This window comes from Mycolicibacterium agri (assembly GCF_002553505.1).
GTDB classification, from domain to species: domain Bacteria; phylum Actinomycetota; class Actinomycetes; order Mycobacteriales; family Mycobacteriaceae; genus Mycobacterium; species Mycobacterium agri.
Window position 1 is genome coordinate 170,129 of sequence record NZ_PDCP01000001.1, and the last position, 55,662, is coordinate 225,790.

The window sequence follows — 55,662 nt, forward strand, 5'->3', positions numbered from 1 at the left end:
GACCTTTCCTGCTGGGGAAAGGCCATCGGCAACGGCTTCCCGGTGTCGGCCTTGGCGGGCAAGCGCGAGTTCATGGAACTCGGCGGACTCCGAACCGACCGGGAGCGGGTGTTTCTCCTATCCACGACGCATGGCCCCGAGACCGGATCGCTGGCGGCGTTCCGCGCGGTGGTGAAGGCATACAGAACCGACGATCCGATCGGCCGGATGGAAAGGGCTGGACAGCTGTTGCTTTCGACTGTCGAAGCGGCGATCCGCGAAGCGGGCTTGGCCGACTACCTACAGCTGATCGGCAGGTCATCATGCCTGACCTTCGTCACGCGGGATGCGCACGGGCGCCCTTCGCAGGCCTACCGCACGCTGTTCCTGCAGGAGTTGCTCCGCCACGGTGTGCTGGGCCAATCGTTCGTCACTTCGGCGGCTCACACCGATTCCGACGTCGAACGGACCGTCGCTGCGATACGCATTGCCCTTCCCCTATACCGGCGCGCGATCGAGCGCGGTTCTGTCGCAGGGCTGCTAGAGGGTCGCCCTGTCGCTCCTGCCATCCGCCAATTCGCCGCACCCCGGCGTGATTACGGCGGTGCACTTCCCGTGGCGGCGGACCTAGGAGGTATAGCGTGAAAGTATTTGCCACAAACCGCATTTCCGCCTCGTCGAAGCCGGACGCCCGGGTGATCGCGTTCTTCGGTCTTTACGGCGCAGGAAACTTGGGCAACGACGCAGCGCTGACGAGTGCCAGGTTCGCAGTGCAACGCCACGATCCCGAGGCCGAACTCGTCTGCGTCTGTTTCCATCCCGAGGTCGTTCGATCAGAGTACGGAATCAATGCCGTACCGATCCACATGTCCGGACCGCTACCGGACGCACCATCGGGACCCCGCCTGCTTCGAATGGTGCAGCGTCCCCTGTTCGAGCTCGCGCGGTGGGTCGCAGTCTACCGCTTCCTGCGGCGAACAGATCTTGTGATCGTCCCGGGAACCGGGATACTCGACGACTTCGGGGAACGCCCGCATAGGATGCCGTACCACCTGTTCCGTTGGTCGCTCAGCGCGAAACTGGCACGGACGAAATTCGCATTCGTGAACGTCGGGGCAGGGCCGATCAGGCACCCGGTGAACCGGTTCCTCATGAAGCGTGCGGTCAGGTTCTCGAGCTACCGTTCGTATCGCGACGATATCTCTCGTTCGTATATGTCGGAAATCGGTGCGTCGGCCGACGACACACCAGTGATGCCGGACCTGGTGTTCGGCGTGACTCGCCCCGCGGGCCCCACGCTACCGGGAAGTAGCCCGACGATCGGTCTCGGTGTCATGGCATATCAGGGCTGGGCGAACGACCCGGTCAGCGGCGAGGGAATCTTCCGATCCTATATAGACAACATGTCCACGATCGCTTGCCGACTCCTCGACAAGGGCTACACGGTGCGGGTACTCATCGGCGAAACCTGCGATGAAAGCGCTGTCGATGCACTCCTCAAAAGTGTTCGGCAGCGCAGAGATGGCGACGTTCCGGCCGGTCGGTTGATTGCCGAGCCCATCGACACGATGCATGATCTGCTGACACAGATTGCTGCCACGGATGCCGTTATCGCCACGCGCTACCACAATGTAGTCGGCGCTTTGATGATGAATCGCCCGGTCGTCTCGCTCGGCTATGCCGCGAGATTCGACGAGATCATGAAGAGCATGGGCCTTGGTGACTACTGCCATCACGCGGAAAGCATCGTGCCGGAGGCGATCCTGGCCGACCTCGACGAACTGCTGGAGAAGTGGGACGCTTTCTCACCGACCGTCGATAACCGGAACCAGCAATACCTCCGGGAGCTTGAACGTCAATTTGAAAGCCTGATCGGCCCGCCGGTCCAACCCGGCGTACCAGCCGCCATCCTAAACGGAGTTGGAAGCCGGTAATGGCGTCGGTCAGGATCGGCCGATGAGGATCGCGATCCTCGGGATCAACTACGCGCCGGAGCCGACCGGTATCGCCCCGTATACAACCGGCCTCGCAACGGGTTTGGCCGAGCGGGGACACCAGGTTGCGGTTCTGACCGGCTTTCCCCACTATCCGCAATGGAAACGCAGCAAGGAAGTTTCGGCATTCCGATCTGATGAGCGGATCGACGGAGTGCATGTCCGTCGTTTCAGCCACTCTGTGCCCCACACGTTGTCGTGGCGCGGACGCGCGGCAATGGAGGTCACGTTCGGCCTGCAACTGCTGACCAGCCGCTGGGGCCGGCCCGAGGTGGTGGTTTTCGTGACACCGCCGCTGCTGGCGGTCGCGATGGCAGCCGTACGCGCGCGGATGACGTGGCCGAGGCCAGCTATCGGAATCTTGGTGCAGGATGTGTACAGCCGTGGGGTCACCGAAACGGGAGCCGCGTCGGGCCTGTCAGCCCGTGCAATACATGCGGTCGAATCGTTCGCTGTTCGGCTGGCCGATGGAGTTGTGGTGATTCACCCCGGATTCGGGAGGGATCTCACGGAGCGTCACGGTGTGGAAGCGCACCGCATTCGCGACATCCGCAACTGGACTCACGTCGATCATCCGAACCCGTCTGCCAGCGCAGCCTTCCGTGACGCGCATGGCTGGAGCCACGACGAGGTCGTCGTCTTGCATGCCGGAAATATGGGCTACAAACAGGGGCTGGAAAACGTCGTAGCCGCAGCCGAATTGGCCGGCCGCAGCGGAAGTCGGGTGCGCTTTGTGCTGTTGGGTGACGGCAACCAACGTGCGGACCTGCAAGCCGCAGGCGCGGGCGTCGGCGCGCTCGAGTTCCTGTCCCCTGTCCGCGAGGAGGAATTGCCCGCCGCACTCGGCGCCGCAGACGTGCTGCTGGTGAACGAACGTCCTGGCGTTGCACAGATGTCGCTGCCGAGCAAGCTCACCTCGTACTTCAGCGCCGGTAAACCGATCCTTGCTGCGACGGACGAAGCAGGGTTCACCGCGCAAGAGGTCATGGCTTCCGGCGCCGGAGTCCGCGTGCCGGCAGACCGACCCGATCTGTTGCTCGCCGAGGCTCTCCGGCTCGGTGCCGACCGTGCGCTCGCGGCGAAGTTAGGTCAGGCGGGCCGCCGCTACAGCGCATCACTTCTGTCCGCGACCACCGCGCTGGACTCCTACGAGGAGTGGATTACCGATCTCGCCGAATCTCGACGGCGGCTGGCGAACGATGCCGGTTGTCGCGGCGCGCCTGGCTGCATCGGGATGCGATGAGCGAGTTTGTCTGTCGATCGCAGCGCGACCGTTCTGGCGGTAGACGCCGACACGGCCATGGCGGATCCGATCGCCGGCAGTGGCAGCAATGGCCCGCCAGTCATATTTCCATGTACCGATACTGGCCGACGCCGCGTTACACGACGATCGGCGCCATCTTTCAGATCGATGCGCGCGCCGGGCACAATCGCAGGCGATGGCAAAGGAAAGAACATTTGCCATAGAGGCATGGATGTGTCTTGAAACCAGTAACGTGCGACGCAGGCCGGTGCGGCAACGGTTGCGTAGCGCAGTGGCCCAGTTAGGACGATCATGAAGCGAATCGGTGTCACTTTCCAGGGAGGCGATCCCGCTCAGCCTTCGACATGGTCCGGGACCCCATACGGCGTCGTCACAGGACTCAGGGCGGCGGGTGTCGAGCCGGTCGCGATACGAATCGGACCTCCTCCACAGTTGAGGGGTCTTGCGCGTAATGCAGTCGCGGTTCCGTATTTGCGTCCCGGCAGAAACTGGCGTGAAGCCGTCCAGCGGGCTCGCGCCGCGGCCGCCGTCTCCCCGTTGATCTCGAGCTTGGACTCGACGGCCGCGTCTTACACGTTGCGCAGGCTGACTGAATTGGATGGCATCATTCAAATCGGCACAGGCTATACGCTGCGAACTCGTGTACCAATCGTCACGTACGAGGACATGACGGTTCAGCAGACGAAGGTGTTCCCGTATCGAGGCTGGGACTTGTTGTCGGAGCGCGCCTACAGATCCCGGGTGCGTCGTCAGCACGCCGTTTACGAACAGGCGGTCGCCTGTTGCCTCACCAGCCAGTGGGCGGCTCGTTCGGTGATCGATGACTATGGCGTGCCCGCGTCGAAGGTCCATGCGGTCGGGGTTGGCTGCAATCACCGTGCTCCGGAATCCAATGAAGGGAAATTGCAACGTGATTGGAGCGCTCCCCGGTTCCTGTTCGTCGGGATCGATTGGGAGCGAAAGAACGGAGCAGGTGTCCTCGAAGCGTTCCGATCCGTCAAGAAGGTGGCGCCTTCGGCGACCCTGGATGTTGTAGGTCGTCACCCGCCGCTGCACGAAGCGGGCGTGACCCCGCACGGAGTATTGCGGCTCGATGATCCAGTCGAGATCGAGCGCTTGTCTCGCCTCTTCTCCGAGGCGACCTGTTTCGTCATGCCGTCCTACACAGAAGCTTTCGGCATAGCCTATGTGGAAGCTGCGGCTGCCGGCATTCCAAGCATCGGCACCGTATCCGGGGGTTCTGAATTCCTGATCGGTGACGGGGGACTTGTTATCGACCCGTATGACTTCCAAGCGTTGGTGTCGGCGATGCTGCGTCTGTGCGATCCGCGCACGGCGGCGCGGATGGGTGCCGCTGCGAAGGAGCGCTCGGCGATGTTCACCTGGCCTGCAGTCGCCGAGAGACTCTTGCGAGCGCTCGATGGTGAGCCGGCCGATCAGCCTTCCGCAATTCCAGGGGACACGCGATTCGCGGCGAAAACGTCACATTGACTGGCGCCGAGGTCGTTGCAAGGTCACAAGAGTGCTCGGCTGTTCGTTAGGTCCCCGGCCGGGTATTCGGCACCCACTTGAGGTCGTCACTTTGGTTCACGTCCCATTTGAGATCGGTAACACCGTCGAGTTGGGTAGGAACATCGCCTCGGTGGAGTGCCCAGAAGGCGTCGACGAACGGGTCGAAGGTCGTCGTCTCCTCCGTCGGGCGGGGGTAACCCTGGCGATTCGCGGCGTATAGATCGTCTTTCCGCATCCAGTCTTCTATGGCGTCGAAGAAAGCGTTGTGATCCCACGCGCCCTTGGCGCCCATTAACAGGGCTGCGAGTCCTTCCCCGACCCAGGCACGGACGGTGCAGCAAACCCGATAATCCTCGGATGTTTCATCCCAGTCGTCCCACTGCGATGGCGGCTTCTCCTGGTATGGCTCGCGTGTGCCATGGTGCATCACGATCTGCCAGAGCGCCTGTTGGCCGTACCACCCTTGGCCGTAATAAGTTTGGGCGTCCTCGTGGAACACGGAGGTCCGCGTCGGGGGGATAAAGGATGGGTCGTCCAGCATCAAACTGGTGAACAACAGGGGCCACTTCCGTCCACTGGTGATGCCGCCGCCTTCGTTGAACACCGCTCCGAGTTCAACCATCCCGTGCAGATCGATACCGTATTGGATGAGGTTGTAGAGCAAGCGTCGTTTCTGATCCTGGGTGGCGTCCATGTTGAGTAGGAGCGAGGCCGTCCCCACGATACGGGCGACTTCGCGCCCGTAAGGAGGCTGGTTGTCGACCGGCACAAGGTAGTTGCCCTCCCACGTGCCGTTCATGTGATCGATCCAGGGCCGCTCCAGGTAGCGCGCATACTGTTCGAACGACGGTACTGGGTATTTCGTTGTATCGATCGGCAGATTCTTAAGTCGGTCCCAGCGCAGGCTGGAGGCGCGGAAGATCTCCTTGTTGCCGCCGACATACGTCGGCCGAAACGCGTCCGCCGGTGGCGCTTCCGAAAGGCTGGTCAGCACCGCGGCCGTCTTCAGCACGTTGTAGGAAGACTTTTCGGAGTCCCACATGATGTCGGCGTTCATCACGGTGTTCGGGACTGTCGGCTCGCTGATCGTCGAGATGAGCGAACGATCGGCCGGCAACTGATAGGGGAAGCTGATCGAGGTGGCCGGATCATAGGTGATTCCGCGTGAATCGTAGCCCTGCGACGGGCCGAGGCTCATCACCACCATCGAACCGTTGCGACGCTCTCTGTTGTCCTGCAGGCCGGTGTCACCCCACTCGTTGATGTCCTGGCCGAACACCTCACCCGCGGGTGCGGGACCCGGCGCCGGGGTCACCGAAACAACGGTTACCGGGCCGACGACCCACCAGTCGCCGTTGACGAACTGGCCAACGGGGTAGTCCCGGTCAAACTTCCATGTGATGCCGTACTGCGAAACTTGATTCGCAGTACGGATCTCCTTGGCGGTGTGTGCACACCCCGGGAGCATGCTCGACATCGCCAGGAGTAAACCCGCGAGGATCAACGCGACAGGCCTGCGCGACACGCTCACGCTCACACCGGCCTATGACGGCGCACACAACCGAGTCGGCGAACGCGAACCTTCATGTCTGACCTTTCTTTTGGTTCGACGTGGTGAGGATGGACCGCCTGGCACCGCGCATCCGGTGGACGACAACGCGTAGCCCTGGGGCAAGCGGTGAGGCTTTGGCGGCAATGACCATGCTGTGGTGTGCGCGACGAAATCTTTGTCGGGTGCCGCTGCGCGTGACGAAGGCCCTGCTCACCTGTGTTTCGCCGGTCTTCGCCCGCCGCTTGTACTCATCGTCGCCGCGCCCGAGGTCAATCCTGCGGATGCCGAGATCCGGTGTCGCAGCGACGAGTTCGCGAAGGAGGATCCATCCCGGCGAGAGCTGCGCATATTCGGGGTCGTAGACCGGGAACCACCAGTGCAAGACGCCGGCCGAGCGGATGCCGAAGTGCGCGGCGATCAGACGTTCGCCGGCGTGGACCGTAGAGAGAATGCCTGCGAACAGAGGGTCGCGGGTGTGCAGGAGCCGGTGGACCAGCTCGATCCGGTTCCGATCGCTGAAGTAGTCCCGGCTGCCGGTGGCGGCGTACTGGGCTCGCTTCAGCGCAATGACCCGAGCGAGCGCGTCGTGATCGACGACGTCGGCCTCGAACCGTACCGGACCATACATGCGTCCGGCCTTCGCGGCTCGTCGTCGTGCTTGGCCCATGTTGTCCTTACCGGTTCGCGAGACCCGTTCCAGGTAGCCATCTAGGCCACCCGTCGTGTCGAGGTAGGGCGACGGCTGGCTGGCAATGATCCACGGTTCGAAACCGGGTGCGGCCGGAAGCAGGTGATCGAATGCAAGCTCGCGTACCCCATCGACCAGAAAGTCCATGGGGGACAATGCCGTACCCAGGGCCATCACGGGCCCCTGGAAGTCGGCGCCCGGCCAGCCGACCGGTCGCAGCCGTGCACCCTCCCGGTGGCCGGGCAGAAGCGCAGTAATCGCTCCCGAGGTGTGGTCGCGCAGGACGACGACGGAGACGGGCTGGCCACATGCGTGCACCGCTGCGGCGAACTCCGGGTGGAAATATGGGCTGTCCAGTGCCGCATTGCTTGCTCGCAGCGCGTGCCATGCGTCGATTTCCTCGCGGGTGAGCGCCTCGAACGGCACAAGCCTGCCCCCGGCGCCGCCGGAGTGATGTGACCTCGGCCCCAGGGTCATGAAACCAGTTCCCGGACCCGCCGCGACGGTTGTAGCAGCGCGGCGACCGACGCGCGTGACGTCCGACGTCCGGTCGCCATGCGGATGCTTTCGCCAACGGCGACGGCGATGAAGAAGGCCGCGGAGTGCAGTCGATTATGCCGACGCCGGAACAGCGCCACCTTGTTGACGGTCATCAGCGACGCAAGCATCGGATTGCTGCCTGATTCGCCGCCGATGTGCTCGAATACCGCGGCGGGCTCGTACCAAGTGAGCCAACCCTTGTCCGAGGCACGCAGCGAGTACTCGGTTTCCTCGCTGTAGAGCAGGAATGACTCATCCCATGGTCCGACTTCGCGCAGCGCCGCCACCGACAGCAGCATCGCCGCGCCGGTCGCCCAGGCCGTCACGCCGGCACGTTCGTAGGCCGAAGGGTCGGTGACCAATTCCCCGAGCGATCCGAGCCTGCCGGCGAGACGACCCGGGAGGAGCGCCTCGACAAGCGCCCGGCCGACGGTCGGCTCGCGACGCAGCGAGGGCTGCAACGACCCGTCGGGGTTGACGAGGCGCGGCACCGCGATGCCACGTCCCTCCTCCTGCAGTGCAGACGCGAGCACGTTCAATGCACCTGCGCGAACACGGCAATCGGGGTTCAGCACCAGCACCGCGTCAAGGGTGTTCAGGTCAAGCGCGGCCAGACCTGCGTTCACCGCGGCGGCGTAGCCCGTGTTCTGCCCGAGCTCTATCACCTGTACGGCAATGTCGGCGAATTCCGCTGCGATGACGCGTGACTCGTCCTTGGACGCGTTGTCGACGACGATGACCGAGTCCGGCGGCGGCGTCTGCTCGGACAGCGAGCGAAGGCAATCACCGATAACGTCGGCGCTGTTATAGGTCACGATCACCGCAGCAAGCCGCGCGGGGCTGGTCATGCCTGTCCTCCGTCGTCGAACACGATCAACCCCGCAATCGCTTAACCGTCCGCACGGCGCTGCCCCGAGCTCGATGCACGAGGGACGTATCGGGGTTGAGCACACGATCAATCCACTCGGCATCGAGGTCTCGCCGGATGCTGGTTCTGGCTTGAAGCCAGCCGTCCGCCCGCGTGCGACCGCCGTCGCTCGTATACGCGCGAGTCACTCCCGCCGCCTTCAACCGGCACAGCACATGTCGGTCATAGGAACCGAACGGGATCGCCACCCTCGACACCGGGGCGCCGGTGATTTCAGCAAGTACCCAGTGGGCTTCGTAGAACTCCTGGTGCGCTTGCGTTTCATCGATCCGCCGCCAGTCCCGGTGCGACCAGCCGTGCGAGCCGATCGCCATGCCAGCGTCCAGCAGCGACCTGACTGCTGCCCGGTCTAGGTGTCCGCGCTCACCCAACTTTCCGGCGAGCACGAAGAATTCCGCGGTGAGGCCGCGCTCCACGAGGCGCGGCAACGCGACCTCCACATCGGAGGCGTTGCCGTCGTCGAATGTGAGCCGGACGTCGGATCGTCCGACCACCGCGTCGAGCACCTGCTCGAACTGTGCGGTACTCACCCATGTCGGGTCGTCATCCCCGCCACGGTCGCGGCCCGCGGGACCGATCCCATGGACCGTGATGTTCACCACCGAACGCGGCACCGCCTCGATCGCACGGGATGAACCAATAGACACGCGATCACCCGCTTCGCTGACTCGCTTGCAACTGACCACCGGAGACGATCACGCGACGAACACTACACCGACTCGGCACCGATGGCTAATATTCGGCGCGAATCAGCGAACATCCTGTCATCCGTGTTCGGCAAAGCGTGTGCACGGATCGGTTTCACAACGCGATCAGGCCGGGCGACAGCGCCTCACGGTGCCACCGAATATAGTCGACCGCCTTGCGGCGGCGCATCAAAACCGCAGTATATAACGGGTAACGACCGTGATATTGCTCAACCGGTCCAGCACGGATAAGCGGCGCGCAACCACCTGGTAGCCGCCGGCGGTAAAGATGCTCACAACCATCTTCCAAGCACGAGCGCGCCGAGACAGCAATTGATGACTGTCAAACACATACGCCATCTTTTACATCGATCTGCAGATTAGGCAATTATTATGCTGGTCGTCCTGGGGTGCCCAGCTCATCCGATCTCGAACGCGAATCGGACATCGATCGGCTGCTTTCATCTCGCTCCCAGCCTTGTCCCTGACGCAGACTCCACCGCTTGGCGAACGCCATACCGATGTAGACCGCCGCATCGACAGCCGATTGAGGGCCGCGGACGGCACGCAACACCGCGACCGCCGAATCCATCCCGCTGCCCGGCGTCCTCGCAGTTTGTCGTGGCCATTTCGTGGACATCTCGGCCTTGCCTCGGTGGCCGCGACGCAGGACCGCGAGCAGGCTCCTGGCGTCGGCGGGTGTGGTCACAATCACCGGATCGGTTGCCACCACGGCCTTCTCGTCAGCATCGAATTGGGTGTCGACGTAAAGATCGTCGCCCGTAATCATCGGAAAGGCACCCAATCGTCGGTGACCCTCGGCGCTGAGTCCGTAGACCCCGGCGCCCCACATCGCACGCTGGTGTTTCGAGATCCGCTGCCGTGCCCGGTAATAACGCCGCACGAGCGGGCTGGCGCCGCCGACGTCGTAGCACGCTTGCGGTCTTGCGGCCAACACGTCGCCCGACGAAAGCCGATCCAGAACCGCGAGAACGGCGGCAGGCGAAATCTGAATGTCGGCGTCCAAGTACAAGCGTGGCCATAGCGTGGCCGCCTCGTCGCCGGCGTTGAGTGCGATCGGCTTCGAGCCCTGCTTGCGCTCCACGACCTGAACGCCGGGAACGGCGCGCGCAATTTCGGCCGTATCGTCCGTGCAACCGTTGCACACCACGATCAACTCGACGAACCCGTCCACGGCCGCCTGGCTCAGCGGACCGAGGGTGCGTTTGATGACGGCCGCCTCGTTGTTCGCCGGGATGATTACGGCTCCCCGCTGAAGTCCGCCGGAAATCTGTTTACGGGGATGGGATTTGGCGGCCAACGGCGTCTCCTGCGCAGGCTTTGGGTTCGGATTGACGGCGAGCCTGTGCGCACTCGGCCCGCCGTGACCGAGTCTCAACATCGCCAGGGGGCCAAACCATACCCCGCGAGCGCGGTAGGCCGAGCGACTTTGCAGCAAAGCTACAAATAGTTGCGAAATCGCACTCAGCGATCTCCCGCATCTCTGCACGAGCAGGTCGACTTCGACGTGGTCCGGCAAGTAGCATTGCCAATGTGCCCTATAGATAGTCATTAGGCCTCCACCGACGAAAATCTGACCCATCCAGCAGTAATCCTCGCACAAGTATGGGTCCACATGAGAGAATTGCCAACTATGCGCTCAGCTACGCCATTAATCAGATTGAGCCCAGGCCGGCCGGCCAACGTCGATCGACGGCGGCGGTTTGAGTCTTCACTTGCGGGGTCCTCCCGGATGCTGGAAAGCCGTCGCGCAGGATGACACAAGAACGCACGGCGCTACCGACAGCAGAATGCGCCCCTCAACAGGAGGCGGGTTCGCTCACCCGTAGCGTGCGACGAGGCGCCTTGTGGACCGCCGCAAGCGCGATACTGCTCCGGTTCGGCAACATCCTGGTGATGGCCGTCGTCGCCAGGTTGATTTCGCCCGACGAATTGGGCATCTACGCATTGGCCATCGCGGTCTATGGATTCGTGGCGTCGCTGGCTTCGTGGGGTGTCGCATCAGCGATCGGACGCTCGGATCTCGATGCAGACAAGTTGGGGCCGACGGTCACCACCTTTGCACTGTCCGGCACTTGTGTGGTTGCCGGCGCAATGGCCCTCCTCGCCGGCCCGGTTGCGTCGGCGTTTGAAGCCCCTGAGGCAGCGGGACCCATTCGGATTTTGGCGGTCGCGCTTGCAGTACAAGGCATCATCGCCGTGCCTGCCGCACAGATCCAACGACTGTTCCGGCAGGACGTGATATTCCGCGCCAACGTGGTCGCGTTCATTCTCAGCAATACCACCTTGCTGGGCTTGGCGACGGTCATCAACGGGGCGGAAGCCTTCGCTTGGTCTCGCGTTGTCGGGAATGGCGTCGTCGGTGTGATGATCGTGCTCGCTCTGGAAAAGCGCTATCGACCCGGTTGGCACGCACAGTTTGTCGGACCGCTGCTGCGGTTCGGGATCCCGGTCGCCCTCGGGACGCTGCTTTCGCGGTTTGTGCTGAATATCGACTATGTGATCGTCGGACGTGAGACGTCGACCACCGATCTCGGTTTCTACATGCTCGCCTTCACTATCTGTTCCTGGCCCACTGCCGCACTCGGTGCAGTTATGGACCAGGTTGCGCTACCGGCGTTTTCAGGCGCTCGGCGTGACGGTCGGGACCTCCGCGAGACCGTATACCGGGCAGTTCGAATCGTGGCGCTTGTCGCGTGTCCCATCGCCGCATTCACCTGTGCCTTCGCATATCCGCTCATCGAAGCCGTCTATGGCGCCAAGTGGTTGACCGCCGCACCCGTGGTCCAGGTGCTCGCTTTGTATGGCGTGCTCTACGTTCTCGGGACGTTGTTCGATGAAATGATGATCGCGTCAGGCAAAACGATGACGATGTTCCTCGTGCAAGCGACGGCTCTGGTCGCCCTCGTCCCGACCCTGATCGTGGGGGTCAGGACTGGTGGATTGGTCGGCGTCGGGGTCGGACACATTCTCGTAGTGCTCGTCGTGACGATGCCCGCGTACCTGATAGCAATGAAGGCCACCACCGGAGCCGGCTTGGGCGTCGCATTGCGCGCCGTCTCGAGACCGGTCGCGGCAGCCCTCGCAGCTGCTGGCGTTGCGCTGTTGGTCACCGAAGGCTTGGCCCATCCGCTTGCAAAGCTGGCGGTCGGGGGGATGGTCGGATTGGTGGTTTACGTCGCGGTCGCTGGCCCGCAGCTACTCCAACTGTTCCCAGACAGGCTCGCCGACCAGCCGATCTTGGTCGCGGCGACCGCATGGCCGTCGTCGGTGGCCAAACGGCTGGGAATTTCTACAGACAATTCGTGCCACAACCGCACCTGATCCGCCGCATGGCGAGAAATGCCACGGGAGGAGCGCGATGCCGAAAGTAACGATCTGCGTGCCTGTATACAACTGCGAGGATTCCATCGATGCCGCCATCGCGAGCGCGCTGGAACAGACCTACAGCGACTTCGAATGCCTCGTCGTTGATAATGCGTCGACCGACTCGACGGTCGATCGGGTGATGGCCTTCAAAGACCCGCGCATTCGGGTGATCAGGAATACGGAAAACGTCGGTCCGAATGCGAATCACAACATCTGCATCGAACATGCTCGGGGTGACTTAATTCAGTTTCTTCACAGTGACGACAGGCTCTTGCCCGGCTGCCTCGCTCATCTGGTACCGATGTTCGACGACCCGCGCGTGGGTTTGGCGTTTGCCCGCCGACGAATTGAATCATCCGATTCGGGATGGGTCAGTCATTTCGCGGAACTTCATACTCCGCTGGAGCCGCTCGAAGCCATCAACGATGGAATGAGCATCATTCGAAAGTATGTCGATGAAGGAGGCAGGGGAAACTGGATCGGGGAGCCGACGTCTGTGATGGTCCGGACATCGTTACTGAGAGAAGTCGGGGGATTCAGCACTGAGCTGCGGTATTCGGACGATATGGAATTGTGGCTCCGGATATTGGCACGGTCCGATGCTGCATGGGTCGACGCGGAACTGTCCGTGAGAACGCAGGAAGAGACGACGTTGACGATCCTGTATGCCACCACGGATGCGGCATGGTTGGATCGGCCCTGGATCTTGTCCGGATTGGCCCGCAATCGCGATTTGGACCCAGCAATCAGAATGAAGGCCAGACGGCTGTGGGCGGTTGCCGTATTGAAGAAAGCCATACGTGCGCAACAAGCGCCGCGCGCAATTCGGCGGACCAAAAATCAGCAGCTGGGCCGGCATGTTCGAATGTCGTTGAGTTCATGACAGCGTCCCGCGCAAGCTATCGCTTTTCGATCACCCGAGATGTTTGAGGAATCGGGGCGGCGTCGTCTCCGTTGGGGGGACCGGCACCGCGTAATTGCACCATAGCAATCCGTAGATGATGAAGAAAATGCGAACTACCTGTTGAAAATTGAAAAGGTCGAAGGTGAATGTACAGACGAGAATAGCGACAAACATTGATCCGAGCGTGTAAGCTTGCTCCCGGTCGGTTCGAGTTTTCGCTGCGCGCAATGCGGCGGCGATACCGAAGAGACCTCCGCCGGCAAGCACTACTATCGCCAAGACGCCGACGATCCCGCCCTGCACAACTGTCTGAAGCCATTCATTGTCCAGATAGCCAAACTCGGCCGGTGGCGAGCCGCCGAGGCCGAGACCGAAAATCGGGTGCTCGCGAAATGACTCGGACACCCTCGCGTAGTCCTCGGTCCGCGATAGCACGCTCGGATCCGCTTCCGAGTTGACGATCGTGTTCCACAACGCTTTCGCCGTGTCGGGGAACGCGTTGAGGTAAGCGCCGAGCGCCAAAGCTCCGGTTATGATCCCGACGAGCAGATGGCGTAGCTTGAAATTCCACACGTACACAACAAGGGCTGCGCCAAGCGCGACGACACCAGTCCTCGAGACCGCGGCCGGCATCGCCGCCAACGCCAATGCGCAGGTCCCGACGGCGAACAGTCGGACCGCCCATTTCGCGGCGTTTCGGGCAAAGAAAATGGCGAGCGGCACAGTTATCGCGGCCAGCACCGAGAATTCAATGGCGTGTTGGGATGTTCCCATGACGCGCTTTGCGCCCCAGCGCTCACCCATTTCGAGTTCATCCGTGTTCGTCACGAATCCCTCGGGCGCAAAGAAGTAGCGCAGGTCGATGCTCGTCATGGATTGCAGCAGGCCGACAAGGCAGGCGAAAGTGAGCCCAACCGCGAGACAGCCCAGAACGAAATTGCGTTGCCGAGTCGTCCGCACACGACTGAGGATGTATAGCGCGACGCCGACATTGGCGACCACGTTGATCAGCGCCCGAGTTCTGTTGCCTGCGACGACTGCGTCGTCGTCGTTCAGAAGCCCCACCCCATAGATGGCCAGTTGGAGCAGGAAGTAGAACAGAATGATGAGGGTGCCGGGGCGCACAGTTGGTCGTGGTGTGGTCCGCCTGACCAACATGAAGCCGAGAAGGGCCAAGCCGAAAAGCAATACCGCGATCAACTTCGCGGGGGAACCGTTGCTTTTCAGGGGTCCCGCCGGAACCGAGAAGGCCGGCAGGATCGGTATCAGCAGGCAGAGAAACCCGAGCAACCACGGCGTTTGCTCGCGGGATGTGGCCGCATCCGACGGTCGCAGATCAGCGTTCGCCGTCGACGGCGCGGCCAACGGCGTTGTCGTCACGTGTTTTCCATGACGGCCTGGTCCACGGGCGCGGAGTTAACCGGCTGGTGATCCTCTGTTGGAAGATCAGCGGGGCGCGACATTTCGGCAGCTGCGAGCTTGCTTTGGCGTCGTCGCTGTAGACGTGATTTCAAGTGGGACAACAAGACATCGGCCAGCACGGTAACCAGCACAGCCAACCCGCTGCCGGCAATGAGAATCGTCAGCGTCGACTTCGTCCGACTCGGCATTACTTCCGCTGGAGCCGTAGGCGGTGATATCAACAACGTGTGCACCATCTGGTCCTCTGGCACGTGGGCTTGCTGCTGCAACGACTTGAGGGTGTCTTCAGCCTCCTCAATGACGAGTTCGAGCGTTCTGGTGACCGCCTCCTGCTTCGCGCTGGTGATCTCGACCTGGATGAGTGGCGGTTGCGGGATGCCGGGCGGTACCGCGAGCATCTTGGCGTAGTAATCAGGCAGGCCGCCGGCCGCTACGACCTTGTCGACAACCGACTGTTTCTGAAGTCCTATTTGAGTCATGTTGGCGATCAGTGTCGCTCCGCCTTCGTCCAGCAGACCATTTCGCGGTAGCGGGACCCCGGCGTCGACGTATTCCACCCGCGAATTGGGTGGTGCCAGCCCGATCACCGTATTCGCGTAGTAGACAGGTACCACGGAACTGTAGGCGGAGTATCCGTACCAGCCGACCACCAGCAGCATGGGTATCAGCAGATACCAGCGGCGAAGACAAGACCGCCCCACGTCAAACAGATCCATCGTCGTCCCCTCATCAGGATTGCACGGGCACCGGGGTTCTTGGCAAACTCAATCTACCGGTTTCGCGCCGATCTGGCTATGGATAGACAATTTGCGAGAATCTCAATTTGGCGCACGGACGGCTCGAATCGGCATCGTTGAGGGGTACGGAAGGGGATCCACATAGGACTGGGTCATATTGCGTCTGTTGCCGACGCGCCGCGCGCGAGAGTCGATGGACTCTACTGTCGGCTCAGGCAGGCGACAGATGGGACTATCCGAAATGCTGGCTTGCTAAGCAAAATTTGGAAAACTTAGCACATTATGTGCCGATGGACCCGGCCAGCCACTTCGCCTTCCTCTGGGGTTGCGGCTCACCCGTGTGCGGTCATCACTGACTATCGCGATTTCCTGCGGAATCAGCGAAGCTGCTGTCAGTCTGGTTCGGTGCTCAAATCTCGTCTCAGGGCCTATCACAAATTCAGTCGGATGCATTTCGAGTCAATTTCAGCAAAGTATGCTAGCATTGCTGCGTCAAAGGGGGCGCGTCGTCGAGGCGCTGGGACCTCCAGGGACGGAAGGAGGGTCCATGCTGCGACTAATCAGCGGGCCGGCAATCCGCCATGCGGCCATGATTCGAATTGGTTGACGGAGATTGCCATGGCTTATTTCAGCGTAGCTCGAAAGATCGCTGTCTTTGGACTTGGCTACGTCGGTAGCGTATCGGCGGCATGTCTGGCAAGCCGCGGGCACGCCGTCATCGGCATTGATGTATGCGCCGAGAAGGTCGAGATGATCAACCGGGGTCAAAGTCCGGTGATTGAGGAGGGACTCGGTGACCTCGTCGCCGAGCAGGTTGCGGCGGGACGCCTCTGCGCGACGACCGATTCCGCTCATGCGATTGCGAACTCTGACATCGCCCTGGTGTGCGTCGACACGCCGTCGGCTGAGGACGGCAGCCTTAACACGAGTTACCTCGAACGCGTCAGCGACGAGATCGGAGCGGCGCTCGCCGGGCGGTCCGGTCGCTACACGGTCGTCGTGCGATCCACAATGCTGCCAACGACATGTGAGCAAGTTGTGCTGCCGCGTCTGCAGGACGCGTCGGGCAAGCGCGTGGGCGAAGACTTCGGTCTGGCCGTCAACCCCGAGTTCTTGCGCGAGGGCAGTTCGGTAAGCGACTTCTTTGACCCTCCCAAAGTAGTGATCGGCCAGTTCGACGATGCGAGCGGCGATCTTGTCGCTGATCTCTACGCCGGACTGCCCGGCCCCGTCCACCGGGTGCCGCTTGCCGTCGCTGAGATGATCAAATACGCGGACAACAGCTTTCATGCCCTCAAGGTCGGATTCGCCAACGAGATGGGAACCATCTGCAAGGCGCTGGGTCTCGACAGCCACGCCGTGATGGACATACTCACCGCGGACACCAAGCTGAATATTTCGCCCGCTTATCTACGGCCAGGCTTTGCGTTTGGCGGTTCGTGTCTGCTCAAAGATCTTCGTGCCCTGGTCCACCGCGCCAACGATGCCGACGTGTCGGTTCCAATCCTCGAAGGCGTCATCCCTTCGAACGAAGGTCAGATCGAGCGGGTGTTCAGGGTCATCGAGGCCACCGGCAAGCGGCGTGTGGGACTGCTGGGGCTCGCTTTCAAGGAGGGCACCGACGACCTACGCGAGAGCCCACTTGTCGCTTTGGCCGAGCGCCTCGTGGACCAGGGATTCGAGTTGCTGATCCACGATAGCCAGGTCTCGTTGTCACTGCTCGACTCCAAACGGGCTTTCGTGGAACAATGCATCCCTCGGCTCTCTCGTTTCGTCGCCGGGTCGCCCGAGGAAGTCGTCAACCATGCGGAGGTATGTGTTGTCGCGGCGGCGAACGCCGAAGCAATAGCCGCCCTCAGGCAGGCGGACGGGTGCGTCGTCGTCGATCTAGTCCGCTTCCCCGGCTCGGGCGACTACCGGGGCGACCCCCGCTACATCGGCATCGGTTGGTAGAGGCTGACTCCGAACCAGGCTATGGTGGTGGCGTGGAAGCGGTGTTGAACTCGCGACATAAGTGCGCTGTCGAGTGAGCCGCGTACTTGTCACGGGCGGCGTCGGAACCATCGGCACTGCCGTTGTTCGTAGGCTCCTGCGCGACAGCGCGTTCCAGGTCCGAGTATCGGATCAACGTGAGCCGCCGGAATGGATGCGCGAGACCTGCGAGATCCACACCGGTGACCTTCGGTCGGTGGACGTAGCCCTGGCGGCGATAAACGGCTGTACCCATGTCATTCATCTCGCGGCGATAGTCGGCGGAATCGCCAACTTCCACAAGCTTCCTCACACTCTGCTTGAGATGAATACCGGCCTCTACAATGGCGTCTTCCGTGCGGCCTTGCACGAGCGCGTGCAGCGGCTCGTTTACGTCTCGTCATCGATGGTGTTCGAACGGGCCACCGAGTACCCGACCACCGAAGAGCACATCTACGACTGCCCGATTCCGCGTTCCGCGTACGGTTTTTCGAAGCTGGCCGGCGAGATGTACTGCCGGGCGATTCATGGCGAACACGGCCTGCCGTACACGATCTGCAGGCCCTTCAACGCCTACGGTCCGGGTGAATTGCCGGACTTTGAACCGGGAATCGCGCACGCTGTGCCTGACCTCATTCGAAAGGCGTTGTCGGGACAGCGCCCACTGGAGATCTTCGGGTCGGGGGAGCAGACACGCACGCTGACACATATCGACGACATTGCGGACGGCATCGTGACCGCGATGGCGCATCCCGCAGGCGAGAACGAAGACTTCAACATCTCGGCCCCGGAGGAGCGCTCGGTAGCGGAAATAGCGCAGATCATCTGGCAGGCATGCGGTTTGAACCCGGCCGACTTCGCTCTGGAACATCTACCGAGCTATGAGGTCGACGTCCAACGCCGGTGGCCGTCGGTCGAGAAGGCAAAGCGGTTGCTCGGGTGGGAGGCGCGCGTGGATCTACGCGAGGGAATAGCCGAGACGGTCGAATGGCTCCGTGCGCAAGAACTCTCTTCACGCAGCGGCTGATTCGACGTCAGTGGCCCTAGCTGTGTTGAGTCGCCTCGACCGGTTCCTGGCAGAAGGCTTCCTCGTCGGATGGCGCCTCGTGCAGATCGTCAGCCGCTTCTTCTTCTCGGGGCGATGGCGCCTCCGCCTGGGCATCGGCAGGTACATCGCGTTGCCGCGCAGCCCGGATCCACACTGCGACCGCTCCCAGTAGCAGGGCCGCGACTGCGGCAAGCACACCGAGAAGAACTGACGTCAACGGGTTCTCACGACCCTCGGCGGGGTCGCTGACGATCGTGGTGTGGACTTTCTGGGAATCTTCGCCGGTGGGCGTCTCGATCGAGTCGGCGTACTTGATGAACTCGCTGGCAAGCGTCTTGGCGATTTGTCTCGCTCGCTGGGGCGAATCATCGGTGACCTCGATGTCGATCAGAGGAGTCCTCGGGGGCACATTGGCGACATTGATCTTGCTCGCGAGTTGTTCGGGCGTCAGCGGCAATCCGAGCTTGTCGACGACACGTCGACTGACTACACCGCTGGTGATGAGCGGCATGTACGAAAGCACACGCCGCGTCCCGACCTCATCGTTCTGGTATGCAGCCGCTGTCGTCGAACCCTCGATGGACACCATCAGCCTGGTGGTGGAGGTGTACCTCTTCGGTGAGAGAAGTATCGCGGTGAATGCGAGCGCGAGAACCACGACCGCGACGACGAAGTATGTCCGCCAGTATCGCCGGGCTGCCATTGCGAATGCCTTCAGAGTCAACTGTTCACCTTCCGCGCGTCGAGTTCTGGAATGCTGTCGGCGGCGCCGCTAAGCCGCCTGCCCGTCTCGAAAACGGACCGCAGAACGGCCGCGGCCGCGCCCAGAATCAGCCCGACCACCGCGACGCTCACCAGGACGATGGCGACGGGCAAGCCCCACGCCACTTCGCGGACACCCCGGCTGGGTGTGTCGACCACGATGAGTTCAGCACGCGGGACGAGCGAACCGGGGACCGACTCGAGATCGTGCACCATCGCCCGGTATTCGGCCAGGAATACGGTGGCAATCTGCTGGGCTTCGGCGGCAGAAGGGCTGTCGACCGAGATGTGAATGAGCGCGGTGCCCGGTGGATTACTCGCCTTGATACGGCCGGCCAACGTACCCGCCTGCTCGTTGAGACCGAGATCCTTGATCACCCAGTCCGATACGGTCGAACTGGTCGCCAGCGCGGTGTAGGTCTTGGCCCGGCCCTGCGCATAGGTGTCGCCGCCGTCCACCACGCGGCTCACATCGCCTGGGGTCCGGACGAACACTGTGGCATCCGACCGGTACGTCGGCGGTTCGAGCATCAGCAGAACCAGCGTGAGGCCCAATGCGATCAAGACGCCCCACATCAGCCAGCGCCACCGCCGGAGAACGACGTGCAGGTATGAGGTCATTGCTGGATTCACAGCCGCGTCCCCATGTGCAGCGATCCGAGAGCATCTACAACTGCTTTCGTCATGAGGTCTTCCCCTTCGCGGTTGAGATGTACTCCGTCGGCACCGAGTAGGACAGACGTGTCGGTGCCGATGAAGGTGCTGATGGGGTCGACGAAGGTCACTCCATGTGCGGCCGGGTCAGACTTCAGCCTGGTTATGAACGCGTCGTCGAAGCCTAGGTTGTCCCGGGGATCGGCCATGAATCTCGGCCGCATGAAAACGATCCGCGCATCAGGCCATGCACGCCGCACTTGGGAAAACGTCGACACCATGGTCTTGTACACGTCTTCGCGCGGGGCGAAGACGTCGTTGCGTCCGCCATCGAGCACCACGACGTTCGGCGAATACTGTGTGGCCAGATGTGACACCCGTTCCTTGAACGAATGCGACTCGCCGATACCCGGATCACTCCATCTGTTTGCGGGTCCACCGCTGATGTATCCGGTGCCTCCTCTGGCGGAAAGAGCGCAGAGCCAGCCCAACTGGACGGCGGCCCTGCATCCGTAGGACATCTCCGCCGAGTGCTTGCCTGCCGTGTACGAGTCGCCGATGAAGAGAGCCAGCGATCGAGTGGCGGTGTTGGCTTGCCTCTGGACAGTGGCGGCGGGCGCTGTCTCGGCCGACACCAACGCGCCTGCCGAACGCGAAAGGGTCGCCGCTCCGATAGCAATCGCAATCGCGAGCGCTATCGCAGCAATGTCGAACAACCGCGTGCGATTCATCGCAGCACCGCCGTTCGAATCCACTCCGCGATCTTGCCGGCGATCACCGATTGTCCCGCATCGCTTGGCCCGCTGAGATCGGGGTGCATCAACTCCTTGCTGAGCAGCGGCGGATCGATGGCGTCGAAGAATGGCACGTTGGCCTCTTCGGCTACCTTGCGTACCGCGTCGTTGACGCGCCAGATCGAATCGGGAACCGGTGTCGCGTACCAGATCGGACCGACGATGGCGACCTGCTGACCGCCACGGATGATCTTGTTGAGCGCTTCGACCGCCCCGACCGTGACACTCTCCGTCTCCCCTAGAGAAGCGTCAGCCGTGCCGGTAACCAGCAGAATGACATTCGGATGCCCTGCCTGCGCGCGGTCTACCTGATAGTCGAAAGACTGAGCGCCCGTCCCGTCGGAGCCGAAGCCGGCTTCGGGAAGGGCGCAATTGAATACCGACCATCCCGTCCTCGCCGCCATCAGTGTTGGCCAGACCTGCCGGTTGTTGATTCCAGCGGTGTTCTGATCGCCGACGACGGCGATGGTCAGCGGCGCTGGCTGCGGGGGCGCTGCGGCGCCCACAATTGTTGACGCCCAGACCAATTGGCCACCGAGCAGGAGCGCTGCAAGGACCTGAACAATCGTTCGATTCGGTCTGATCATCGGAGACTCTCCGCGACGTGGGAATAGGTGTCGAGCAGGCGATCGCCGACCGCCTCCATGCCGTAGTCGGCGCGCACCGTTCGCCTGCCCCGCTCGCCCATCGACTGCGCCATGTCGCTGTCGCCGAGAATCGCATCCACCGCCGCGGCCAACGCGGGCACCGCAGGGTCGGTGACGATACCGCATCCCGACCGCTCGACCAGGGGCGCAAGTCCGCAGTCATTGGTGACGACGACGGGCAGGCCCACCGACATCGCCTCCAATACCGACATCGGGAGTGGTTCGCGAACCGAAGGGAGTACATAAACCCGCGCTGACGCCATTCGCGCCGGGATCGCGTCGGGAGTCAGCCCTCCCTCCCAAGTGATGCGGGGATCCCCACCGACAGCCGCCATCACGGCGGGGCCCTCGCCCTCGTCGTGGCCGACGAGCGCGAATCGCGCATCGACGCCCGCGTCGAGCAGCGTCCTGGCCATCTCCACAAACGCAACCGGACGCTTCCGTGGATGCATCCGTGCCGCGAACAGAACCTCCGGCCGGCCGGTTGCGTTGGCGGCAGCGGGATAGCGCGGTACCCCGTTGCCCAACTCGACAAGCGCAAGCCCGGGGCCTACGACGTCGAAGAGGTGTTTTCGCTCTTCCGCGCTGAGGTAGAAGACTGCCTGCGCGTCGCGGATAACCTTGCGAGTGCAGTACCTGTCCAGCGGCCGGGCCAGAGGATGTTTGGACGGCCCGACCATCCCGTGGGTTTGAACGACATAGGGCATGTGGCGTCGGCGTGCGGCCACTGCCACCGGAAGAACGACGAGGTCGCGACCCAGGTGGATGTGGGTCACGTCGAAGCCGGCCCAGTTGTCCCGCAACCATTTTCGGAGGCCGGGAGCGGCCACGCCCGAGAAGCCGGATCGGGGCAGAAGGGTCCTCGCGGTGAAGAGCTTGACGGTTACGCCGTCCAGCTCGGTGGGCAGTTGCTCGTAGCCACGGCCGGCACCGATGATGGTCACGTCGTGTCCACGGCCGACCAACTCAGCGCTCTGGTTCAGCGCCACCCGCGCCGGACCGCCGAATTCGCCGTCCGGGCTGAGCAGTGTCACCACCTGCAGGATGCGCATGTCGTCACAACCTGCTGACGACGGGTTGGGCGGGCTGCACGAGCGAATCCGGCGGAACGTCGCACGAGATCAACGAGGTGGCCCCGATCACCGAGTTGGCGCCGATGGTGACACCGCGCAGGACCGTGGCGCGGGCGCAGACCCATGCGCCGTCCTCGACGACGATCGGCCCGTTGTCGAACTCGAACGTCTCGGATCGGCGATCGTGGCTGCCGGTGCACAACAACGCGTACTGCGAAACGCAGACGTCCGAGCCGATGACGATGTCATCCAGGTTGTACAGCTCGGCGCCGGTCCCGATCCAGGAGTTGTCTCCGATCGCCAGCTTCCACGGCCACTGGACGGAGACGCGATGCCTGATGAGTACGCCCTTACCAATTTGCGCTCCGAAGAGCCTCAGGATCGCGCAGCGTAGCCGGGCGGGACACCACACCTGGGTGAAGATCAGCGTCGACACCGCCACCCACAGCACCTGCATGGCGAACCCGCGGCCCTTGTCATAAGGCCGGCCGCGCCGTGCCGCCAGCGATCTCGTCGCCATCGATACCGCCACCCGCACCTCCGCTAGCAAAGATTTTTCACAGGATATCATCGAAAATACGAGTGTATTCTACTCAGAACTGAATTAACAGCTATCGTTCAAGTATGGCGAACGCCCGTCGACTGGGGGTGGTGTCGTGGTAGCAACGGGTTCAGCGCCCGCCGGCGCGCTGCCGGAGCGGCGTCACCTGCGCAGGCTGATTGGCGGCCATGCGGCGCTGTTCGCGATCGGTGCGACATCGTTCGTGCAGATTGCCAACGTCACCGTGACCTCCGTGTCAGTGGTTTGCCTACTGCTCGTACCGGGCTGGCTGATGATGACCCACCGGGGGGCCGATCTACTGCCACTCGTGCTTGCCGCCCTGGGCTGGATCTCGTTCCTCGCGTCGTGCCTTGTGAACCACTCCAGCGTGCTGTGGCCGAACGCGGTCGCGCCGGCGGCCTTCGGGTTGTATCTGATGGGGCTGACGGTGCTCACCGGACGGAGGGTGGACGCAATCGCGACCATGATGGCCGGCCTTGCCGTCGGCACCGTCGCCTTCTTCCTGACGCAGGGCATCAAACTCACCCATACGGGGAGCTTCCTCGATATGTGGAAGTACGGAATCGCCTCTGCTGTAACGGTTCTCATCCTGTATGCCCTGACCGCGGCGCGGGCACCCGCTTGGTTGTCGCCGTCCGCGCTGGCGGTGCTCGGGCTGGCGAGCCTTGGATTGAACTACCGCTCACACGCGCTGGTGTGCGTGCTCGCATCGGCCCTGCTGTTCATCAACCTGGCGCTCGGTTCCCGGATACGGCGCCGGTGGCAATTCGCGGGGTTGATCGGGGTCGGGCTGGCCTTCGCGTATGTGATGCCCATCGCAGCGAGAACCGGCCTGTTCGGGTCGGCGCTGCAGCGCAAGACACTCCAGCAGGACGCGGTGGATGTGCCGCTGCTGCTCGCCGGCAGAAGTGAACCGCCGATGACGTTCACCGCCATTTCCCAGCGCCCGCTTCTCGGATGGGGAAACGCGATGAACTTCACCCAGGACATGTACACCCAGGCTGAACATCTCGCCATCCGAATGGGTTTCAGCCCTGAGTTCCCGTTCGACGCCATATGGCGAATCCCACCGTCCGACTACTCCGCCACGCATTCGATTCTTCTTGGCGCATGGGCGGAGGGGGGTGTCCTGGCTGTTCTTCTACCCGCCTGGCTGCTTGTCGCGTGCCTCGGGATCATCTGCAACTTCACGAGGCTCGAACGGTGGGCGCCCCTCGGCGCGACGGTGGCTCTGCAAGGACTATGGGACCTGCTGTACGGCCCGTGGCAGTACAACATGATTCCTACCTTTGCGTGCATTGCACTGTTCTTCTCGGCCATACACTTTCGTGCACACGATCCCGGGTCGCTGATCGAGCCATGATGAAGTCGAGCGTGACTGCGGTGATCGCCACGATGGGGCGGCCATCACTCATGCAAGCCGTGCAGTCGATTCTCGATCAAACCCACCCGGTCAAAGAGATCATGGTGGTCGCGGGCACGGACGCGCGGATCCGCGTTCCCGCCGATGACCGAATACGCGTGCTGCGAAATGACGATGCCGGCGGACCCGCTCACAGTAGACAGTTGGGCATCGAGGCCGCGAGCGGATCGGTGATCGCACTTCTCGATGACGACGACGTCTGGTCTCCTACCAAGATCGCGCGCCAACTCGCGGCCGCCGACGCGCTCGACACCGACCACTGGGTCGTGTCGTCGAGAATGCTGGTGCAGGGCCCCGGCAGCAGGCGAAGGATGTGGCCCCGGCGACTCATCGAACCGGGGGAGTCGGTGGCGGAGTATCTATTCCGTTTCGACGGTTTGAGCGTCGGTAATGCCAATCTGCAGACATCGACGCTGTGCTTTCCCACCGCGCTCGCCCGTTGTGTGCGCTGGGGCGAGATCGACGACGAACCGCACGACGAGCCCAGCTGGCTGATCCGCGCTCAGCGCACCATCCCCACCCTTCATGTGGTTCAACTTCCCGACGCGCTAAGCGTGTACAACATCACCGGGCCGTCCGCATCACGCCAGAGCATCGACCGCACCGACACCTACATCAGCTGGGGATTGCAGCATCTGGGCATGGAGTCGCCGCGAATCCTCGGTGACTACCTGTGCACAAGCCCGGTCAGCGCGGCGGTGTCGGCGCGTTCGTTGACCGGTGTGCGGCGGGCAGTTTCGTCGGCGGTGCGACACGGCGCACCGGGTCCGTTTGCGATGACGTACGCGGCACTCAATGCGCTCAGGATCGTCTTGCGCACCGCGGACTGGGCAATCCGGCGATGATCGAGCCCGATCGTCTGGCACCAGCGGAGCGCCGGGCACTTCTCTACGGGCCGCTCTACCGGATCGTCGGCACGCCCGCCGTCGCGCTGCTGGGACTTGTCAACACGGCGATCATCGTGCGGGAGACCGGTGAAGCGGTATTCGGCCTTGTCTCGCTGGTGGCGACCATTACGCTGGTCTTCCCCTTCGCCGACCTCGGCGTCGGTGCGACCGTGCTTAGCGCCAGTGCAATGCTGGTCGGACCCCACCGCGATGAAGGTGCTGCCGACGTCATTCGCCGCGCCTACCGCGTCTTGTTCGGCATTGCCGCTGCCCTCATCACGGTGTCGCTTGGCGTGATGGCGGTGGACGGCTGGAGTGCGGTCGTCGGCTTCGCGAGTGGGCCCGACGATCGGTGGGCGATCACTGTCGGCGCATGTATCTTCGCGCTCACGATTCCCGCCGGCCTCGGTCCGCGCATCCTCGTGGGCATCGACCGCAATCCGCTGGCAACGCTGGTGCTGATGAGTTGTCCGGGGTTCGGTCTCGGCCTGACCCTTCTGCTCTACGGCGTCAACGCCAGCGGTATCTGGTATGCGGTCTCGGCGCTGGGTGGGCTGCTCATCGGCCAGACAGTAGGCACGGTGCTGGCACTTCGCCTGTCCGGCCTGGGCTTGACTGCGTTCTCTAAGGTTTCGCCTTCCCGGCAGGCATCTCGCCTACTGGCAGGCAGCTTGTGGCTTTTCCTTGTCGGGGTCGGGCTACCGATCGGGTCGCAGAGCGGACGCATTCTGCTCGCGCATATCTCGACGCCGGCGGAGGTTTCGCGCTACGCGCTGATGGCGCAGATCTATGCCATCTTCTGGCAGGTGTTGTCCACGGCCGCCCTTGCCTACTGGCCGATCTTCGTCAAGAGGCGAGAGGCCACCGAGGTCACGGTCCGAATGTGGTGGCGTCTGACGGGAGCCCTCGGCGCAGTGACTGCTGCGGGCGCCCTGTTCCTGGTGCTGCTCGCGCCGTGGGCGGCGAGGGTTTTGTCTGGTGGTCGGATTTCTGTATCGGTATGGCTGGCGGCGGGATTCGGTGCCGTGCTGCTGGCGCAGGCGTTGCATCTGCCGGCCATGGTGCTCTTGACCAGGCCCGACGAGGCGCGGTGGCAGGCATTGTGGGCGCTGGCGATGGCCACGCTCAGCATCGGCCTTGGCTGTGCGGCCCAGGAGGCGTTCGGCGCTGCGGGCGTCGCTTTCGCATCCGCATTCGCGATCTTCGTCGCGCAGGTGATACCCGACCTGCTCTGGGTGCCTAGGTTGGTGCGTCGCCGTTCTCGTGTCGACGCTCGAGAACCGTTGCGAGCGGCGCAACTACGGTGACTCCGGCAGGGACGTCGTGGATGACCGTCGCGTTGGCGCCCACGGTCGCATCGTCGTGAAGGGTGATCGGGCCTATGACGACCGCCCCCGCTCCGACACGGACGCGGTCATGAAGCGTCGGCCTGCCCTTCGCGTTGTAGCCGATCGTGACCTGCTGGTTGATCCAGCAGTGCGAGCCGATGGAGACCGCGGAGACAATGGTGCCGAGACCGTGCTGGATGAACAGTGCGGGACCGATCCGGTCCGCCTCAAGTGTCAGCGTGGCCGACGGCCTGTACAGCCTGCGGAGCAGAAGCCGAAGCGGCCACGGCGACGAGCGGAGGCGGTAGTGCACCAGCGTCCGAAACTCGGGAAGCGCGCCGGAAAGATATGCGAAGCGCGAATAAAGGTCGAGTTTGTGCAGATCGGGTCCGTCGATGCAGTCGATCCAGAAGTCGACGTCGGCCGCCACATCGTCTGCCGCCTGTGAACGAATGACGCTGTGCCATAGTGGATAGGCCCAGATGCGGGCCAGCCGGATGAGTTTGCCTCGGTCGCGCATCATCGGCCGATCATATGGCGCGGGATGGCATGGCAGGGCATGGGACGGCATAGTCGACTCAACATTCCGGCTGCAGTAGCGCCCGCGCATAACCCGCGGTCTGATAGACGTACTGGAACGCCCAGATGGCGGGTGAGAGACGTTCGGGGATCGGCACCATTGTCAGTTCACCGCTGAAACAGCGTTCCAGAATGAACCGGGCTCGGGAGATGTGCGGCCGTAACGTGACAACGAGGACGGCTCGCCAATTGTGTTTCGAAGCCAACCGTCTGAGCTCTTGGCCTTCGCCTTTGGTCGTCGGCGGATCCGGGGTGAAGCAATACAGCTTGAATCTTGTCTGCGGGGTCTGGCAATAGCGCGTCAGCCACGGGTCCTCGGCCCCGTCGGGATTCGAAACGACGACGTTGGGCGCCCACCCTTGTGCACCGAGCCCGAGCCCATATGAGTACCGGCTCGAGTCGGGGCCGCCGAGAATGAGTATCGCGTCGGCCTGGCGCGGCCGATCGACCTGCGGGTGCACATAAACGGGCACTCCGGCAAGCCCGGCCACGAGCACGACACCTGCGATTGCCGCCAGCGCGGCTCCCAGCCGCCTCACCGTCAGCGCTGCCCCGTGGAGAGCCAATGCAGTGTCTGTTCGTCGAGCTTCACAGACATCGCGCCGATGTCATCAGCGAGTTTCTGCTCCGTCGTGCAGCCCACCACTGCGAAGACCCGCAGCGGGTGGCTCAACACGTAGGCGAGCGCAACCTGAGCGACGGTGATGTGATTGTCATGGGCGAAGTCCCGGGCACGCTCGCGCCGCCGGTTATTGGTTTCCGTGCCGAAATATGTTGCGGCCCATTCGCTCATCGGTTGTGAGAAGAACCCCCGCGCCAGACTGGACCAGGCGAAGACCGGCAGATCGCTTTCGGCATACCACTGCCTTGCACTGTGCTCGCTGTCCCCGCCGAGCGTGACAGCGCCGGGCCAGGGCGGCCGCGTCCAGTCGGCGAGGCTGAACTGAACGCTGGAGGCGCGCAACGGCTTCCAACCTCGGCTCAAAGCCGCCGCATTGGCGGCGGCAATTCGCTGATGAGACCAGTTGGAAGCCCCTATCGCGGCTATCTCGCCGGCCTCGACGTGACGATTCAGCCGTTCCAGAACCGCTTCAATCCGAGCGGCCGGGTCGTCATAGTGCAGCAGGTACAGGTCGATGTAATCGGTTCCTAGCGCCTTCAACGATGCGTGCAGGTCTGCTGATACATGTTGTGCGGCAAGTCGTGAGTATCCCGCACCATCCGGGTGACACCCCTTGCTGATGACAACCACCTCGTCGCGGATGCGGCGCCGTCGTATCCAGGCCCCCAGCGTGCGCTCACTGTCGCCGTACACGCGCGCGGTGTCGAATGCGTTGCATCCCAACTCGATCGCGCGGTCCAGGAGTTCAAGCGCGCGACGTTCCCGGCGACGTGCCGGCAGCTGTGAGACACGCCTAGTCCGCAACCGGTCGCCGCCGAATACGATTCGCGATACCGGTTTGTCTATTCCGGCGACCTTTCCATACTCCATGTATCAGGTCTTCAGGTAATCATTAGCGATGAACTCACACGCCCGCACCGTGAGGGCCATCATCGTCAGAGTGTGGTTCTGAAAACCCGACGAGACGAAACAGGCGCCGTCGGTAACAAAGACGTTCTCCGCATCCCAGCACTGACACATGGGATTGAGCACCGAATTGGCCGGATTGTCGCCCATGCGCGCGCCACCGGTTTCGTGGACGGCCGCACCCGGCCAGTATGCCCCGTAGCCCGTGAAAACCCTTGATCGAAGCATCCTGAAAACGATGTTTCCGCGGCCGAGATCGAGATTGGCGTCGACGCGCAGACCGCCGGCTGCGGCGATATCTGGCATCCTGCGGCGCATATGCGCGGCCATCCTGATTTCGTCGTCCGTGTGGGCGCAGTCGATTCTGGCGGCCGGAATGCCCCATGCGTCCTTCTTTACGGGGTCCAGCGACACGCGGTTCTCGAATCTGGGGGCCATCTCGCCCAATGCGAACATCCCCCAGGTCGGCTTGCCGCGGCCGATTCCGATCTGAATTCCATATCCCCCAGGAAAACTCGTCGTTTCCTGCTCGCAGAAGTTGGGAATGTAGAGGCCCGTCGCCGCGAAGTCGAAACCGTCTTCGGACGGTTCAGCCTCGGCATCTGCTTCATCTACCTCACCGGTGAGAGCCACCGTGACGTGGTCGCAGAGATGGCGACCGAGGTGGTCCGACGAACCGCCGATACCGCGCGGATGTTCCGGTGACCGAGAGTTCATCATGATCCGTACGCTCTCGATCGCCGACGCGCAGAGGACGACCACCCGTGCTCGCACCATGTGAGTCGTTCCCGCCGTACGATCGACGTATTCGACGCCGGTCGCCTTGCCTGATCTGCCATCGGTCAGCACTCGCCGTACCACGGCGTCGGTGCGCAGGTCCAAGTGACCGGTTGCGTTGGCGAGTCTTAGTGGCAGGGGGATCCTTTCAGTGTCGTATTTCACCGTCCTGCCATATGTCACGCGGATGTGAGGAAGTCGCTGCTCGACGTTCGACAGAAAGCTGTCTTCGATCCTCGTCGTCTTGGGCCGGCCGATGAACCGGCCGTCCGGGCAGTTGGGAATGCCCGCAGCCGTGCCGTAAACGCCGAGGGTTGACTCGACGGTGTCGTAGTAAGGCGCGACGTCCTCGTAGGAAATGGGCCAATCCGTGCCGAAGCCACGCATGGTCTTGGACTTGAACTCGTGATTCGACATCCGTGGTACATGTCTGGACCATGTGTGAAGACGGCCACCGAGTTGGCGCCCCCGGTACCAAAGGAACGGTTTCCCCCGCGGCGTCGTGTAGGGATTCTGTCTGTCGTTGACGTAGAACTGCTTGGTGGTCTCGGAGAACGCCGCACACTGCGCTTGGACCGGCTGGCCGTGAAGGGCCGCTTTCGCGCGACCTCTCAGCCCTACGGCACCCACGGTCGCGTGCTCGGGGAAATCTCGGCTGACGTCTATGTTCCTGCCGGCCTCCAACAGGGCGACCTGAAGCCCGCTTTCTGTGAGCTCCTTCGCGGCCCAGGAACCCGCGGCGCCGGAACCGACGACGACGGCATCATAGGTGGGTTCGGCGCTCATCACAGCCCGCGCTCTGCTGACATAGATGATTCGCTGAACATCATGACAGCATAGCTCCTATAGTCTCGGCCTGTAACCGCCATTTCGCACAGCGATAGCTGGGATCTGCAATAAAGGTGACCAATTACGGCGTGGCACGAGGACTATCGGCGGGTGAAGTGATTTCAAGCAAAATTAGCTAACGTTGCCAATCTGCCAGTGGCCGCGGTCAGAAGTTGGCAGAATCACGCGTGCACAGATTTCACTTTGGGCCCCGTGATCGAGGAGGTTGACGATGTCGGCTCCGAGCGCGATCCGGCGGTTGGGCTTCGTTGACAGCTGGAATGACCATTCCGAACGTCCGGCCTTGATCACTGCGACACCTCCGGCAGGGTATCGGCCGGTGACGACCGTGTGGTTATTCGCAACCGGCTGGTGGCTCTGCGCGCAACGCGCGTCGGCCAGCGCCTTCTGTTAACTGCCGCTGCGATGTGCGGATCCCTGTTTCCTGGGTTCTTCGACGACCAGCCCACCCGGAAACTGGTTATCCTTGGCGGCCTGGTGGTGCTCATCTGGATCAGTCGAGTGCCTGTGCTTGCTGGTTTGCGCCGAATCACAGCTGTGTTAGCCGGCGCATCACTGTGGATTTACCTCACCCAGCCGCAGACCTTCTTCTTCTTGGAATGGGCGGCGTCGCTGCTCGGCGATCCCTCGGCCGTCGGCGATCACGGGTCGGTTTCCGGCGTTGACGCTTCGAGCCTGCTCCACGGTGTGCGCCTGGTGGCTGCCACAGTCATTGCCCTTGCGGTGGGCGTGTTCGCCTGGAAAGCCTACGAGGGCGTGATGCGACGCCTTGCCCACCTCAGGACGACACCAGACACTGCGCGGGGTTCCGCAAGTGCACAACCTGTTACTCGACCGTCACGGACTTCGCGAGATTGCGCGGCTTATCCACGTCATAGCCCTGCGCCTTCGCGAGCGACGCGGCGAACACCTGCAGCGGGACTGTGGACAGCAATGGTTGGAAAAGCATTGAAACCGAGGGAATTTCGACGAGATAGTCAGCGTATGGCCGGACGGTCTCATCGGACTCTTCGGCGATCACGATGGTCATCGCGCCGCGCGCCTGGATCTCGCGGATGTTCGACACGAGCTTGGCATGCAACACCGGAGAACTCTTCGGCGACGGCATCACCACGATGACCGGCAGCCCGTCCTCGATCAACGCGAGCGGTCCGTGCTTGAGCTCACCCGCCGCAAAACCCTCGGCATGAAGATACGCCAGCTCCTTGAGCTTCAACGCGCCCTCCAGCGCCACGGGGTAGCCCACGTGCCTGCCGAGGAACAACACCGTCGACGACAGCGCGAACTGCCGCGCCAACGCGGCGACCGGCTCGATGTTGTCGAGCACCCGCGCGACCAACTCCGGTATGCCCTCCAGCTCGCGGTACTCGCGCTCTACCTCGTCGGGGTACTTGGTGCCCCTTGCCTGCGCAAGCGCCAGGCCGACAAGGTAATTCGCCGCGATCTGGGCCAGGAACGTCTTTGTCGCCGCCACCCCGATCTCCGGCCCGGCGCGGGTGTAGAGCACGGCGTCGCATTCGCGCGGGATCTGGCTGCCGTTGGTGTTGCAGATCGCCAGCACCTTGGCCTTCTGCTCCTTGGCGTGGCGCACCGCTTCCAGCGTGTCGGCCGTTTCGCCCGACTGAGAGATCGCGATCACCAGTGTGCTGCGGTCCAAAACCGGGTCGCGGTACCGGAACTCGCTGGCCAACTCGACCTCGACGGGCAGCCGCGTCCAGTGCTCGATCGCATACTTGGCGAGCAGCCCGGAGTGATAGGCGGTGCCGCACGCGACGATGAACACCTTGTCGACCTCGCGGAGGTCCTGATCCGTCAGCCGCTGCTCATCGAGGACGATGCGGCCGTCGACGAAATGGCCGACCAGCGTATTGGCGACCGCCGAGGGCTGCTCGGCGATCTCCTTGAGCATGAAGTACTCGTAGCCGCCTTTCTCGGCGGCCGACAGATCCCAGTCGACGTGAAACGTCCGCCAACCGACATCGGTTGCCACCCCGTCGAAGTCGGTGATTCGATAACCCTCAGCAGTGATGACCACCGCTTGGTCTTGGCCGAGTTCGACCGCATCGCGCGTGTATTCGATGAACGCGGCGACGTCGGAGCTGACGAACATCTCCCCATCGCCAACGCCGAGCAGCAGCGGCGTGGAGCGGCGGGCAGCGACGACCTTTCCCGGTTCGTCGGCGTTGGCGAACACCAGCGTGAAATGGCCCTCGAGACGGCGCAGCACCGCGAACACCGAACGCTCGAAGTCGCCGGCGGTCGGACCATGCTGGTAGTGGCGCGCGACCAGGTGCACGGCGACTTCGGTGTCGGTGTCGCTGCCGAAGCGGACCCCGTCGGCCTCCAACTCCCTGCGCAGTTCTGCGTGGTTCTCGATGATCCCGTTATGGACGACCGCGATCTTGACCGCTGCGTCACTGTGCGGGTGCGCATTCCGATCGGTCGGCCTGCCGTGGGTGGCCCAACGCGTATGCCCGACGCCGCAGTGACCGCGCAGCGCCGTGCCCTCGGCTTCATCGAGCGCCGATTCCAGGTTGACCAGCCGTCCCGCGCGGCGGCGCACGGTCAACGTGCCGTAATCGTTCACCAGAGCGATTCCAGCGGAGTCGTAGCCTCGGTACTCCATCCTGCGCAGGGCGCCGATGACTACCTCACACGCGGGCCTATGCCCTACATAACCGACGATCCCACACATAGCTCAACACGGTACGGCAGATTTAGCAACAAAGTAATAGTTTGCGAGAAATTACGTCACTTCTAAAGCAACACCCTTCGAGCTGGATTGATACGTACATCGACGAGAAGTCGCAGAATTCACAACATCGCAGACGTAGAGATAGCAAATGACACGGCGAGGTCCATGTATGCCTAGGCGCCTCGTGAGCCGGGCAAATGCCGGGCGCACTGTCGCGGCGTGTCCGAACGGCGGAGTTGGCGGTGGTCAGTACAGCTAAACCAGCTACTACGCGTTGCTAACGACAGGCTCGATCCGTTTCCTAATATCACGCCGTTGTTGTTAGCTCTAAGCACGCCGTGGTGTCGAGTAAGTGGACCCGCTGCGTAGGATAGGGCAACGCCGTATCGCACATATGATCTTGTAGCAAATTCCGTTATGAAACAGAAGGTTGCTTCGTGTCTCGCAAGCAGGAAAAGGTTGTTGCACAAACCGGCGAATGGACGAGCGACCTCGCGGGGGCACTAATCTCCGCAGCTCTGCCGACGTTTTAGCAGGATGTTTAGCACGATAGTCCCACTCCACCATGGTAAATCCCTCTCGTGGCCGGCGAGCGGGCCGCGAAACAGCGCAAGCCAATTTGCGAAAACTGACGCAGTTGTCAGCTTCGCATGTACGCTCGGTGCTGCGATTCTCGCAAATATTTACAGAGGCGCCCGACTGGCCGCCCGACCTAGGGGTACGGACAATTCTCTCTTGAGGGCAAGGTGGGAGATGAATTTGCTCATAGGAGGCGATGGCGTTCGGTTGCGCGGCCGTCGGAGAGGTCCGCGATGTTAGCTAATGGTGCCCTAATGAGCCGCCTGGCTCGGAGGTCCCGCAGGTCGGCATCCAAGAGAATCGTCGAACTCCTGCTGTTGGCGGTCATCGCAACCGCTGTAGTCACCTCGGCGGCAGCGGTTGAGCTGAGCTTTCCATGGGCTGAAGCATGGACTGACGTCGTCGTGCAGTCGCTGGCCTACACCGCAGCCACGCTGCTCTGCCTGATGAGGAAGTCGAACTCGCCGTCCGGCCGCGCAGTCCAAGCATCCATCGTCGCGGCCGTGATGCTGTTCGGACTCTCCAACATCGGCCGCAACGAGGCCGTGGTGCGCGCACTGGATCTGCTGCCCGTCGCCGTGCTGAGCCATGCGCAGCGGGCCGCCTTCTACATATGCGTCTTTCTCGCCATCGTCTTGCTGATGCGCACCGGCTTGCACCGCCGGCCGTTGACGCGCGCATTCGACGGGCTGGTCATCGGGTTCGGCGCGGTCACAACGGCGGCTTTGGTGGCCGCGGTGCTCGGACGAGTCTATGCACTGCCCGCGACCACGTTCGTGCCTCCGGTGGTGGACGTTCTGCTGCTCACCCTCATCGCGGGGACCATGTTGTTCTTCTGCTCGCCACCGCGGTCGTCGTTGTTGTTGATCTCCGCGAGCTTGCTCGCCATCGGCTTCGCCGACTGCATCTACGCCGCCGAACTGGTATCGGGCTCCCACACATTCAGCGGCCTGAGTGTTGCCGCGTACCTGATTGCGGTGACCGCACTAGCCCTCACTCCAGGACGGGACGAGGGGCCGAGGACCACCCGGATGCGGGCGGTGTCCATGTCGAAGGCCGTCGTGCCTTTGATCGCAGCCATGTCTGTGATCAGCGCATTGATGGCAGCGACCTATGCGGACATCAACCCCTTGGTGGGATATCTGGCGGTGGCGACGCTGTTGGCCGCGCTCGGCCGGCAGGCGACCGTGTTCTCCGAGGCCCGTCACGCCGGTGAGCAAGCCCATCTGGCGCAGACCGACGAGCTGACCGCGTTGCTGAACCGGCGCGGCTTTTACAACCAAGCCGCAACAGTCCTGTCCGACCATGGCTCGAACGGCTCGACACCGAAATGCGCGCTGCTGCTGGCGGATCTCAACCACTTCAAGGACTTCAACGATTCGCTCGGTCACGCGGCTGGTGACGAACTGCTGCGTACCGTGGCCGCACGAATCCGCGAGTCGTTGCGCGATGAGGACATCGTGGCGCGGCTAGGCGGCGACGAATTCGCGATTCTCCTACCTCACACCTGTGCTGACCGCGCGGTCCCCGTAGCGGACGCACTCAATCGTGCCCTGGAAAAATCGGTGGTGCTCGACGGCCTGCATGTACAGACCGGCGCGAGCGTCGGCATCGCCATAAGCCCAGAGCACGGACGCGACCTCGGAACCCTTTTGCGTCACGCCGATATCGCGATGTACCGGGCCAAACAGGGCCAGGGCCGCCATCTCGTCTACACCTCCGAGGCCGACGAGCCCGCCACCACTCGCTGCGGAATGAAACTGCTCGCGCAGTTGCGCCAAGCCATTGCACAGGGAGAACTGGTACTGCATTACCAGCCGAAGCTGTGCATGGCCACCGGTGAGATCGTCGGTATGGAAGCGCTGGTGCGGTGGCACCATCCCGAGCGTGGTCTGCTCTACCCCGGACAATTCCTGCCGTTGGTGCGGCACAACGCCCTCATGTACGCCATGAACGAGCTGGTCTTCCAACAGGCCCTCGACGACGCCGCCGACTGGCATTCGCGTGGCTACCGAGTTCCCGTTGCCATCAACCTGTTTCCACCAACCCTGGCTGACGTGGATCTTCCCGCCCGCTTGGACAATGCACTGCACAGGAAGGGGTTGACGCCGTCGGCGTTGGCGGTCGAGGTGACAGAAGAGTTCCTGCTCGACAACCTCAACCGAGGCCGCCACGTGCTCGACGGACTGCACCGCCTCGGCGTCACGATTGCGATCGACAATTTCGGTAACGGAAGTTCGTCACTGAATCACTTCCGCCATCTGCCGATCGACGAAATCAAACTCGACCGCTCATTGTGCGCGTCGGTCACCGAGGATCCGCGCGCAGCGGCGATCTTGCGGTCCGTCATCGACTTGTGCCGCACACTGGGCGTCCGCACGGTCGCCGAGGGCGTTGAAAGTCCAGCCATCGCGGCCATGCTCACGGGTTACGGCTGTGATTTCGCGCAGGGCCACTATTACTACCAGCCGCTCACCGCCGCCGAAACGCTTGATGTGCTAGCGGAACTCGCCGACGCCGAGGAACGGCACGAATCGGCGACAGCGCGGTTCGCGGTCGCGATGGCGATGCTGGCCAGCCACGCGGGCAACGGCGGAAGCCCCGTCGGGCGCCATATGCCGGCGTTCAGGCCGGTATCAGCTCTACGCCGGCGAGCGCGACCGCATCGTCGCGGGCAGGAGCCATGACGACCGCGCGGAAGCCGTCGCCGTCTTTCCACACTCTCGCCGTCAAAGTCTCACCGGGGAACACTACCCCGGCGAACCGAGCTCCGTAGGAACCCACCCGCGACGTGTCGCCGTCCAATAGTGCATCGACCATCGCCTTGCACGTCATCCCGTAGGTGCACAGCCCGTGCAGGATCGGCCGGGGAAAGCCTGCCGCCGCGGCGAAGTCGGGATCGGAATGCAGCGGATTGCGATCCCCGCACATCCGGTACAGCAGCGCCTGCTGTGGTGAAACCGCAATGGACAGCTCGTAATCGGGCTCCCGCTGCGGCGGCTCCGACGACGTCGACAGGCCGCGCTCACCGCCGAACCCGCCCTCGCCGCGCGCGAAGATCGACCGCTTCTGCGTCCACAACGGTGTGCCTTCGGGCGTCTTGACCGTCGTCTCCGACCAGATCACCGCGGCCTTGCCCTTGTCCCAGATATCGGTGAACTTCGTGACGGCCACACCGGTTCCCGACGGCGGGATCGGCGCGGGTGCCGACACCGCTTCGCTGGCATGCAGCACCTTGCTCAACTCGATGTCGATGCCCGGGAACTTCACCTGCGGCGGTTCGGTCATGTGAAAGCTCGCCGCCACGTTGGCGAACGTCGGCAACACCTGCGGGGTGTCATCGACGAGATACCGCAACTCGCGCTTGTCCATCGGGTCCTGGCCCGCCCCCAGCGCGAGGTGATACAGCTGCACATCGCTGCTGGTCCACGAGAACTCGACCGGGTCGAGCTCTGCGCCCAGCGCCTCGTCGAGATTGATAGGCATCAGTTCTTCCCCGAGTCCTTCCCCGCAATATGCAGTGCCGCAAGGTATCCGAACGTCATCGCGGGGCCGATCGTCCCGCCGGGACCGGGGTAGGTGTGGCCCATCACCGGGGCACTCACGTTGCCCGCCGCGTACAGGCCCTCGATCACCGAGCCGTCGTCACGCAAGGCGCGACCATGAACGTCGGTGACGATGCCGCCCTTCGTGCCGAGATCGCCGGGCACCATCTTGGCCGCATAGAACGGCGCATGGTTGATCTCGCCCAGATTGGGATTCGGCTTGTTGGTGGGATCGCCGTAGTAGCGGTCGTAGGCGCTTTCGCCGCGGTGGAAATCCTCGTCGACACCGCTGCGTGCAAATCCGTTGAACCGCGACACCGTCTCCGCCAGTTGGTCGGCGGGCAGGCCCGCCTTGGCGGCCAACTCCTCGATGGTGTCCGCCTTGACGATCACGCCCGATTCCAGCCACTTGTTCGGAATCCGCTGTCCGGGTTGAAGTCCCGCGAAGATATAGCGGTCGCGATATCGCTGGTCGAAGATCAGCCACGCCGGGATGTTCTCGCCGGGACCGGGTCCCTGGCCGTATTCGCCGCCATACATCTTGTGTCCGGCCTCGACGTACGGCAGCGACTCGTTCATGAACCGCTTGGCCGACATGTTGACCATGATCGCGCCGGGCGAGTTACGTTCCGACAGCGCGATCCACGGGGCGCCGACCAGCGGGACCGTCGGGATCCACCACGCGTCCTCCATGACGTCGAGTGCCGCGCCGAGCTTTTCGCCGGCGATGATGCCGTCGCCGGTGTTGGCCTTCGCGCCGACCGTCCACTCCGTGCTGATCGGCGCCCGCTGGTACTTCACCCGCATCTGCTCGTTGTGTTCGAACCCGCCCGAGCCGAGGATCACGCCGCGGCGGGCCCGGATCAGCTCCGGTTCCGACGACTCCGGCGCATTTGTATCGCGCACGTAGATGCCGCGCACCACGTCGTCTTCGACATAGAGGTCGGTCATCGCAGTGTTCAGCCGCACCGGAACCCCGGCCTCCCGCAAGCCGATCCGCAGCGGAGCGATGAGCGCGCGGCCCATGCCGACCAGGTTCTTGCCGGTGGCCTTCGCCCACATCGTGCGCGCGCCGACCTTCAGGCTGCGCAGCACGCCGCGCGGGTGCCGCTTGAGCATGTTCAGCCGCACGTAATCCTGCTGCATCACAACCACATTCAGCGGCACCTTGCCGTACGGCGGTTCCAGTCCCGGCAGCTCCGGGCCGAGCTTCTTGGCGTCGAACGGTTTGGGTTCGATGGAGCGGCCACCGGGCCGACCGCCGGGCGACTCCGGGTAGTAGTCGGAGTAACCCGGCACCCAGCACATCTTCAGCGGCGTGTGCTGCAGCACGAACGACAGCATCTCGGGTCCGCGCTCGAGGAAGGTGTCGATGCGCTCGGGCGGGACGACGTCGCCGATGATGTGGTGCAGGTAGGTCCGCGCCGCCTCGGGCGTGTCGGTGACGCCTGCGCGCTTGAGCACTTCGTTGTTCGGAATCCACACGCCGCCACCTGACCGCGCAGTGGAACCTCCGTAGTGCGGAGCCTTCTCCACGACTACTGTTGAGAGGCCCTGATGGGCGGCGGTGAGCGCAGCGACCATGCCCGCGGCGCCGCTTCCCACCACGACGACGTCGAACTCCTGTCCTGTCATGTAGAACACGTTATAGAATTGCCCGGCCGCCGAACAACTGACCCGGTCGGACAACACGAGGGGAATTCACATCCATGCTCTCTGTCGAGGTGCGTGATCGGCTCGCCGCCGACCTGGCCGAGGCCGAACGCAGCCGGGTCGCAATCGCGCCGCTGACCAGTAACAACCCCGACATCGACGTGGTCGATGCCTACGAGATCCAGCTGATCAACATTCGGCAGCGGGTCGCCGAGGGCGCCCGAGTCGTCGGCCATAAAGTCGGGCTGTCCAGCAAGGCGATGCAGGAGATGATGGGCGTCGACGAGCCCGATTACGGCCACCTGCTCGACGAGATGGAGGTCTTCGAAGACCGGCCGGTGCCCGCGGGGAAGTACCTCTATCCCCGCGTCGAGGTCGAGGTCGGCTTCGTCCTCGCCGACGACCTGCCGGGGGAGGGCTGCACCGAGGACGACGTGCTGGCGGCCACCGCGGCGTTCGCGCCCGCGATCGAGTTGATCGACACCCGCATCACCGACTGGAAGATCAAGCTGTGCGACACGATCGCCGACAACGCGTCGTCGGCGGGCTGGGTGCTCGGCAAAGCGCGAGTTTCGCCGAAAGACATCGACATTCGCAACATCGACGCGGTCCTGACCCGCAACGGTGAAGTCGTCGCCAAGGGGCGCAGCGATGCGGTTCTCGGCAATCCGGTGACCGCGGTGGCGTGGCTGGCCCGCAAGGTGGACAGTTTCGGCGTTCGGTTGAAGGCTGGTGACATCGTGCTGCCCGGATCGTGCACCAAGGCCATCGACGCGCGACCGGGCGACGATTTCGTCGCCGACTTCGACGGGCTGGGCTCGGTCCACCTGTCGTTCGAGTAAGGAGCACATATGCCCAGCAAGGCATCCGTAGCGATAGTCGGATCCGGCAACATCAGCACCGATCTGCTCTACAAGCTGTTGCGCTCGGAGTGGTTGGAACCGCGCTGGATGGTCGGTATCGATCCGGAAAGCGAAGGCCTGGCGCGGGCCCGCAAGCTGGGGCTGGAGACCAGCGCCGAGGGCGCGGACTGGCTGCTGAGCCTCGACGAGAAACCCGACCTGCTGTTCGAGGCGACCAGCGCCTACGTGCACCGAGACGCCGCCCCGAAGTACGCCGCGGCCGGCATCCGCGCGATCGACCTGACGCCCGCCGCCGTCGGGCCCGCGGTCATCCCGCCGGCCAACCTGCGCGAGCACCTCGACGCACCCAACGTCAACATGATCACCTGCGGTGGGCAGGCCACCATCCCGATCGTCTACGCCGTTAATCGCGCGTTGTCAGAAAAAGGGGGAGTGCCCTACGCCGAGATCGTGGCGTCGGTGGCGTCGGTGTCGGCCGGTCCTGGCACCCGCGCCAACATCGACGAGTTCACCAAGACCACCAGCAAGGGCGTCGAGACGATCGGCGGCGCCAAGCGCGGCAAGGCGATCATCATCCTCAACCCCGCCGACCCGCCGATGATCATGCGCGACACCATCTTCTGCGCCATTCCCGAGGACGCCGACCGCGACGCCATCGCGCAGTCGATCAAGGACGTCGTCGCCGAGGTGCAGACGTACGTGCCCGGCTACCGGCTGCTCAACGAGCCGCAGTTCGACGAACCTTCTGTGGTCAACGGCGGCAATCACGTCGTCACCACGTTCATCGAAGTGGAGGGTGCGGGCGACTATCTGCCGCCCTACGCTGGAAACCTGGACATCATGACCGCCGCGGCGACGAAAGTCGGCGAGGAGATCGCCAAGGAGTCCCTGACAGCGACAGCGGGAGGCCAGGCATGAATACCGACCGAAGGCGGGCGCGAGTGAGGATCGCAGCGAAGCCAGGACCGGAGCGAGCGGGAGCCGAGTCGTGAGCACAGGCATTTATTTCAACCCGATCTGGGACGTCCGGATGACCGACACGTCGCTGCGCGACGGGTCGCACCACAAGCGCCACCAGTTCACCAAGGATGAAGTGCACGCAATTGTCGCGGCGCTCGATGCCGCGGGCGTGCCCGTCATCGAGGTCACCCACGGGGACGGTCTCGGCGGCTCGAGCTTCAACTACGGATTCTCCAAAACCCCTGAGCAGGAGTTGATCAAGCTCGCCGCCGAAACCGCAAAGGAATCCAAGATCGCGTTCCTGATGCTGCCCGGTGTGGGCACCAAGGACGACATCAAGGAGGCACAGAACAACGGCGGCTCGATCTGCCGCATCGCCACCCATTGCACCGAGGCCGACGTCTCGATCCAGCACTTCGGGCTGGCCCGCGACCTCGGTCTCGAGACGGTCGGCTTCCTGATGATGGCCCACACCATCCCGCCGGAGAAGCTCGCCGAGCAGGCCCGGATCATGGCCGACGCCGGCTGCCAGTGCGTGTACGTCGTCGATTCGGCGGGCGCGCTGGTGCTCGAAGGGGTCCGCGACCGGGTGCAGGCGCTGGTGGCCGAACTCGGCGACGACGCACAAGTCGGCTTCCACGGCCACGAGAACCTCGGCCTCGGCGTGGCCAACAGCGTGGAGGCCGTCCGCGCCGGCGCCAAGCAGATCGACGGCTCATGCCGCCGCTTCGGCGCGGGCGCCGGCAATGCCCCCGTCGAGGCGCTGATCGGTGTGTTCGACAAGATCGGCGTCAAGACCGGCATCGACTTCTTCGACATCGCCGACGCCGCCGAAGAGGTCGTCGCACCCGCGATGCCCGCCGAGTGCCTGCTCGACCGCAACGCGCTCATCATGGGCTACTCGGGCGTCTACTCCAGCTTCCTCAAGCACGCCATCCGGCAATCCGAACGCTACGGCGTGCCCGCTCATCAGCTGCTGCACCGCGCGGGTCAGCGCAAGCTCATCGGCGGTCAGGAAGATCAACTGATCGACATCGCGCTGGAGATCAAACGCGAACAGGAAAGCGAAAAGGCAACGCACTAAGCGCTTATCCGCGCCATTTCACCGCCGGATAAGGCGCGCGAATTCGCGCGAGGACCGCGTCGGCAAAATGCGGAAGTGCGCATTCCGGTGCCGCTTGTTCGACGACACCTGGCAGAATCCCCGCTGTGCGAGGAATCATTCTGGCCGGGGGGACAGGATCGCGGCTGCATCCCATCACGTTGGGCACCAGCAAGCAGCTGCTGCCTGTCTACGACAAGCCGATGATTTACTACCCGCTGACCACGCTGATGTTGGCGGGCATCCGCGACGTCCTGGTGATCACCACGCCCACAGATGCCGCAGCCTTCACCAATCTGCTCGGCGACGGCCATCAATTCGGGCTGTCGATCACGTACGCGGTGCAGCCCTCACCCGACGGCCTGGCGCAGGCATTCGTCATCGGCAAAGACCACATCGGCTCGGATTCGGCCGCACTTGCGTTGGGCGACAACATCTTTTACGGGCCGGGCCTTGGCTCACAACTCAGCCGCTTCCGCGACATCGACGGCGGCGTGATCTTCGCCTACCGGGTCGCCAACCCCACCGCCTACGGCGTCGTCGAGTTCGACGACAACTTTCGCGCGGTGTCTTTGGAGGAGAAGCCGAAATCACCGCGATCGCCGTACGCGATACCCGGGCTGTACTTCTACGACAACGACGTCGTCGAGATCGCCGCGGGTCTGGCGCCTTCCGAGCGCGGCGAATACGAGATCACCGACGTCAACCGCGCCTACCTGGAGCAGGGCCGGTTGTGCGTGGAGGTGCTGCCCCGCGGCACGGCGTGGCTCGACACCGGCACATTCGACTCGCTGCTGGACGCCGGCAACTACGTGCGCACCATCGAAGAGCGCCAGGGACTCAAGATCGGCGTACCCGAGGAGGTCGCGTGGCGCCTGGGCTACGTCACCGACGACGAGTTGCGGGAACGCGCCGAAAAGCTCGTCAAATCGGGCTATGGCAGTTATCTGCTCGACCTTCTCGACCGGGCTGGATAACGGCCGGCTAGCCGTGCTAAGCAAAATTTTTCGCGGCGTTCAAATGCGGCGCTGTCCAGCTACGACGGCGTAATCGAAGCGCCATCGCGCAATCGCAGTCGTTTAGTGATTTCCCATTCGGGCATGCCTTGTGTGCGACCAATCGCAGACCCATAAAGGAGTGAATTCCCGATGAAGATGTCCGCAACGACCGTCCGCCGCGGCCTGTACGGCATGTTCGCAGGCGGCCTGCTTGGTGGCGTCGCATCCGCAGCGATGATCGTTCCCGCCGCCAACGCGGCACCTGACACCGAATCCTGCACGTTCAGTGCGATCGCGAGCACGTCGAGCACGGTCTCGGAGCAGACGAGCGCGTACCTGGAAGCCAATCCCGCGACGGATCGGGCACTGACGGAGATCGCCAAGCAGCCGATGAGTGAGGCGCAAATCGCCTACCGCGCCTATTTCGCCGACAACCCGCAGGTGGAAACGGAGTTGAAGGCCATCAACAAGCCGGCTGAGGATCTCACGGCGCAGTGCAACATGCCGGTCCGGCCGACGCCGATCTCGGAGGCGCTGCACGGGGTCTAACCACGCACACGCGGGCAAGTTGATGGAGCCTTGCCCGCACCGCTCATCGCGTCGGCACTTCGTCGGCGCGATGAGTGCTTTTCGGGGCTAACCGTCGAAGGCCGGTTTGGTTCCACCGAGCCTGCTGGTCAGGGCATCGGCGGTGGTGGTCAACGCGCGGGCGCGTTTGGCGATCTCCCCGTCGGTGAGCGCCGTGCCGATCTGCAGGGACACCACCATGGCCTGGCGCTGGTGATGGTCGAACACCGGCGCCGAGATGACGCTGATGTCGTGGCGTTGCCTGCTGCCCTGCGGGGTTTCGCTGCGCAGATAGACCCGTTCGCCGATATCGGCGACCAATTCGCCCAGCAGCGCGCGCAGTTCGTCGGGCAGCCGGCTCGACATCCCGGCCATCAGGCCGTACAGCCGTCGACCCGCGGGGGTAAGGCGCTCGACGAGATATCCCGTGCGGCGGCACTCGTCGACGACGCGTTGCAGCCGCTCACCGTCGGTGCGCAGCGGAACCGTCGGCTCCCTGGCCAACCAGTCGCGCAGGGCCGCGTCGTCCCACAACACGAACATCAGCCCCACCGGCGGGGCGAAAGGATAGCTCTGTCCGACCTGGACGCCGACATCGGCGCCCGGCGGCCCGACGAGGTCGAGCACCGTGATGCGGTCGTCGACCACCGCGGACAGTGCGGCCGTGGTTCCCGCGATTCCCGACAGCCTGCGCAGTTCCGTGCGGGCCGCAGGATCCACTCGCATGGCCTCTTGGGCCGTGTGCCCCAACGTGATCAACGCGGGGCCGAGCCGGTAGGTCTTGTCGTTCGTGTCGCGCACCAGGTAGTCGCACTCGGCCAGTGTCGTGACGATGCCGAGACAGGTGGGCTTGCTCAGCCCGAGTTGACGGGCCAGCTCCGATACGCCGAAACGCTGCTGTGGGTGCCTGGCGAGGAAGTTGAGGACCGCGACGACGCGCTCCGTCGGCGGGGACGGCCGACCAGCCGTTTCGCGGCCTGGCATGTCAAAACTGTACCTGACCGTTACAAATATCGAACAATCGGCTGCGCCGAAACGTTGACGAACAGTGAGAACACGTTCTAGTTTCGAGGGGTGTACACGCAGCCACTGGCCGACGCGATCGCCGAAGCCGAACGCTTGGTCGCCGCCGCCCCCTTCATCGAATCCGAGGGCGATCTGCTGGAAGGCCTGCAATATCTGGCCGGCTGCGTCGCCGCGTGCACGCACCTGGCGTTCGACTACGAGCGCGACCACCCGTTCCTGCAGTCGGGCACCGGCCCGTTCACCAAGATGGGGCTCGACAACCCCGACGCCCTCTACTTCGGCACCCGGGTGCAGTCCGGCCACGAGTACGTCGTCACCGGTAAGCGCGGAACGACGACCGACCTGAGCTTCCAATTGCTCGGCGGTGAGTACACCGATGACAACGTGCCCGTCAGCCAGGCCGCCTTCGACGACCGTGAACTCGACATCGCCTCCGACGGCACCTTCGAATGGCGATTCACGCCGAACAGCCCGTCGCAGTTGGTGATTCGCGAGGTTTACAACGACTGGTCAGCGCAGCGGGGCCATATCAGCATCTCGCGCACCGACACGGCAGGCACCGCGCCGCCTGCGCTGACGCGGGAGACGATCGAAAAGCGTTACGCGGTAGCGGGAAAACAGCTCGTGCAGCGCGTCAAGACCTGGCTGCAGTTCCCGCAGTGGTTCTACAACACTCTGCCGGTGAACACGATGGTCGCCCCGCGGCTGACGCCGGGCGGGCTGGCCACGCAGTACTCGTCGGTCGGGCATTTCGACCTGCACCCCGATCAGGCGCTGCTCATCACGCTGCCCGTGCCCGACGCCCCGTATCTCGGTTTCCAATTGGGCAGCCTGTGGTACATCTCGCTCGACTACATCAACCATCAGACCTCGCTGAACGGCACGCAGGCACAAGCCGATCCGGACGGCAAGATCCGCATCGTGGTATCCGACGCGAACCCGGGTGTGACGAACTGGGTGGAGACACTGGGCCACCGCAAGGGCTATCTGCAGTTCCGTTGGCAGCGGCTGTCGCGCGAGCTGACCGAGGCCGACGGCCCCACCGTCGAGTTGCTCGACATCGACAAGGTCGCAGAGGCGTTGCCGTACTACGAGGCGAACAAGATCTCCGAGGACGCCTGGCGGCAGCGGATTGCCCTGCGCCAGAAGCAGATCGCCGACAGGATGGTGGGATGATGGCCGAGGGCCTGCTCGCGGACAAGGTCGTCGTGATCAGCGGTGTCGGTCCGGCGCTTGGGACGACGTTGGCGCGCCGCTGCGCGGAGGCGGGCGCCGACCTGGTGCTGGCCGCGCGGACCGTCGAGCGGCTCGACGACGTCGCCAAGCAGGTCGCCGATCCGGGCAGGCGCGCTCTTGCCGTCGGTACCGACATCACCGACGAGGCGCAGGTGAACCACCTGGTCGCCGAAACCCTCAACGCGTACGGCAGGGTCGACGTGCTGATCAACAACGCGTTTCGGGTGCCGTCGATGAAACCGTTGGCCGACACCACGTTCGAGCACATGCGCGACGCCATCGAGCTGACGGTGTTCGGAGCGCTGCGGCTGATTCAGGGCTTCACGCCTGCGCTCGCCGAGGCCAAGGGCTCGGTGGTGAACGTCAACTCGATGGTGGTGCGGCATTCGCAGGCCAAGTACGGCGCCTACAAGATGGCGAAGTCCGCGCTGTTGGCGATGTCGCAGTCGTTGGCCACCGAGCTCGGCGAGAAGGGCATCCGAGTGAATTCCGTGCTGCCGGGATATATCTGGGGCGGCACGCTGGAGGGCTACTTCGCCCATCAGGCCAAGAAGTACGGCACCACCGTCGACGAGATCTACAAGGCCACCGCGGCCGCGTCGGACCTCAAGCGGCTGCCCACCGAGGATGAGGTGGCGTCGGCAATTCTGTTCATGGCCAGCGACCTGTCCAGCGGCATCACGGGCCAGTCGTTGGATGTGAACTGCGGGGAGTACAAGGCGTGACTGTGCGCACCGACGTCGGGACTGTCGAGGAACTGCATGCCTCGGCGACAAAGGCTTGCGGCCTCGACGATTTCGGCTCCGACGACGACAACTATCGCGAGGCGCTCGGTGTGCTGCTCGAGTCCTACCGTCGCGACGCCGATCTGACGGAGCTCGGCAGCAAGATGAACCGCTTCTTCGTCCGCAACGCGTTGGTCGCGCGGCTGATATCGGAGGCGGCGTGGAAGCAGTACCCGCAGCACGCCGATGTGGCGATCGCGCGGCCGATTTTCGTCACCGGCCTGCCCCGCACCGGCACCACCGCGCTGCATCGGCTGATGAGCGCGGACCCGCGTCACCAGGGCCTGGAGCTGTGGCTGGCCGAGTTTCCGCAACCGCGACCGCCGCGGGAGACCTGGAAAGACAACCCGGTGTTCCGCGAGCTCGACGCCCGATTCACCAAGGCGCACAACGAGAACCCCGACTACACGGGGCTGCACTTCATGACGGCCGATGAAGTCGAGGAGTGCTGGCAGCTGCTGCGGCAGTCGCTGCATTCGGTGTCCTACGAGACGTTGGCACACCTTCCGACCTACTCGCAGTGGCTGGCCGGCCAGGACTGGACGAAGCCGTATCAGCGGCACCGCAAGAACCTTCAGCTGATCGGCCTCAACGACGTGGACAAGCGGTGGGTGCTGAAGAACCCCAGCCATCTGTTCGCGCTCGACGCCCTGATGGCCACCCATCCCGACGCGCTGGTCGTGCAATGTCATCGCCCTGTCGAGACGATCATGGCGTCGATGTGCTCACTGGCTCAGCACACCACCGCGGGCTGGTCGAACAGCTTCACCGGCGAGTTGATCGGCCGCGACGCGATGGAGACGTGGTCGCGCGGGCTGGAGTTGTTCACCGCCGAACGGGCCAAACACAATCCGGCGCAGTTCTACGACATGGATTACTTCGATCTGGTCAACGATCCGATCGGCACGGTGGAGGCCATCTATCGCCATTTCGGCATCGAGATGACCGATGAAGCGCGCGCGGCCATGCAGGCCAGCGACGCCCAGAGCAAGCAGGGCCCGCGGGCGCCCAAGCACACGTACTCGCTGGAGGACTACGGGCTCACCGCCGACGCGGTCCGGGAACGCTTCAAAGGCCTCTAGTTTCACTCGCGAGCAGACGCTCGTGTCCGCAAAAGCCCAGGAAAGGGCGGACCTTAGCGTTCCCCTACTGACGTGTGGGCCCAGCTCGCGGAAAGAAAGTCACCCGTCGCCGGGGGAGGGGGCGGTCGATGCCTCCTCCAGAACACCTTCGGCCACAGCGTGTTTGATGCTGTCGGCCAATCGCGGGCAGGTCGGCGTGCGGGCGGGTTCACCGCCGGACTCGCGCACTTCGGCAAAGAACGCGCACCGCCGTGAGGCGTCGGAATTCCACTGCACGGCCGTGTGCGCGGGGCTGAACTTCTTGACGCCGACCGAAACGTGACAGAACCGGCAGTCGACGGAAACCCAGCCCGAGTTCAGATAACGTTCGCGGTCGCGCAAGGTGGCCTCGCGCACGGCGGCGGCGCGATCCGGGTCGGACGCGAAATTCGGTGCCTTCGACCATGTTCCGCCACTGTCAGCGTCGCTGCCGGGACCGTGGCTGTGGTCGTCGTCGTCGTGAATTCCGTGCAGGGCCAGCATCGACCGGGCGATCCGGTCGACGTCTGGGACCTCGTCGCGTGTCACCGCTGCTCGGCCTTCTCCTTCTCGGCGGCCCGCGCTTTGAGGTTCTCTTCGACTTCGCGGTTCCACTTCTCTACGGCCGCGCTGGTGTCGATTTCGATCTCGAAGCGATCCGTCATGTCCGGTGTCACGTCGGCGACGTCGACGTAGAACTGCTGATACCAGCGCCGCATCTGATACACCGCGCCGTCCTCCTCGACCAGCAGCGGATTGTCGATGCGTGTCTTGTGCTTCCAGATCTCGACGTCTTGCAGGAAGCCCTTGCTGACGCCGTCGGTGAAGGCCGCGGCCAGCTTCTCGGTGGTCTCCTCGTCCAGCCCCTTGGGCTTCTCGACGATGACACCCCACTGCAGCACGAAGGAGTCTTGTGTGACGGGATAGTGGCAGTTGATCAGGATCGACTCGGCCTTGAAGTCGCCGTAGGTGTTGTGCAGCCAGTTGATCATGAACGACGGCCCGAAATAGCTTGCCTCCGAGTCGAGGTGCGCTTCCCCGTAGGCGGTGCCCATGTCGTTCACATCGGGCCGGCCCACGTTGTGCAGGTACTGCGACGCGATATGGCCCTCGAAGACGTTCTTGAAGTACGTCGGCAGCCCGAAGTGGATGTAGAAGAAGTGGGCCATGTCGGTGACGTTGTCGATGATCTCGCGGCAGTTGCTGCCCTCGATCAGCAGCGAGTTCCATCGCCAGTCGGTCCACTGCGGGTCGGCGAATTCGGGGATCTCCGGGATCCGCACCTCAGGTGGCGGCGGGTTGCCCTCGTGGTCGTGCCAGACGAACAGCAGACCGCCCCGCACATCGGTGGTCCAGGCCCGGGTGCGGGCCAACCGCGGCGTGCGCTTGGCGTAGGGCACCAGCTTGCACCTGCCGTCGCCGCCCCAACGCCAGTCGTGGAACGGGCAGGCGATCTCGTCGCCCTTGATGGTGCCCTGCGCCAGGTTGCCGCCCATGTGCCTGCAGTAACCGTCGAGAATCTTGATGTCGCCGTGCGAGTCGGCGAACACGACCAGCATGGTGCCGAAGATCTTGATGCCGTGCGGCTTGCCGTCCAAAAAGTTCTTGACCGGGCCGAGGCAGTGCCAACCGCGCGCGTACCGGTCCGGCAGGGTGCCGGTGTCGATCTCGCGAATGCCGCTGTGGGCCGTATCAGCCGTCACTTCGCGCCTCCTGTCCTTGCTCTCTAACTAGAACACGTTACAGTTTTTCCCGCTGACGGCGCAACACAAACCCCATCTACCTGCGGTGTATACCTGAGTAATGCCGCTATTCACGTTCGAGGGCCGATCGCCGACGGTCGACCCCGGCGCCTTCATCGCACCGACCGCCACGCTCGTCGGAGACGTGCACATCGAGGCGGGCGCTTCGGTGTGGTTCAACGCGGTCCTGCGGGCCGACTTCGCCCCCATTATCGTCCGCGAGGGCGCCAACGTGCAGGACTGCAGCGTGCTGCATGCGCCGCCCGGCATACCCGTCGATGTGGGGCCGGGCGCGACCGTCGCGCACGGGTGCGTCATCCACGGCGTGCACATCGGCGCCGAGGCGGTGATCGCCAACCATTCCACCGTCCTCGACGGCGCGGTGATCGGTTCGCGCAGCCTCATCGCCGCGCATTCGCTGGTGGTCGGCGGCACCAAGATCCCCGACGAGGTCGTCGCGGCGGGCGCGCCTGCCAAGATCAGGGGCCCCGTCGCGGGCACCGGCGCACAAATGTGGGTCGACACGAATCCCGGCGCGTATCAGGACCTGGCGCGTCGGTACTCCACCGGACTGCGGGAGATCACCGAGCCAGGTACGCCCTAAGGGATCCTGCGGGCGCTTGCGGTGGCCTTGTCCAGTTCCCAGTAGGCGCGCAGGGAGACGATCTTACCTTCGTCGTTCACCCGGTAGGTGAACACCCCTTCGGCGACGACCTCATAGCCGCTCGAGCGGATCACGATGTTGCCGACGTTGGCTTCCTCGTTGCCGCACTGATAGGTCTTCTCGAAGTTGAACGTCAGCTCGCTCGGCGCGATCGCCATGTCGTAGAACTTCGCGATCGCCTCTTTTCCCCTGTGCCCCTTGCCTTCCGGGTCGAAGTGCGACGGGCCGATCGGGTCTTCGACGATGGCGTCGTCGGCGAAGACCGCCAGCCACGCCTCCTTGTCGTGGGCCATCGCGGCCTCGCGGGATCGCTTCCCGGCCAGGTGAACCGGCGAGTCGCTCACTGCTGCCATCCGGAGTGGATGTAGGTGTCGGCGAACCGCTTCATCGAATCCTTCTTCGTCTGCAGATCGGCGTCGAAGCCGTGACCCTCGAACACCCACGGCATCGCGATGTAGTCGGTGACACCGATGTCGGCGAGTTCGCGGTGCCCGTCGAGGTCGAACTTGTCGATGCAGACGGCCTGGAACTCGAATGGTGCGTCGGCACGGCCGAATTCGGCCAGCAGCGCCTTCAGCTTGCCGATGATTTCCGCGAGTTCCTCGGCCTTCAGCATGGCGCTGGTCCAGCCGTCGCCCACCCGAGCGGCGCGGCGCAGGGCCGCATCGGTGTGTCCGCCGACGTAGAACGGCACCGGCTCGCTGGGAGCCGGGCTCATCTGCAGCCGGTCGAAGTCGTAGAACTCGCCGTGGAACTCCACCATGCCGCCGGCGAGGACGCGCTTGATGATCTCGATCATCTCGTCGACGCGGGCGCCGCGTCGCTTGTAGGGCACACCGCACCACTCGAATTCCTCGGGTGCCCAGCCGATTCCGACCCCGAACCCAAACCGGTTGTTGGTCAAGTTCGCCACCGAGCCGACCTGGCGCGCAAGCAGCAGCGGGTTGCGCGACCCCAGCTTCATCACGTTGGTGTAGAACCGCAGCGTCGACGTCACCGCGCCCATCGCGCCCGCGGCGATCAGCGGATCGACCCACGGCGTGTTCTCGTCCCACATGCGCGAGCCGTCGGGGGTATACGGATAGTCCGCCGACTGCTTCTCCATATAGAAGATCGAGTCGGGCAGCGCTATCGAGTCGAACCCGACTTCCTCTGCGGTCTTGGCGATCTCGGTCAGGTGGTCGATCTGCACCATCGGCACCGCGCACGTGTACTTCATTGTCATGGTCAACCTGCTCGCTTGCCCGCAGGCTTGTCGGCGCCGACCACCCACATCGAGAAGTACTGTGACCCGCCGCCGTACGCGTGGCCGAGCGCCTTGCGGGCATTGGGCACCTGATGCTCGCCGGCCTTGCCCATCACCTGAATCGCCGCCTCGGCGAACCGAATCATGCCGGACGCGCCGATCGGGTTCGACGACAGCACCCCACCGGACGGGTTGAACGGGATCCGTCCACCGATCGCCGTCTCGCCGGCCTCGGTCAGCTTCCAGCCCTCCCCCTCGGGGGCGAAGCCGAGGTTCTCCAGCCACATCGGCTCGAACCAGGAGAACGGCACATACACCTCGGCGACGTCGATCTCGTCGATCGGGCTGGTGATGCAGGCCGCCTCCCAGAGCGCTTTGGCGGCGTCACGGCCCGCCTGCGGGTTCACCTGGTCGCGGCCGGCGTATGCCAGCGGTTCGGTGCGCAGCGCCGTCGCGTGAATCCACGCCACCGGATTTCCGTCGGCCACCCGTTGGTCGGCGATCTCCTCGTTGCCGATCACCACCGCGCAGGCGCCGTCGGACGACGGGCACGTCTCGTCGAAACGGATGGGATCCCACAGCATTTGCGACGCCATCACCTTCTCCAGCGTGATGTCGGGCTGGTGCAGGTGCGCCAGCGGGTTCTTGGCCCCGTTCAGGCGGTCCTTGACCGCCACCATCGCGCCGATGTGCGTCGGTGCGCCCGACCGCCTGATGTAGGCCCGCACGTGCGGCGCGAAGTAGCCGCCAGCGCCGGCGCCCACCGGCTTGGTGAACGGCACAGGAATGCTCAACGCCCACATGGCATTCGACTCGGACTGCTTCTCCCACGCCATGGCCAACACGCGGCGGTACTTGCCGGACTGCACCAGGCTGGCCGCCACCACGGCCGTCGAACCGCCGACCGAACCGGCGGTGTGCACGCGGATCAGCGGCTTGCCGGTCGCGCCAACCGCGTCGGCCATGAACAGTTCCGGCATCATGACGCCTTCGAAGAAGTCCGGCGCCTTTCCCACCACCACGGCGTCGATGTCGTCCATCGTCGCACCGGAATCGGCCAACGCCTTGTCGATCGCCTCGCGCACCAGGCCGTTCATCGAGACGTCCTGACGCTTGGCGACGTACTTCGTCTGCCCGGTGCCCAGCACCGCCGCCAGTTGACCGGCCATCAGTTGTCCCTTCCTTCCAGGACCGCCACCAGGTTCTGTTGCAGCGCTGGCCCGCTGGTCGCATGCGCCAGCACGCGCGAGGCCGAACCGTCGAAGATGTGTTGCGCGGCAAAGCCGATCCGCTCCAGGCCCGCGGAGAACATCGGGTTGGCCGCCAGCGCTCCACCCGACGGGTTGACCTTCGTCGACGACGGCAGGCCGATCGCCTCGGTCAGGATCAGGTGCTGATGGGTGAACGGCGCCGTGATCTCGGCGACCTCGATCGATCCCGTGTCGCCACCCGTCGCGGCCTTGGCCGACGCCTCTGTCGACGGCGAGGTGGTCAGGTCACGGGCGCCGAGGATCGGCGTTTCGATGCGGTGCTCGATGCCGGTGATCCACGCCGGGTTCTCCCGCAACTCGCGCGCCCGCTCGCCGGCGGCCAAGACGATCGCCGACGCGCCGTCGGTGATCGGCGCAATGTCGTGGCGGCGCAACGGATCAGCGAAGTACGGCCGGTCCAGCAGTTCTTCGATGCTCTTGGCCGGCTTCTCCGAGTCCGTGCGCTCGGCGGCGGCGAAGGAGTCCAGCGCCACCTGCGCCATCTGCTCGGCGGTCCACTTGCCCGCATCCAGGCCCAGCCGCGCCTGTAAGCCGGCCATCGACACCGAGTCCGGCCACAGCGGCGCGACCGTGTACGGGTCGGTCTGCAGTGCCAGCACCCGGCGCACGTTGCCCGCCGAGGACTTGCCGAAGCCGTACACCAGCGCCGTGTCGACCTCGCCGGTCAGCAGCTTGATGTAGGCCTCGTACAGCGCCCATGCGGCGTCCATCTCGACGTGTGACTCGTTGATCGGCGGAACTGCCCCGATCGAGTCGATCGCCGAGATGAACGAAAACGCGCGCCCGGCAAGGTAATCGGATGAGCCCGAGCACCAGAACCCGATGTCGGTCTGTTTGAGTCCGAGCTCGTCGTAGAGACGGTGAAAGCACGGCATCAGCATCTCGACGCCGTTGGTGGTGCCGTCGGTGCGGCGCACATGCGGGGCATGGGCGAAGCCGACGACAGCTACATCGCGGAAGGTCATGCGAATTCCCTCTGGTCCCTTTTAGAGATGGTGTTTGTAGGTGTCGTAGTCGGCGTCGGGTTCGCCGGTCGGTTTGAAGTACTCGATGTTGTCGATGCCGAGGCCCCACTCCTCGCGGGGCTTCCACACCGCCTGAACCCGCATGCCCATCCGCACCTCGGAGGCGTCGATCTCCTGAATCAGGTGCAGGAACGGGATATCCGCGCCGTCGAGCAGCACATAGGCCGCGACGTAGGGCGGCTTGATCCGCTGTCCCGCGAACGGGATGTTGATGATCGCGAACGTCGTCACGGTGCCCTTGTCGGGCAGTTCGACGAAAGTGTCCAGCGCCGACCCGGTGGCCGGATCGGCCTCCCGCGGCGGGAAATACACCTTGCCGTTCTCGCCGGTGCGGGCGCCCAGCAACTTGCCCTCCTCGAGGCCACGCAGGAACGCGCTTTCCGGTTGCGAAGCGGTGTGCTGGATTTCGATGGTGCTCGGTGACTTCTGGATGATCACCGGATCGCGTTCGTCGGGCGTCGACGGCACCTGTTCCTCGGTATCGCCGAGGCTGAAGTACGCGATGTCGGTGATCGCGCCGACCGGTTCGTCGACCCAGTGCGCATGCACCCGCGCGCCCGTGCTGATCGCGTCGGCGGACTCGACGTCCACGGCGTGCAGAAGCGGGGTGTCGGCGCCGTCGAGCTTGATCAGCGCCCACGCGAACGGCCGGTCCAGCGGCTGACCCTCCAGCGGCTGCGACTGCCACGTCCACGACAGCACGGTCCCGACGCTGGCCACCGGGACGACCTCGGTCAGCGGCTGATATGTGACGGGGTCATACTCAGCGGGCGGAACAAGCACCCGCCCGTCCGAGGCCCGCACGCCGACGATGCGGCGCTCACGCAGGGCGGTGAAGAACTTGGATAGGAGCGGTCCTACTGAACGGTTGTAGTCGAAGGACACCTTCAGCGGAGCCGACAGCGGCGGCTGATGCGTGTCGATCTGCACCGGGCTGCTTTGGCTGGTGGTCACAGCATCGAGTAGAACAGGTTCTAAGAATGGTTTCAAGAACGGGGCGGCCGATGATCGCGGGGTGGTGGAGATGAAGCTCGGATTGCAGCTGGGCTACTGGGGCGCGCAGCCGCCCGCGAATGCGCCGGAGCTGGTCGCCGCGGCCGAGGAGGCCGGCTTCGACACCGTGTTCACCGCCGAGGCGTGGGGTTCGGACGCGTTCACCCCGCTGGCCTGGTGGGGCTCGGCGACCAGTCGGGTGCGGCTGGGCACCTCGGTGGTGCAGCTGTCCGCGCGCACCCCGACGGCGTGCGCGATGGCGTCGCTGACCCTCGACCACCTGTCCGGCGGACGCCACATCCTCGGGCTCGGGGTGTCCGGGCCGCAAGTCGTGGAGGGCTGGTACGGGCAGAAGTTCCCCAAGCCGTTGGCCCGCACCCGCGAATACATCGACATCATCCGGCAGGTCTGGGCCCGCGAGGCGCCGGTGACCAGCGACGGGCCGCACTACCCGCTGCCGCTGACCGGCGAGGGCACCACCGGGCTGGGCAAGGCGCTCAAGCCGATCACCCATCCGCTGCGCGCCGACATCCCGATCATGCTGGGCGCCGAGGGCCCGAAGAACGTCGCGCTGGCCGCCGAGATCTGCGACGGCTGGCTGCCGATCTTCTACACGCCGCGAATGGCCGACACCTACAACGAGTGGCTCGACGAGGGCTTCGCCCGTCCCGGTGCGCGACGCAGCCGTGAGGACTTCGAGATCTGCGCGACGGCCAACATCGTCATCACCGACGACCGGCCTGCCGCCTTCGCCGCGATGAAACCCTACCTCGCGCTGTACATGGGCGGAATGGGCGCCGAGGACACCAACTTTCACGCCGACGTCTACCGACGGATGGGCTACGCCGAGGTCGTCGACGACGTCACCAAGCTGTTCCGCTCCAACCGCAAGGACGAAGCGGCCGCGATCATCCCCGACGAACTCGTCGACGACGCCGCCATCGTCGGCAACCTCGACTACGTCCGCGAGCAGATCAAGGTGTGGGAGGCTGCGGGCGTGACGATGATGTGCGTCAGCGGCCGCAGCCAGGAGCAGATCCGCGAGCTGGCAAGCCTGATCTAGCTGGCTGTAGGTCGAGTCAAGGGGTGAGGTGGCCGTAGTTGGTCGACACCCCTGTTGGGTGTTGGATTCCG

General features: G+C 63.9%; 51 protein-coding genes (1 of these 51 running past the window's edge). 22 read left to right on the top strand and 29 right to left on the bottom strand.

Annotation, left to right across the window (positions count from 1 at the left end):
- The 4 genes from CQY20_RS00845 to CQY20_RS00860 all read left to right on the top strand — a co-directional run.
- Window positions 1-624 carry the 3' end of a glutamate-1-semialdehyde 2,1-aminomutase gene (locus CQY20_RS00845; RefSeq protein ID WP_097937741.1) on the top strand. Its footprint begins 759 nt before the window's first position, so only the last 624 of its 1,383 coding nucleotides appear in the window; its start codon lies off the left edge, out of view; it ends in the stop codon at window positions 622-624.
- On the top strand, window positions 621-1,913 hold the full coding sequence (locus CQY20_RS00850; protein ID WP_097937742.1) for a polysaccharide pyruvyl transferase family protein: 1,293 nt from the start codon (window positions 621-623) through the stop codon (window positions 1,911-1,913). Before CQY20_RS00845 ends, CQY20_RS00850 begins: the two co-directional genes overlap by 4 nt.
- Window positions 1,914-1,935: 22 nt before the next feature.
- Window positions 1,936-3,216 carry a glycosyltransferase family 4 protein gene (locus tag CQY20_RS00855; protein ID WP_163701232.1) on the top strand — a complete coding sequence of 427 codons (1,281 nt, stop codon included), beginning with the start codon at window positions 1,936-1,938 and terminating at the stop codon, window positions 3,214-3,216.
- Window positions 3,217-3,831: 615 nt separating this feature from the next.
- A complete protein-coding gene (locus CQY20_RS00860; protein WP_163701229.1) occupies window positions 3,832-4,728 on the top strand; it encodes a glycosyltransferase family 4 protein in 897 nt (298 codons plus the stop codon).
- A gap of 46 nt (window positions 4,729-4,774) precedes the next feature.
- On the opposite strand, the gene CQY20_RS00865 is transcribed toward CQY20_RS00860, so the two are convergent.
- The 5 genes from CQY20_RS00865 to CQY20_RS00885 all read right to left on the bottom strand — a co-directional run bounded on the left by CQY20_RS00865 (window position 4,775) and on the right by CQY20_RS00885 (window position 10,464).
- The gene (locus CQY20_RS00865; protein WP_234816036.1) at window positions 4,775-6,280 is read right to left on the bottom strand and encodes a hypothetical protein; all 1,506 of its coding nucleotides are present in this window, start codon (window positions 6,278-6,280) and stop codon (window positions 4,775-4,777) included.
- A 52-nt stretch (window positions 6,281-6,332) separates the two neighbouring features.
- On the bottom strand, window positions 6,333-7,415 hold the full coding sequence (locus CQY20_RS00870; RefSeq protein WP_234816037.1) for a GNAT family N-acetyltransferase: 1,083 nt from the start codon (window positions 7,413-7,415) through the stop codon (window positions 6,333-6,335).
- 47 nt (window positions 7,416-7,462) lie between these two features.
- A complete protein-coding gene (locus CQY20_RS00875; protein WP_097937745.1) occupies window positions 7,463-8,377 on the bottom strand; it encodes a glycosyltransferase family 2 protein in 915 nt (304 codons plus the stop codon).
- Between the two features lie 25 nt (window positions 8,378-8,402).
- A complete protein-coding gene (locus CQY20_RS00880; protein ID WP_234816038.1) occupies window positions 8,403-8,963 on the bottom strand; it encodes a polysaccharide deacetylase family protein in 561 nt (186 codons plus the stop codon).
- A 571-nt stretch (window positions 8,964-9,534) separates the two neighbouring features.
- Complete coding sequence (locus CQY20_RS00885; RefSeq protein WP_234816039.1) at window positions 9,535-10,464, bottom strand: glycosyltransferase family 2 protein; 930 nt, start codon at window positions 10,462-10,464, stop codon at window positions 9,535-9,537.
- 455 nt (window positions 10,465-10,919) lie between these two features.
- On the opposite strand from CQY20_RS00885, the gene CQY20_RS00890 reads away from it, so the two are divergent.
- Both CQY20_RS00890 and CQY20_RS00895 read left to right on the top strand, forming a co-directional pair.
- Window positions 10,920-12,488: an oligosaccharide flippase family protein gene (locus CQY20_RS00890; RefSeq protein ID WP_097937747.1), complete on the top strand. Its 1,569-nt coding sequence runs from the start codon at window positions 10,920-10,922 to the stop codon at window positions 12,486-12,488.
- 37 nt (window positions 12,489-12,525) lie between these two features.
- Window positions 12,526-13,416, top strand: a complete 891-nt coding sequence (locus CQY20_RS00895; protein WP_097937748.1) for a glycosyltransferase family 2 protein — start codon at window positions 12,526-12,528, stop codon at window positions 13,414-13,416.
- A gap of 30 nt (window positions 13,417-13,446) precedes the next feature.
- Here CQY20_RS00895 and CQY20_RS00900 read toward each other — a convergent pair whose 3' ends face one another.
- Window positions 13,447-14,817: an O-antigen ligase family protein gene (locus CQY20_RS00900; RefSeq protein WP_097937749.1), complete on the bottom strand. Its 1,371-nt coding sequence runs from the start codon at window positions 14,815-14,817 to the stop codon at window positions 13,447-13,449.
- Window positions 14,814-15,575 carry a hypothetical protein gene (locus tag CQY20_RS00905; RefSeq protein ID WP_097937750.1) on the bottom strand — a complete coding sequence of 254 codons (762 nt, stop codon included), beginning with the start codon at window positions 15,573-15,575 and terminating at the stop codon, window positions 14,814-14,816. The genes CQY20_RS00900 and CQY20_RS00905 overlap by 4 nt, the downstream gene beginning before the upstream one ends.
- 639 nt (window positions 15,576-16,214) lie before the next feature.
- On the opposite strand from CQY20_RS00905, the gene CQY20_RS00910 reads away from it, so the two are divergent.
- Window positions 16,215-17,549, top strand: coding sequence for a nucleotide sugar dehydrogenase (locus CQY20_RS00910; RefSeq protein ID WP_097937751.1), 1,335 nt, complete (start codon window positions 16,215-16,217; stop codon window positions 17,547-17,549).
- Between the two features lie 73 nt (window positions 17,550-17,622).
- The gene (locus CQY20_RS00915; protein ID WP_097937752.1) at window positions 17,623-18,594 is read left to right on the top strand and encodes an NAD-dependent epimerase/dehydratase family protein; all 972 of its coding nucleotides are present in this window, start codon (window positions 17,623-17,625) and stop codon (window positions 18,592-18,594) included.
- A gap of 16 nt (window positions 18,595-18,610) precedes the next feature.
- Here CQY20_RS00915 and CQY20_RS00920 read toward each other — a convergent pair whose 3' ends face one another.
- The 6 genes from CQY20_RS00920 to CQY20_RS00945 all read right to left on the bottom strand — a co-directional run bounded on the left by CQY20_RS00920 (window position 18,611) and on the right by CQY20_RS00945 (window position 23,065).
- The gene (locus CQY20_RS00920; RefSeq protein WP_174814718.1) at window positions 18,611-19,318 is read right to left on the bottom strand and encodes a YveK family protein; all 708 of its coding nucleotides are present in this window, start codon (window positions 19,316-19,318) and stop codon (window positions 18,611-18,613) included.
- Window positions 19,319-19,335: 17 nt separating this feature from the next.
- Window positions 19,336-19,998 (bottom strand): YveK family protein, encoded by a 663-nt coding sequence (locus CQY20_RS00925; protein ID WP_097937754.1) that lies wholly within the window; start codon window positions 19,996-19,998, stop codon window positions 19,336-19,338.
- A gap of 8 nt (window positions 19,999-20,006) precedes the next feature.
- Window positions 20,007-20,666 carry an SGNH/GDSL hydrolase family protein gene (locus CQY20_RS00930; RefSeq protein ID WP_234816050.1) on the bottom strand — a complete coding sequence of 220 codons (660 nt, stop codon included), beginning with the start codon at window positions 20,664-20,666 and terminating at the stop codon, window positions 20,007-20,009.
- Between the two features lie 92 nt (window positions 20,667-20,758).
- Window positions 20,759-21,412 carry an SGNH/GDSL hydrolase family protein gene (locus CQY20_RS00935; RefSeq protein WP_234816040.1) on the bottom strand — a complete coding sequence of 218 codons (654 nt, stop codon included), beginning with the start codon at window positions 21,410-21,412 and terminating at the stop codon, window positions 20,759-20,761.
- Entirely contained in the window at window positions 21,409-22,524 is a 1,116-nt protein-coding gene (locus CQY20_RS00940) for a glycosyltransferase (protein WP_097937756.1), read from the bottom strand. The genes CQY20_RS00935 and CQY20_RS00940 overlap by 4 nt, the downstream gene beginning before the upstream one ends.
- 4 nt (window positions 22,525-22,528) lie before the next feature.
- Entirely contained in the window at window positions 22,529-23,065 is a 537-nt protein-coding gene (locus CQY20_RS00945) for an LbetaH domain-containing protein (protein ID WP_163701446.1), read from the bottom strand.
- A 136-nt stretch (window positions 23,066-23,201) separates the two neighbouring features.
- Between CQY20_RS00945 and CQY20_RS00950 the strand changes: the two genes are divergently transcribed.
- From CQY20_RS00950 to CQY20_RS00960, 3 genes are read left to right on the top strand one after another with little or no spacing between them, the layout of a single operon-like run.
- Window positions 23,202-24,470, top strand: coding sequence for a hypothetical protein (locus tag CQY20_RS00950; protein ID WP_234816041.1), 1,269 nt, complete (start codon window positions 23,202-23,204; stop codon window positions 24,468-24,470).
- Window positions 24,471-24,481: 11 nt separating this feature from the next.
- Window positions 24,482-25,375 (top strand): glycosyltransferase family 2 protein, encoded by an 894-nt coding sequence (locus CQY20_RS00955; RefSeq protein ID WP_234816042.1) that lies wholly within the window; start codon window positions 24,482-24,484, stop codon window positions 25,373-25,375.
- A complete protein-coding gene (locus CQY20_RS00960; RefSeq protein WP_097937757.1) occupies window positions 25,372-26,724 on the top strand; it encodes a lipopolysaccharide biosynthesis protein in 1,353 nt (450 codons plus the stop codon). Before CQY20_RS00955 ends, CQY20_RS00960 begins: the two co-directional genes overlap by 4 nt.
- Here the strand turns inward: CQY20_RS00960 and CQY20_RS00965 are convergent.
- The 6 genes from CQY20_RS00965 to glmS all read right to left on the bottom strand — a co-directional run bounded on the left by CQY20_RS00965 (window position 26,657) and on the right by glmS (window position 33,173).
- Window positions 26,657-27,268 carry an LbetaH domain-containing protein gene (locus CQY20_RS00965; protein WP_097937758.1) on the bottom strand — a complete coding sequence of 204 codons (612 nt, stop codon included), beginning with the start codon at window positions 27,266-27,268 and terminating at the stop codon, window positions 26,657-26,659. The genes CQY20_RS00960 and CQY20_RS00965 overlap by 68 nt on opposite strands.
- Window positions 27,269-27,323: 55 nt before the next feature.
- Window positions 27,324-27,863 (bottom strand): YdcF family protein, encoded by a 540-nt coding sequence (locus CQY20_RS00970; RefSeq protein WP_234816043.1) that lies wholly within the window; start codon window positions 27,861-27,863, stop codon window positions 27,324-27,326.
- A gap of 2 nt (window positions 27,864-27,865) precedes the next feature.
- On the bottom strand, window positions 27,866-28,816 hold the full coding sequence (locus CQY20_RS00975; protein ID WP_097937759.1) for an aldo/keto reductase: 951 nt from the start codon (window positions 28,814-28,816) through the stop codon (window positions 27,866-27,868).
- A 3-nt stretch (window positions 28,817-28,819) separates the two neighbouring features.
- Complete coding sequence (locus tag CQY20_RS00980; protein ID WP_097937760.1) at window positions 28,820-30,415, bottom strand: GMC oxidoreductase; 1,596 nt, start codon at window positions 30,413-30,415, stop codon at window positions 28,820-28,822.
- A gap of 174 nt (window positions 30,416-30,589) precedes the next feature.
- On the bottom strand, window positions 30,590-30,769 hold the full coding sequence (locus tag CQY20_RS34735) for a hypothetical protein (protein ID WP_165789233.1): 180 nt from the start codon (window positions 30,767-30,769) through the stop codon (window positions 30,590-30,592).
- A 535-nt stretch (window positions 30,770-31,304) separates the two neighbouring features.
- Window positions 31,305-33,173 (bottom strand): glutamine--fructose-6-phosphate transaminase (isomerizing), encoded by a 1,869-nt coding sequence (gene glmS, locus CQY20_RS00985; protein WP_097937761.1) that lies wholly within the window; start codon window positions 33,171-33,173, stop codon window positions 31,305-31,307.
- 833 nt (window positions 33,174-34,006) lie between these two features.
- On the opposite strand from glmS, the gene CQY20_RS00990 reads away from it, so the two are divergent.
- A complete protein-coding gene (locus CQY20_RS00990) occupies window positions 34,007-36,439 on the top strand; it encodes a putative bifunctional diguanylate cyclase/phosphodiesterase (protein WP_163701219.1) in 2,433 nt (810 codons plus the stop codon).
- Here the strand turns inward: CQY20_RS00990 and CQY20_RS00995 are convergent.
- Entirely contained in the window at window positions 36,378-37,238 is an 861-nt protein-coding gene (locus CQY20_RS00995) for an enoyl-CoA hydratase ChsH3 (RefSeq protein WP_097937763.1), read from the bottom strand. The genes CQY20_RS00990 and CQY20_RS00995 overlap by 62 nt on opposite strands.
- On the bottom strand, window positions 37,238-38,932 hold the full coding sequence (gene kstD, locus CQY20_RS01000) for a 3-oxosteroid 1-dehydrogenase (protein ID WP_097937806.1): 1,695 nt from the start codon (window positions 38,930-38,932) through the stop codon (window positions 37,238-37,240). The genes CQY20_RS00995 and kstD overlap by 1 nt, the downstream gene beginning before the upstream one ends.
- Before the next feature lie 74 nt (window positions 38,933-39,006).
- On the opposite strand from kstD, the gene CQY20_RS01005 reads away from it, so the two are divergent.
- The 5 genes from CQY20_RS01005 to CQY20_RS01025 all read left to right on the top strand — a co-directional run bounded on the left by CQY20_RS01005 (window position 39,007) and on the right by CQY20_RS01025 (window position 43,422).
- The gene (locus tag CQY20_RS01005) at window positions 39,007-39,792 is read left to right on the top strand and encodes a 2-keto-4-pentenoate hydratase (RefSeq protein WP_097937764.1); all 786 of its coding nucleotides are present in this window, start codon (window positions 39,007-39,009) and stop codon (window positions 39,790-39,792) included.
- Between the two features lie 9 nt (window positions 39,793-39,801).
- Complete coding sequence (locus tag CQY20_RS01010; protein WP_097937765.1) at window positions 39,802-40,731, top strand: acetaldehyde dehydrogenase (acetylating); 930 nt, start codon at window positions 39,802-39,804, stop codon at window positions 40,729-40,731.
- Window positions 40,732-40,843: 112 nt separating this feature from the next.
- Window positions 40,844-41,857, top strand: coding sequence for a 4-hydroxy-2-oxovalerate aldolase (dmpG, locus tag CQY20_RS01015; protein ID WP_097937807.1), 1,014 nt, complete (start codon window positions 40,844-40,846; stop codon window positions 41,855-41,857).
- Window positions 41,858-41,982: 125 nt separating this feature from the next.
- A complete protein-coding gene (gene rfbA / locus CQY20_RS01020) occupies window positions 41,983-42,852 on the top strand; it encodes a glucose-1-phosphate thymidylyltransferase RfbA (RefSeq protein ID WP_097937766.1) in 870 nt (289 codons plus the stop codon).
- A 171-nt stretch (window positions 42,853-43,023) separates the two neighbouring features.
- Complete coding sequence (locus CQY20_RS01025; RefSeq protein ID WP_097937767.1) at window positions 43,024-43,422, top strand: hemophore-related protein; 399 nt, start codon at window positions 43,024-43,026, stop codon at window positions 43,420-43,422.
- 87 nt (window positions 43,423-43,509) lie between these two features.
- Here CQY20_RS01025 and CQY20_RS01030 read toward each other — a convergent pair whose 3' ends face one another.
- On the bottom strand, window positions 43,510-44,424 hold the full coding sequence (locus tag CQY20_RS01030; protein ID WP_097937768.1) for an IclR family transcriptional regulator: 915 nt from the start codon (window positions 44,422-44,424) through the stop codon (window positions 43,510-43,512).
- A gap of 90 nt (window positions 44,425-44,514) precedes the next feature.
- On the opposite strand from CQY20_RS01030, the gene CQY20_RS01035 reads away from it, so the two are divergent.
- Genes CQY20_RS01035 through CQY20_RS01045 form a run of 3 tightly spaced genes read left to right on the top strand, consistent with a single transcriptional unit; the run spans window position 44,515 to window position 47,569 of the window.
- A complete protein-coding gene (locus CQY20_RS01035; protein WP_097937769.1) occupies window positions 44,515-45,642 on the top strand; it encodes a hypothetical protein in 1,128 nt (375 codons plus the stop codon).
- Window positions 45,642-46,427: an SDR family oxidoreductase gene (locus CQY20_RS01040; RefSeq protein WP_097937770.1), complete on the top strand. Its 786-nt coding sequence runs from the start codon at window positions 45,642-45,644 to the stop codon at window positions 46,425-46,427. Before CQY20_RS01035 ends, CQY20_RS01040 begins: the two co-directional genes overlap by 1 nt.
- On the top strand, window positions 46,424-47,569 hold the full coding sequence (locus CQY20_RS01045; RefSeq protein ID WP_097937771.1) for a sulfotransferase family protein: 1,146 nt from the start codon (window positions 46,424-46,426) through the stop codon (window positions 47,567-47,569). The genes CQY20_RS01040 and CQY20_RS01045 overlap by 4 nt, the downstream gene beginning before the upstream one ends.
- Before the next feature lie 99 nt (window positions 47,570-47,668).
- On the opposite strand, the gene CQY20_RS01050 is transcribed toward CQY20_RS01045, so the two are convergent.
- On the bottom strand, window positions 47,669-48,091 hold the full coding sequence (locus CQY20_RS01050) for a hypothetical protein (protein WP_097937808.1): 423 nt from the start codon (window positions 48,089-48,091) through the stop codon (window positions 47,669-47,671).
- Between the two features lie 41 nt (window positions 48,092-48,132).
- Window positions 48,133-49,290, bottom strand: coding sequence for a 3-ketosteroid-9-alpha-monooxygenase, oxygenase component (locus tag CQY20_RS01055; protein ID WP_097937772.1), 1,158 nt, complete (start codon window positions 49,288-49,290; stop codon window positions 48,133-48,135).
- A 100-nt stretch (window positions 49,291-49,390) separates the two neighbouring features.
- On the opposite strand from CQY20_RS01055, the gene CQY20_RS01060 reads away from it, so the two are divergent.
- On the top strand, window positions 49,391-49,933 hold the full coding sequence (locus CQY20_RS01060) for a gamma carbonic anhydrase family protein (RefSeq protein WP_097937773.1): 543 nt from the start codon (window positions 49,391-49,393) through the stop codon (window positions 49,931-49,933).
- On the opposite strand, the gene CQY20_RS01065 is transcribed toward CQY20_RS01060, so the two are convergent.
- The 5 genes from CQY20_RS01065 to CQY20_RS01085 are packed head-to-tail and all read right to left on the bottom strand — an operon-like array spanning window position 49,930 to window position 54,489.
- Window positions 49,930-50,346, bottom strand: coding sequence for a nuclear transport factor 2 family protein (locus CQY20_RS01065; protein ID WP_371871066.1), 417 nt, complete (start codon window positions 50,344-50,346; stop codon window positions 49,930-49,932). The two genes, CQY20_RS01060 and CQY20_RS01065, sit on opposite strands and share 4 nt — an antisense overlap.
- Window positions 50,334-51,212: a TIGR03619 family F420-dependent LLM class oxidoreductase gene (locus CQY20_RS01070; RefSeq protein ID WP_097937810.1), complete on the bottom strand. Its 879-nt coding sequence runs from the start codon at window positions 51,210-51,212 to the stop codon at window positions 50,334-50,336. Before CQY20_RS01070 ends, CQY20_RS01065 begins: the two co-directional genes overlap by 13 nt.
- Window positions 51,213-51,220: 8 nt before the next feature.
- Window positions 51,221-52,408, bottom strand: coding sequence for a thiolase family protein (locus CQY20_RS01075; RefSeq protein WP_097937774.1), 1,188 nt, complete (start codon window positions 52,406-52,408; stop codon window positions 51,221-51,223).
- On the bottom strand, window positions 52,408-53,475 hold the full coding sequence (locus CQY20_RS01080; RefSeq protein WP_097937775.1) for a thiolase family protein: 1,068 nt from the start codon (window positions 53,473-53,475) through the stop codon (window positions 52,408-52,410). Before CQY20_RS01080 ends, CQY20_RS01075 begins: the two co-directional genes overlap by 1 nt.
- Before the next feature lie 21 nt (window positions 53,476-53,496).
- The gene (locus CQY20_RS01085) at window positions 53,497-54,489 is read right to left on the bottom strand and encodes a Zn-ribbon domain-containing OB-fold protein (protein WP_174814717.1); all 993 of its coding nucleotides are present in this window, start codon (window positions 54,487-54,489) and stop codon (window positions 53,497-53,499) included.
- A gap of 70 nt (window positions 54,490-54,559) precedes the next feature.
- Here CQY20_RS01085 and CQY20_RS01090 point away from each other — a divergent pair, with 70 nt between their 5' ends.
- The gene (locus CQY20_RS01090; protein ID WP_097937812.1) at window positions 54,560-55,591 is read left to right on the top strand and encodes an LLM class F420-dependent oxidoreductase; all 1,032 of its coding nucleotides are present in this window, start codon (window positions 54,560-54,562) and stop codon (window positions 55,589-55,591) included.
- Window positions 55,592-55,662 lie beyond the last annotated feature (71 nt).

Bases quoted from the DNA above. Each gene is read 5' to 3' on its own strand.
- CQY20_RS00890 (WP_097937747.1), top strand. From the start codon at position 10,920: ATGACACAAGAACGCACGGCGCTACCGACAGCAGAATGCGCCCCTCAA.
- dmpG (WP_097937807.1), top strand. From the start codon at position 40,844: ATGACCGACACGTCGCTGCGCGACGGGTCGCACCACAAGCGCCACCAG.
- CQY20_RS00940 (WP_097937756.1), bottom strand. From the start codon at position 22,524: ATGCGCATCCTGCAGGTGGTGACACTGCTCAGCCCGGACGGCGAATTC.
- CQY20_RS01040 (WP_097937770.1), top strand. From the start codon at position 45,642: ATGGCCGAGGGCCTGCTCGCGGACAAGGTCGTCGTGATCAGCGGTGTC.
- CQY20_RS00895 (WP_097937748.1), top strand. From the start codon at position 12,526: ATGCCGAAAGTAACGATCTGCGTGCCTGTATACAACTGCGAGGATTCC.
- CQY20_RS01090 (WP_097937812.1), top strand. From the start codon at position 54,560: ATGAAGCTCGGATTGCAGCTGGGCTACTGGGGCGCGCAGCCGCCCGCG.
- glmS (WP_097937761.1), bottom strand. From the start codon at position 33,173: ATGTGTGGGATCGTCGGTTATGTAGGGCATAGGCCCGCGTGTGAGGTA.
- CQY20_RS00920 (WP_174814718.1), bottom strand. From the start codon at position 19,318: ATGGCAGCCCGGCGATACTGGCGGACATACTTCGTCGTCGCGGTCGTG.
- CQY20_RS01050 (WP_097937808.1), bottom strand. From the start codon at position 48,091: ATGCTGGCCCTGCACGGAATTCACGACGACGACGACCACAGCCACGGT.
- CQY20_RS01010 (WP_097937765.1), top strand. From the start codon at position 39,802: ATGCCCAGCAAGGCATCCGTAGCGATAGTCGGATCCGGCAACATCAGC.
- CQY20_RS01025 (WP_097937767.1), top strand. From the start codon at position 43,024: ATGAAGATGTCCGCAACGACCGTCCGCCGCGGCCTGTACGGCATGTTC.
- CQY20_RS00990 (WP_163701219.1), top strand. From the start codon at position 34,007: ATGAGCCGCCTGGCTCGGAGGTCCCGCAGGTCGGCATCCAAGAGAATC.
- CQY20_RS01070 (WP_097937810.1), bottom strand. From the start codon at position 51,212: ATGAAGTACACGTGCGCGGTGCCGATGGTGCAGATCGACCACCTGACC.
- CQY20_RS01005 (WP_097937764.1), top strand. From the start codon at position 39,007: ATGCTCTCTGTCGAGGTGCGTGATCGGCTCGCCGCCGACCTGGCCGAG.
- CQY20_RS00960 (WP_097937757.1), top strand. From the start codon at position 25,372: ATGATCGAGCCCGATCGTCTGGCACCAGCGGAGCGCCGGGCACTTCTC.
- CQY20_RS00980 (WP_097937760.1), bottom strand. From the start codon at position 30,415: ATGAGCGCCGAACCCACCTATGATGCCGTCGTCGTCGGTTCCGGCGCC.
- CQY20_RS00935 (WP_234816040.1), bottom strand. From the start codon at position 21,412: ATGATCAGACCGAATCGAACGATTGTTCAGGTCCTTGCAGCGCTCCTG.
- CQY20_RS01080 (WP_097937775.1), bottom strand. From the start codon at position 53,475: ATGACCTTCCGCGATGTAGCTGTCGTCGGCTTCGCCCATGCCCCGCAT.
- CQY20_RS01075 (WP_097937774.1), bottom strand. From the start codon at position 52,408: ATGGCCGGTCAACTGGCGGCGGTGCTGGGCACCGGGCAGACGAAGTAC.
- CQY20_RS01030 (WP_097937768.1), bottom strand. From the start codon at position 44,424: ATGCCAGGCCGCGAAACGGCTGGTCGGCCGTCCCCGCCGACGGAGCGC.
- CQY20_RS00905 (WP_097937750.1), bottom strand. From the start codon at position 15,575: ATGGATCTGTTTGACGTGGGGCGGTCTTGTCTTCGCCGCTGGTATCTG.
- CQY20_RS00965 (WP_097937758.1), bottom strand. From the start codon at position 27,268: ATGATGCGCGACCGAGGCAAACTCATCCGGCTGGCCCGCATCTGGGCC.
- CQY20_RS00975 (WP_097937759.1), bottom strand. From the start codon at position 28,816: ATGGAGTATGGAAAGGTCGCCGGAATAGACAAACCGGTATCGCGAATC.
- CQY20_RS01065 (WP_371871066.1), bottom strand. From the start codon at position 50,346: ATGGCAGCAGTGAGCGACTCGCCGGTTCACCTGGCCGGGAAGCGATCC.
- CQY20_RS00875 (WP_097937745.1), bottom strand. From the start codon at position 8,377: ATGACCAGCCCCGCGCGGCTTGCTGCGGTGATCGTGACCTATAACAGC.
- CQY20_RS00945 (WP_163701446.1), bottom strand. From the start codon at position 23,065: ATGGCGACGAGATCGCTGGCGGCACGGCGCGGCCGGCCTTATGACAAG.
- CQY20_RS00910 (WP_097937751.1), top strand. From the start codon at position 16,215: ATGGCTTATTTCAGCGTAGCTCGAAAGATCGCTGTCTTTGGACTTGGC.
- CQY20_RS00925 (WP_097937754.1), bottom strand. From the start codon at position 19,998: ATGACCTCATACCTGCACGTCGTTCTCCGGCGGTGGCGCTGGCTGATG.
- CQY20_RS01060 (WP_097937773.1), top strand. From the start codon at position 49,391: ATGCCGCTATTCACGTTCGAGGGCCGATCGCCGACGGTCGACCCCGGC.
- CQY20_RS00995 (WP_097937763.1), bottom strand. From the start codon at position 37,238: ATGCCTATCAATCTCGACGAGGCGCTGGGCGCAGAGCTCGACCCGGTC.
- CQY20_RS00855 (WP_163701232.1), top strand. From the start codon at position 1,936: ATGAGGATCGCGATCCTCGGGATCAACTACGCGCCGGAGCCGACCGGT.
- kstD (WP_097937806.1), bottom strand. From the start codon at position 38,932: ATGACAGGACAGGAGTTCGACGTCGTCGTGGTGGGAAGCGGCGCCGCG.